The 54,162-nt window shown below is 59.6% G+C and carries 64 protein-coding genes and 3 tRNA genes (2 of these 67 cut by a window edge); 34 read left to right on the top strand and 33 right to left on the bottom strand.

All coding sequences use genetic code 11. The annotated features are described in order from the left end of the window. Positions 1-563, bottom strand: the 5' portion of a protein-coding gene (gene prmB / locus MC269_RS05455) for a 50S ribosomal protein L3 N(5)-glutamine methyltransferase (protein WP_239954344.1). The gene continues 370 nt to the left of window position 1, outside the view; the window shows 563 of its 933 coding nt (coding positions 1-563); it begins with the start codon at positions 561-563; its stop codon lies off the left edge, out of view. A 160-nt stretch (positions 564-723) separates the two neighbouring features. Here prmB and smrB point away from each other — a divergent pair, with 160 nt between their 5' ends. Then, complete coding sequence (gene smrB / locus MC269_RS05450) at positions 724-1,272, top strand: endonuclease SmrB (RefSeq protein WP_239954342.1); 549 nt, start codon at positions 724-726, stop codon at positions 1,270-1,272. A 32-nt stretch (positions 1,273-1,304) separates the two neighbouring features. Here smrB and sixA read toward each other — a convergent pair whose 3' ends face one another. From sixA to MC269_RS05430, 4 genes are all read right to left on the bottom strand, one after another. After that, complete coding sequence (sixA, locus tag MC269_RS05445; protein WP_239954341.1) at positions 1,305-1,787, bottom strand: phosphohistidine phosphatase SixA; 483 nt, start codon at positions 1,785-1,787, stop codon at positions 1,305-1,307. Positions 1,788-1,991: 204 nt separating this feature from the next. Beyond that, complete coding sequence (fadJ, locus tag MC269_RS05440) at positions 1,992-4,106, bottom strand: fatty acid oxidation complex subunit alpha FadJ (RefSeq protein ID WP_239954340.1); 2,115 nt, start codon at positions 4,104-4,106, stop codon at positions 1,992-1,994. Further along, the gene (gene fadI, locus MC269_RS05435; protein ID WP_239954339.1) at positions 4,106-5,416 is read right to left on the bottom strand and encodes an acetyl-CoA C-acyltransferase FadI; all 1,311 of its coding nucleotides are present in this window, start codon (positions 5,414-5,416) and stop codon (positions 4,106-4,108) included. Before fadI ends, fadJ begins: the two co-directional genes overlap by 1 nt. Positions 5,417-5,577: 161 nt before the next feature. Then, entirely contained in the window at positions 5,578-5,874 is a 297-nt protein-coding gene (locus MC269_RS05430) for a YfcZ/YiiS family protein (RefSeq protein ID WP_239954338.1), read from the bottom strand. Between the two features lie 362 nt (positions 5,875-6,236). On the opposite strand from MC269_RS05430, the gene fadL reads away from it, so the two are divergent. After that, complete coding sequence (gene fadL / locus MC269_RS05425; protein WP_081140311.1) at positions 6,237-7,520, top strand: long-chain fatty acid transporter FadL; 1,284 nt, start codon at positions 6,237-6,239, stop codon at positions 7,518-7,520. 236 nt (positions 7,521-7,756) lie between these two features. On the opposite strand, the gene mlaA is transcribed toward fadL, so the two are convergent. From mlaA to ccmA, 10 genes are read right to left on the bottom strand one after another with little or no spacing between them, the layout of a single operon-like run. Next, the gene (gene mlaA / locus MC269_RS05420) at positions 7,757-8,521 is read right to left on the bottom strand and encodes a phospholipid-binding lipoprotein MlaA (protein WP_239954337.1); all 765 of its coding nucleotides are present in this window, start codon (positions 8,519-8,521) and stop codon (positions 7,757-7,759) included. Between the two features lie 35 nt (positions 8,522-8,556). Then, positions 8,557-9,768 (bottom strand): c-type cytochrome biogenesis protein CcmI, encoded by a 1,212-nt coding sequence (ccmI, locus tag MC269_RS05415; RefSeq protein ID WP_239954335.1) that lies wholly within the window; start codon positions 9,766-9,768, stop codon positions 8,557-8,559. Then, positions 9,765-10,223: a cytochrome c-type biogenesis protein gene (locus tag MC269_RS05410; protein WP_081140305.1), complete on the bottom strand. Its 459-nt coding sequence runs from the start codon at positions 10,221-10,223 to the stop codon at positions 9,765-9,767. Before MC269_RS05410 ends, ccmI begins: the two co-directional genes overlap by 4 nt. Then, positions 10,220-10,774: a DsbE family thiol:disulfide interchange protein gene (locus MC269_RS05405; protein WP_081140303.1), complete on the bottom strand. Its 555-nt coding sequence runs from the start codon at positions 10,772-10,774 to the stop codon at positions 10,220-10,222. The genes MC269_RS05410 and MC269_RS05405 overlap by 4 nt, the downstream gene beginning before the upstream one ends. Continuing rightward, on the bottom strand, positions 10,771-12,729 hold the full coding sequence (locus MC269_RS05400; RefSeq protein ID WP_239954333.1) for a heme lyase CcmF/NrfE family subunit: 1,959 nt from the start codon (positions 12,727-12,729) through the stop codon (positions 10,771-10,773). Before MC269_RS05400 ends, MC269_RS05405 begins: the two co-directional genes overlap by 4 nt. Beyond that, positions 12,726-13,211 carry a cytochrome c maturation protein CcmE gene (gene ccmE / locus MC269_RS05395; protein WP_081140300.1) on the bottom strand — a complete coding sequence of 162 codons (486 nt, stop codon included), beginning with the start codon at positions 13,209-13,211 and terminating at the stop codon, positions 12,726-12,728. Before ccmE ends, MC269_RS05400 begins: the two co-directional genes overlap by 4 nt. Further along, positions 13,208-13,441 (bottom strand): heme exporter protein CcmD, encoded by a 234-nt coding sequence (ccmD, locus tag MC269_RS05390; protein WP_239954332.1) that lies wholly within the window; start codon positions 13,439-13,441, stop codon positions 13,208-13,210. The genes ccmE and ccmD overlap by 4 nt, the downstream gene beginning before the upstream one ends. Continuing rightward, positions 13,438-14,178, bottom strand: a complete 741-nt coding sequence (locus tag MC269_RS05385; RefSeq protein WP_239954331.1) for a heme ABC transporter permease — start codon at positions 14,176-14,178, stop codon at positions 13,438-13,440. The genes ccmD and MC269_RS05385 overlap by 4 nt, the downstream gene beginning before the upstream one ends. A 55-nt stretch (positions 14,179-14,233) precedes the next feature. Further along, positions 14,234-14,893: a heme exporter protein CcmB gene (gene ccmB / locus MC269_RS05380; RefSeq protein ID WP_239954330.1), complete on the bottom strand. Its 660-nt coding sequence runs from the start codon at positions 14,891-14,893 to the stop codon at positions 14,234-14,236. Next, on the bottom strand, positions 14,893-15,510 hold the full coding sequence (ccmA, locus tag MC269_RS05375) for a cytochrome c biogenesis heme-transporting ATPase CcmA (protein ID WP_239954329.1): 618 nt from the start codon (positions 15,508-15,510) through the stop codon (positions 14,893-14,895). The genes ccmB and ccmA overlap by 1 nt, the downstream gene beginning before the upstream one ends. A gap of 242 nt (positions 15,511-15,752) precedes the next feature. Here ccmA and MC269_RS05370 point away from each other — a divergent pair, with 242 nt between their 5' ends. The 4 genes from MC269_RS05370 to MC269_RS05355 all read left to right on the top strand — a co-directional run bounded on the left by MC269_RS05370 (position 15,753) and on the right by MC269_RS05355 (position 18,390). Then, positions 15,753-16,670 carry a formate/nitrite transporter family protein gene (locus tag MC269_RS05370; protein ID WP_239954328.1) on the top strand — a complete coding sequence of 306 codons (918 nt, stop codon included), beginning with the start codon at positions 15,753-15,755 and terminating at the stop codon, positions 16,668-16,670. A gap of 75 nt (positions 16,671-16,745) precedes the next feature. Then, positions 16,746-16,820, top strand: a tRNA-Arg gene (locus MC269_RS05365). 162 nt (positions 16,821-16,982) lie between these two features. Further along, the gene (locus MC269_RS05360; RefSeq protein ID WP_239954327.1) at positions 16,983-17,420 is read left to right on the top strand and encodes an Arm DNA-binding domain-containing protein; all 438 of its coding nucleotides are present in this window, start codon (positions 16,983-16,985) and stop codon (positions 17,418-17,420) included. A 1-nt stretch (position 17,421) separates the two neighbouring features. Next, the gene (locus tag MC269_RS05355; RefSeq protein WP_000654812.1) at positions 17,422-18,390 is read left to right on the top strand and encodes an IS5-like element IS903B family transposase; all 969 of its coding nucleotides are present in this window, start codon (positions 17,422-17,424) and stop codon (positions 18,388-18,390) included. 161 nt (positions 18,391-18,551) lie between these two features. Here the strand turns inward: MC269_RS05355 and MC269_RS05350 are convergent, their stop codons facing one another. Beyond that, the gene (locus MC269_RS05350; RefSeq protein WP_239955069.1) at positions 18,552-18,779 is read right to left on the bottom strand and encodes a helix-turn-helix domain-containing protein; all 228 of its coding nucleotides are present in this window, start codon (positions 18,777-18,779) and stop codon (positions 18,552-18,554) included. A 92-nt stretch (positions 18,780-18,871) separates the two neighbouring features. Here MC269_RS05350 and MC269_RS05345 point away from each other — a divergent pair, with 92 nt between their 5' ends. The 11 genes from MC269_RS05345 to MC269_RS05295 all read left to right on the top strand — a co-directional run bounded on the left by MC269_RS05345 (position 18,872) and on the right by MC269_RS05295 (position 23,454). Then, positions 18,872-19,546, top strand: a complete 675-nt coding sequence (locus tag MC269_RS05345; protein WP_239954325.1) for a LexA family transcriptional regulator — start codon at positions 18,872-18,874, stop codon at positions 19,544-19,546. Positions 19,547-20,023: 477 nt separating this feature from the next. Beyond that, a complete protein-coding gene (locus MC269_RS05340; RefSeq protein ID WP_239954324.1) occupies positions 20,024-20,401 on the top strand; it encodes a hypothetical protein in 378 nt (125 codons plus the stop codon). A 309-nt stretch (positions 20,402-20,710) separates the two neighbouring features. Beyond that, entirely contained in the window at positions 20,711-20,929 is a 219-nt protein-coding gene (locus tag MC269_RS05335) for a hypothetical protein (protein ID WP_239954323.1), read from the top strand. A 54-nt stretch (positions 20,930-20,983) separates the two neighbouring features. Next, complete coding sequence (locus tag MC269_RS05330; protein WP_239954322.1) at positions 20,984-21,256, top strand: hypothetical protein; 273 nt, start codon at positions 20,984-20,986, stop codon at positions 21,254-21,256. Positions 21,257-21,326: 70 nt separating this feature from the next. Beyond that, on the top strand, positions 21,327-21,476 hold the full coding sequence (locus MC269_RS05325) for a hypothetical protein (RefSeq protein WP_239954321.1): 150 nt from the start codon (positions 21,327-21,329) through the stop codon (positions 21,474-21,476). Between the two features lie 235 nt (positions 21,477-21,711). Further along, positions 21,712-21,921: a hypothetical protein gene (locus MC269_RS05320; RefSeq protein WP_239954320.1), complete on the top strand. Its 210-nt coding sequence runs from the start codon at positions 21,712-21,714 to the stop codon at positions 21,919-21,921. Further along, positions 21,918-22,184: a hypothetical protein gene (locus MC269_RS05315; RefSeq protein ID WP_239954319.1), complete on the top strand. Its 267-nt coding sequence runs from the start codon at positions 21,918-21,920 to the stop codon at positions 22,182-22,184. Before MC269_RS05320 ends, MC269_RS05315 begins: the two co-directional genes overlap by 4 nt. Before the next feature lie 67 nt (positions 22,185-22,251). After that, the gene (locus MC269_RS05310) at positions 22,252-22,518 is read left to right on the top strand and encodes an ANR family transcriptional regulator (protein WP_239954317.1); all 267 of its coding nucleotides are present in this window, start codon (positions 22,252-22,254) and stop codon (positions 22,516-22,518) included. A 216-nt stretch (positions 22,519-22,734) separates the two neighbouring features. After that, on the top strand, positions 22,735-22,896 hold the full coding sequence (locus MC269_RS05305; protein WP_239954315.1) for a hypothetical protein: 162 nt from the start codon (positions 22,735-22,737) through the stop codon (positions 22,894-22,896). Between the two features lie 19 nt (positions 22,897-22,915). Continuing rightward, entirely contained in the window at positions 22,916-23,164 is a 249-nt protein-coding gene (locus MC269_RS05300; protein WP_239954314.1) for a hypothetical protein, read from the top strand. Positions 23,165-23,259: 95 nt separating this feature from the next. Beyond that, positions 23,260-23,454 carry an AlpA family transcriptional regulator gene (locus tag MC269_RS05295; protein WP_239954313.1) on the top strand — a complete coding sequence of 65 codons (195 nt, stop codon included), beginning with the start codon at positions 23,260-23,262 and terminating at the stop codon, positions 23,452-23,454. Between the two features lie 17 nt (positions 23,455-23,471). Here the strand turns inward: MC269_RS05295 and MC269_RS05290 are convergent, their stop codons facing one another. The 3 genes from MC269_RS05290 to MC269_RS05280 all read right to left on the bottom strand — a co-directional run bounded on the left by MC269_RS05290 (position 23,472) and on the right by MC269_RS05280 (position 25,298). Beyond that, positions 23,472-23,831, bottom strand: a complete 360-nt coding sequence (locus MC269_RS05290; protein ID WP_371824358.1) for a DotU family type IV/VI secretion system protein — start codon at positions 23,829-23,831, stop codon at positions 23,472-23,474. 3 nt (positions 23,832-23,834) lie between these two features. Next, entirely contained in the window at positions 23,835-24,044 is a 210-nt protein-coding gene (locus tag MC269_RS05285; protein WP_239954312.1) for a hypothetical protein, read from the bottom strand. 405 nt (positions 24,045-24,449) lie between these two features. Next, positions 24,450-25,298, bottom strand: coding sequence for a helix-turn-helix domain-containing protein (locus MC269_RS05280; RefSeq protein ID WP_239955068.1), 849 nt, complete (start codon positions 25,296-25,298; stop codon positions 24,450-24,452). Positions 25,299-25,502: 204 nt separating this feature from the next. Here MC269_RS05280 and MC269_RS05275 point away from each other — a divergent pair, with 204 nt between their 5' ends. Continuing rightward, a complete protein-coding gene (locus MC269_RS05275; protein ID WP_239954311.1) occupies positions 25,503-26,402 on the top strand; it encodes a DMT family transporter in 900 nt (299 codons plus the stop codon). 36 nt (positions 26,403-26,438) lie between these two features. Here MC269_RS05275 and MC269_RS05270 read toward each other — a convergent pair whose 3' ends face one another. Next, entirely contained in the window at positions 26,439-26,675 is a 237-nt protein-coding gene (locus MC269_RS05270; RefSeq protein ID WP_081138817.1) for a hypothetical protein, read from the bottom strand. Between the two features lie 276 nt (positions 26,676-26,951). On the opposite strand from MC269_RS05270, the gene MC269_RS05265 reads away from it, so the two are divergent. Beyond that, positions 26,952-28,172: an oxalate/formate antiport family MFS transporter gene (locus tag MC269_RS05265; protein ID WP_081138820.1), complete on the top strand. Its 1,221-nt coding sequence runs from the start codon at positions 26,952-26,954 to the stop codon at positions 28,170-28,172. Positions 28,173-28,228: 56 nt separating this feature from the next. Here the strand turns inward: MC269_RS05265 and MC269_RS05260 are convergent, their stop codons facing one another. Beyond that, the gene (locus MC269_RS05260; RefSeq protein ID WP_239954310.1) at positions 28,229-29,104 is read right to left on the bottom strand and encodes an SMP-30/gluconolactonase/LRE family protein; all 876 of its coding nucleotides are present in this window, start codon (positions 29,102-29,104) and stop codon (positions 28,229-28,231) included. Between the two features lie 264 nt (positions 29,105-29,368). On the opposite strand from MC269_RS05260, the gene MC269_RS18765 reads away from it, so the two are divergent. Beyond that, entirely contained in the window at positions 29,369-29,497 is a 129-nt protein-coding gene (locus MC269_RS18765; protein ID WP_256461757.1) for a hypothetical protein, read from the top strand. 73 nt (positions 29,498-29,570) lie between these two features. Here MC269_RS18765 and MC269_RS05255 read toward each other — a convergent pair whose 3' ends face one another. From MC269_RS05255 to MC269_RS05240, 4 genes are all read right to left on the bottom strand, one after another. Further along, positions 29,571-29,852 carry a hypothetical protein gene (locus tag MC269_RS05255; RefSeq protein WP_081138825.1) on the bottom strand — a complete coding sequence of 94 codons (282 nt, stop codon included), beginning with the start codon at positions 29,850-29,852 and terminating at the stop codon, positions 29,571-29,573. Positions 29,853-30,100: 248 nt separating this feature from the next. Then, entirely contained in the window at positions 30,101-30,904 is an 804-nt protein-coding gene (locus MC269_RS05250; protein WP_239954309.1) for a hypothetical protein, read from the bottom strand. 10 nt (positions 30,905-30,914) lie between these two features. After that, entirely contained in the window at positions 30,915-31,367 is a 453-nt protein-coding gene (locus MC269_RS05245) for a universal stress protein (RefSeq protein ID WP_239954307.1), read from the bottom strand. A 6-nt stretch (positions 31,368-31,373) separates the two neighbouring features. Beyond that, positions 31,374-32,159 carry an IclR family transcriptional regulator gene (locus MC269_RS05240; RefSeq protein ID WP_239954305.1) on the bottom strand — a complete coding sequence of 262 codons (786 nt, stop codon included), beginning with the start codon at positions 32,157-32,159 and terminating at the stop codon, positions 31,374-31,376. 146 nt (positions 32,160-32,305) lie between these two features. Here MC269_RS05240 and MC269_RS05235 point away from each other — a divergent pair, with 146 nt between their 5' ends. From MC269_RS05235 to ypdK, 3 genes are all read left to right on the top strand, one after another. Next, positions 32,306-33,910: an MFS transporter gene (locus MC269_RS05235; RefSeq protein ID WP_239954303.1), complete on the top strand. Its 1,605-nt coding sequence runs from the start codon at positions 32,306-32,308 to the stop codon at positions 33,908-33,910. Positions 33,911-33,914: 4 nt separating this feature from the next. Continuing rightward, positions 33,915-34,943 (top strand): HlyD family secretion protein, encoded by a 1,029-nt coding sequence (locus MC269_RS05230; RefSeq protein WP_239954301.1) that lies wholly within the window; start codon positions 33,915-33,917, stop codon positions 34,941-34,943. A 200-nt stretch (positions 34,944-35,143) separates the two neighbouring features. Further along, the gene (ypdK, locus tag MC269_RS05225; protein WP_006120362.1) at positions 35,144-35,215 is read left to right on the top strand and encodes a membrane protein YpdK; all 72 of its coding nucleotides are present in this window, start codon (positions 35,144-35,146) and stop codon (positions 35,213-35,215) included. 39 nt (positions 35,216-35,254) lie between these two features. Here ypdK and alaC read toward each other — a convergent pair whose 3' ends face one another. Both alaC and MC269_RS05215 read right to left on the bottom strand, forming a co-directional pair. Further along, entirely contained in the window at positions 35,255-36,490 is a 1,236-nt protein-coding gene (gene alaC / locus MC269_RS05220) for an alanine transaminase (protein WP_239954300.1), read from the bottom strand. A 118-nt stretch (positions 36,491-36,608) separates the two neighbouring features. Beyond that, positions 36,609-37,133 (bottom strand): GNAT family N-acetyltransferase, encoded by a 525-nt coding sequence (locus MC269_RS05215; RefSeq protein WP_239954299.1) that lies wholly within the window; start codon positions 37,131-37,133, stop codon positions 36,609-36,611. Between the two features lie 261 nt (positions 37,134-37,394). Here MC269_RS05215 and MC269_RS05210 point away from each other — a divergent pair, with 261 nt between their 5' ends. Continuing rightward, entirely contained in the window at positions 37,395-39,083 is a 1,689-nt protein-coding gene (locus MC269_RS05210) for a sensor histidine kinase (RefSeq protein ID WP_305802686.1), read from the top strand. Continuing rightward, positions 39,080-39,805, top strand: coding sequence for a LytTR family DNA-binding domain-containing protein (locus MC269_RS05205; RefSeq protein ID WP_081138853.1), 726 nt, complete (start codon positions 39,080-39,082; stop codon positions 39,803-39,805). The genes MC269_RS05210 and MC269_RS05205 overlap by 4 nt, the downstream gene beginning before the upstream one ends. Before the next feature lie 42 nt (positions 39,806-39,847). On the opposite strand, the gene glk is transcribed toward MC269_RS05205, so the two are convergent. Both glk and MC269_RS05195 read right to left on the bottom strand, forming a co-directional pair. After that, complete coding sequence (gene glk, locus MC269_RS05200; protein ID WP_081138855.1) at positions 39,848-40,813, bottom strand: glucokinase; 966 nt, start codon at positions 40,811-40,813, stop codon at positions 39,848-39,850. A gap of 157 nt (positions 40,814-40,970) precedes the next feature. Then, complete coding sequence (locus MC269_RS05195; protein ID WP_239954297.1) at positions 40,971-42,623, bottom strand: thiamine pyrophosphate-binding protein; 1,653 nt, start codon at positions 42,621-42,623, stop codon at positions 40,971-40,973. 217 nt (positions 42,624-42,840) lie between these two features. On the opposite strand from MC269_RS05195, the gene mgrA reads away from it, so the two are divergent. Together mgrA and MC269_RS05185 are read left to right on the top strand one after the other, a co-directional pair. Further along, the gene (mgrA, locus tag MC269_RS05190; RefSeq protein WP_239954296.1) at positions 42,841-43,830 is read left to right on the top strand and encodes an L-glyceraldehyde 3-phosphate reductase; all 990 of its coding nucleotides are present in this window, start codon (positions 42,841-42,843) and stop codon (positions 43,828-43,830) included. Positions 43,831-44,001: 171 nt separating this feature from the next. After that, positions 44,002-44,352 (top strand): DUF2502 domain-containing protein, encoded by a 351-nt coding sequence (locus tag MC269_RS05185; RefSeq protein ID WP_239954295.1) that lies wholly within the window; start codon positions 44,002-44,004, stop codon positions 44,350-44,352. Between the two features lie 607 nt (positions 44,353-44,959). On the opposite strand, the gene MC269_RS05180 is transcribed toward MC269_RS05185, so the two are convergent. Then, entirely contained in the window at positions 44,960-46,198 is a 1,239-nt protein-coding gene (locus tag MC269_RS05180; protein ID WP_239954294.1) for an Nramp family divalent metal transporter, read from the bottom strand. Positions 46,199-46,566: 368 nt separating this feature from the next. On the opposite strand from MC269_RS05180, the gene MC269_RS05175 reads away from it, so the two are divergent. From MC269_RS05175 to MC269_RS05155, 5 genes are all read left to right on the top strand, one after another. Beyond that, positions 46,567-47,757 carry a NupC/NupG family nucleoside CNT transporter gene (locus MC269_RS05175; protein ID WP_239954293.1) on the top strand — a complete coding sequence of 397 codons (1,191 nt, stop codon included), beginning with the start codon at positions 46,567-46,569 and terminating at the stop codon, positions 47,755-47,757. 188 nt (positions 47,758-47,945) lie between these two features. Beyond that, positions 47,946-49,031, top strand: coding sequence for an LLM class flavin-dependent oxidoreductase (locus MC269_RS05170; protein ID WP_239954292.1), 1,086 nt, complete (start codon positions 47,946-47,948; stop codon positions 49,029-49,031). Further along, positions 49,031-50,011 (top strand): ABC transporter substrate-binding protein, encoded by a 981-nt coding sequence (locus tag MC269_RS05165; protein ID WP_239954291.1) that lies wholly within the window; start codon positions 49,031-49,033, stop codon positions 50,009-50,011. Before MC269_RS05170 ends, MC269_RS05165 begins: the two co-directional genes overlap by 1 nt. Beyond that, positions 50,008-50,598, top strand: coding sequence for a cysteine dioxygenase (locus MC269_RS05160; protein ID WP_239954290.1), 591 nt, complete (start codon positions 50,008-50,010; stop codon positions 50,596-50,598). Before MC269_RS05165 ends, MC269_RS05160 begins: the two co-directional genes overlap by 4 nt. Beyond that, positions 50,591-52,204, top strand: coding sequence for a rhodanese homology domain-containing protein (locus tag MC269_RS05155; protein ID WP_239954289.1), 1,614 nt, complete (start codon positions 50,591-50,593; stop codon positions 52,202-52,204). Before MC269_RS05160 ends, MC269_RS05155 begins: the two co-directional genes overlap by 8 nt. Positions 52,205-52,295: 91 nt before the next feature. On the opposite strand, the gene MC269_RS05150 is transcribed toward MC269_RS05155, so the two are convergent. Together MC269_RS05150 and MC269_RS05145 are read right to left on the bottom strand one after the other, a co-directional pair. Further along, positions 52,296-52,371 (bottom strand) — tRNA-Ala (locus MC269_RS05150). Between the two features lie 45 nt (positions 52,372-52,416). Beyond that, positions 52,417-52,492: transfer RNA gene (locus MC269_RS05145), tRNA-Ala, on the bottom strand. A 356-nt stretch (positions 52,493-52,848) separates the two neighbouring features. Here MC269_RS05145 and MC269_RS05140 point away from each other — a divergent pair. Together MC269_RS05140 and MC269_RS05135 are read left to right on the top strand one after the other, a co-directional pair. Beyond that, positions 52,849-53,637, top strand: coding sequence for a formate/nitrite transporter family protein (locus MC269_RS05140; protein WP_033753670.1), 789 nt, complete (start codon positions 52,849-52,851; stop codon positions 53,635-53,637). 109 nt (positions 53,638-53,746) lie between these two features. Then, positions 53,747-54,100, top strand: coding sequence for a YfeC-like transcriptional regulator (locus MC269_RS05135; RefSeq protein WP_081138244.1), 354 nt, complete (start codon positions 53,747-53,749; stop codon positions 54,098-54,100). A gap of 37 nt (positions 54,101-54,137) precedes the next feature. On the opposite strand, the gene gltX is transcribed toward MC269_RS05135, so the two are convergent. Then, a protein-coding gene (gltX, locus tag MC269_RS05130) for a glutamate--tRNA ligase (protein WP_239954288.1) crosses the window boundary here: on the bottom strand, positions 54,138-54,162 show its final stretch. The gene runs 1,391 nt beyond the window's last position; the window shows 25 of its 1,416 coding nt (coding positions 1,392-1,416); its start codon lies beyond the right edge, outside the window; the stop codon is at positions 54,138-54,140.

Genomic DNA, 54,162 nt, shown 5'->3' with positions numbered 1-54,162 from the left:
ATCGGCGTGACGTGATGGATCAGGCCGTGCTCTTCAATATTCTGCTCGGCGACGGCCAGCGCGTCGTAAGAGATGTCCACCGCGTCGACTTCCGCTTCCGGGAAGGCGTAGGCGCAGGCAATCGCGATGCAGCCGCTGCCGGTGCACATATCGAGGATATGACGCGGCGTCTCGGCGATCAGGCCGGCGAAGCGGTTTTCAATCAGCTCGCCGATGGGCGAGCGCGGCACCAGCACGCGTTCATCAACGTAGAATTCGTGGCCGCAGAACCAGGCTTTATTGGTCAGGTAGGCCACCGGAATACGCTCGTTGACGCGGCGGATAACGCGCTCGACGATGCGGTGGCGCTCGCTGGCGGTCAGGCGCGCGCTGCGCATATCTTCCGGAATATCGAGCGGCAGCCAGAGCGTGGGCAGGACCAGTTGCACCGCTTCGTCCCACGGATTGTCGGTGCCGTGACCGTACCAGATCCCGGCTGCGGCAAAGCGGCTGACCGCCCAGCGCAACATATCCTGAATGGTGTGCAGTTCGTTGACTGCCTCATCGACGAAAATTTTGTCCACGTAGCCCTCCGCAGGCCCAATTGCTAAATCGGCCGATAGTGTGCCATGAAGCCGGGGAGAATTCAGCGCAGCAAGGTGAAAAAGCTGACAATTAGCGGATCGGACGGTAAGGTAACGCCATTCGCTGTTTTCCAGCCTTATCAGACAAGATTCGCCTGCAATGAGTAAAAAAAACCCGCTAAATGACGACGACAAGGCGCTGTTTCGCCAGCTGATGAGCGGCACGCGTAAAATTAAGCAGGACACCGTGTTGCACAAGCCGGCAGTAAAGAGCCGCGAGCTGCCGCTGAAGCGCCTGATTTCCGAGCAGGTGGATAACAGCCACTACTTCTCTGACGAGTTCCAGCCGCTGCTGGCGACAGAGGGCGCGACGCGCTACGTGCGCGCCGACGTCAGCCATTACGAGCTGAAAAAGCTGCGCCGCGGCGACTATACGCCGGAGATTTTCCTCGACCTGCACGGCCTGACGCAGCAGCAGGCCAAGCAGGAGCTGGGCGCGCTGATCGCCGCCTGTCGCCGCGAGCATCTGTTCTGCGCCAGCGTGATGACCGGCCACGGCAAACATATCCTTAAACAGCAGACGCCGCTCTGGCTGGCGCAGCACCCTTACGTGATGGCGTTCCATCAGGCGCCAAAAATGTTTGGCGGCGACGCGGCGCTGCTGGTGTTGATTGAGGTCGAGGAGTGGCAACCGCCCGAGCTGCCTTAAGAGGGGATGGGCCGCAGCGCGGCCCGCGGGCGTTAAATGGCTTTAGCCAGTTTTGAGGGGCTGACCTGCCACAGCAGCTTGCCTTCGCAGCTGGCGGGATCGAAATCCACGCAGGCGATGGCAGAGGTGGCGAACATCGGCGGCGCTTCCTGCGGGCAGAGTTCTGACACCAGATAGCCGACCAGCGGCAGATGAGAGATCACCAGCGCCGATTTTACCCCTTCATTTCCCAGCGCCTGCAGATAGCAGGCCACCAGCCCGGGATCGCCGCCGGGGGTCAGCTCGGGCAGCGTATCCTGCCCTTCCGGCAGCGTTAACGCTTCGCGTACCGTCGCCAGCGTCTGCTGAGCGCGCAGGTAGGGACTGACCAGCACACGTTCTACGTCCACCGTCTGGCCGTTAAGCCAGCTCGCCATCTGGCGCGATTCATCGCAGCCGCAATGGGTAAGAGGTCGCACCGAATCACTGGCGGCTTCAAGAGCAGCATCGCCGTGACGCATGATAAAAACTTGCATAAAGCACCGCTGTTGTTTGTCGATATCGCCCGGCGCGGAGGCGCCAGACTCTTCATTCTGCGAATGAACGCTGTGTTGTACCCCAATGGCTTGAGTATAGTCAACCGGTTGTTTATTAAATAAGCGCTTCTCAGAATCGTGCCGCGCCGCCTGTTTTGGCGGCGCTTTTCTAACCCGCTGAATCGGAGCGGGTATTCCATTGGGTCAGGAAATGTAAAATTTCCGCTGCTGCTGTTCGGCCTGTAGTAGCGCCTCGCACGGGGCGAAACGCTCACCGTGCTGGCGCATTAACGCGCGTAATGTTTGCGCGATCTCCGCCGCGCCGCGCTGATCCATATAGCGGAACGGGCCGCCAAGAAACGGCGGGAAGCCGATGCCGAACACCGCGCCGATATCGCCGTCGCGCGCGCAGCGTATTACCCCTTCGTCGAGACAGCGCGCCGCTTCGTTCAGCATCATCATGATGCAGCGCTCGGCGATCTGCGCTTCGCTCTGCCTGGCCGCAGGCTGCAGGCCCAGCAGCGAATAGAGTGTGGGATCGGGCTTTTTGCCGCCGCGCCGCCCGCCATAAAGGTAGAAGCCCTTGCCGTTTTTACGCCCTTTGCGATCGTCCTTTAGCACCGCCTCGAAAGCGGCGGGCGCGGCGAAGCGTTCGCCCCAGGCCTGCTGCAACACCGGCGTGATCTTGCTACCGACGTCGATGCCGACCTCATCCAGCAGCTGAAGCGGGCCGACCGGAAAGCCCGCCTTGACCAGCGCGCCATCGATATACTCAATCGGTTCGCCCTCCAGCAAACAGCGCATCGCTTCATTTATATAGGGCGCAAGAATGCGATTGACATAGAACCCGGCGCGGTCCGCCACCACAATCGGCGTTTTGCCCTGCTTTTGCGCCAGCGCCACGGTGGTGGCCAGCGTCTGCGCCGAAGTGGTGGCGTGCGGGATCACCTCCACCAGCGGCATCTTCTCCACCGGGCTAAAATAGTGCAGGCCGATGACGTTTTCCGGCCGCTGCGCCTGCGCGGCGATATGCGCAATCGGCAGCGATGAGGTGTTGGAGGCGAAAATGGTGTGCGGCGCGCAGTGCGTCTCTACCTCACGCACCATCTGCTGCTTCAGCGGCAGATCTTCAAACACCGCCTCAATCACCAGATCGCGCTGCGTAAAGCCCTGATAGTCGACGCCGCCGGTAATGCGCGCCATCTGCTGCTGGCGCTGCGCCGCGCTGATATGGCGCCGCTTCACCTTTTTGCTCAGCCCGTCCCAGCTCGCCTTCAGGGCATGGTTGACGCCCTGCAGGTTAATATCCTTGATGCGCACCGGCAGCCCGGCGTTGATCGCCGTGACGCTGGCGATGCCGCCGCCCATCAGCCCGCCGCCCAGCACGCCGATCTGCCTGAGCGGACGCGGTGCGGCTTCTGCGCCACCCTCTTTTTTCAGCGCGGTGCTGGCGAAAAACAGGCTGCGCAGCGCGGCGGATTGCGGCGTCATCGCCAGCTCGCCGAAGGCGCGCGCCTCCGCCTGATGGCCCGCCTCGCTGCCCCGCTCAACGCCGGTGCGCACCACCTCGATAATGCGCTGCGCGGCCGGATAGTTGCCGTGGGTTTTGCGCGCGGTTTCGCGCTGCGCCAGCGCAAAGAGCGCATGGCGCGCCAGCGGCACCTGGATAATACGATCGCGCAGCGGCAGCACGCGCGCGGCGCGTCGGCCTTTCAGCACCCGCGCCACCGCCGTTTCCAGCAGGATCGCCTGCGGCACGGCCTCATCCACCAGCCCCAGCCTGCGCGCCTGCTTCGCCCGCAGGGTTTTGCCGGTCAGTATCAGCGGCAGCGCCTGCTGCAGACCGATCAGACGCGGCAGGCGCTGGGTGCCGCCCGAGCCCGGCAGCAGCCCGAGCTGCACTTCCGGCAGACCGAGCCGGGTTTTGTCATCCAGCGAGCAGACGCGCGCGTCGCAGGCGAGCGCCAGCTCCAGCCCGCCGCCCAGGCAGGCACCGTGGATCGCCGCCACCACCGGAAACGGCAGCGCTGCCAGAGCCGCCAGCGCCTCCTGGCCCTGACGCGCCAGCGACTCCGCCTGCTGCGCGCTGTGGCAGTCGGCGATCATGGCGATATCGGCGCCGGCGATAAAGTTGTCAGGTTTGCCGGAGATCAGCACCAGGCCGGCCAGCTGCGGATCGCGCCGCGCCTCGTCAACCACCGCCGCCAGCTGCTGGGCAAAGGCGGCGCGCAGGGTGTTCAGGTTCTCGCCCGGCACGTCGATGGTGATCACGCCGACACGATCCGGCCGCATCTGTAAGTGAAATGCGCTCTGTTCCATTATTCCGCCTCCAGAACCATGGCCGCGCCTAAGCCGCCCGCCGCGCAGGCGGTCACCAGCGCCAGCCCGCCGCCGCGCCGCCGCAGCTCATGCAGGGTTTGGGTGATCATGCGCGCGCCGGTGGCGGCGAAGGGATGGCCGTAGGCGATAGAGCCGCCCAGCACGTTAAAGCGCTGTTCATCAATCTCGCCCAGCGCCTGCGGGCGGTTGAGTTTTTCCCGCGCGAAGCGTTCATCGTTGAAGCACTGCAGGTTGCACAGCGTCTGGGCGGCGAAGGCTTCGTGCATATCAATTAGCGTCAGATCGCCCAGGCCGACGCCGGCGCGATCCAGCGCCAGCGGCGAGGCGTAGGCGGGACCGAGCAGCATGTCCTGCTGCACGTCGATGGCGGTAAAGGCGTAGCTGCGCAGGTAGCCGAGCGGCGCGACGCCCAGCTCGCGCGCGCGGCCTTCACCCATCAGCACCACCGCCGCCGCGCCGTCGGTGAGCGGCGTGCTGTTGGCCGCCGTGACGCTGCCGTGCTGGCGGTCAAAGGCCGGGCGCAGCCGCGCGTAGTCTTCGATTTTCGCCGCCATGCGCACGTTGTTGTCCTGTTCGATCGGCGCCTTCCACGGCGGCGCGAAGGCGGGCATCACCTCTTCGCGCAGCACGCCGGACTGCCAGGCGCTGGCGGCCAGCTGGTGCGACCGCAGCGCCAGCGCATCCTGTGCGGCGCGCGTGATGCCGTGGCTTTTCGCCATCTGCTCCGCCGTATCGCCCATGCGCAGCCCGGTGGAGTACTCGGCGACCGCGGGCGGCACCGGCAGCAGATCGCGCGGCCGCAGGCGGCGCAGGATCTGCACTTTCTGCCCGAGGCTGCGCGCCTTGCTGAGATCGAGCAGCGCGCGCGCCAGGCTTTTGCTGACGCCGATCGGCAGCACCGAAGAGGAGTCCGCGCCGCCGGCGATACCGGCGCGGATGGTGCCCGCCATCAGGCTTTCCGCCACGTTGGCGACCGCCTGGAAGCTGGTGGCGCAGGCGCGGCTGACGCTGTAGGCGTCGGTGTGCACGCCTAGCCCGCTGCTGAGCACAATCTCGCGCGCGATATTAGGCGCCTCCGGCATCTGGATCACCTGGCCGAACACCAGCTGTTCTATCACGTCGACGGGAAGTTCGCTGCGCGCCATCAGTTCGCTGATCACCATCCGACCCAGCTCGACGGCGGGAATACCGTGGAAACCTGTCGCCTGGCGCTGAAACGGCGTGCGCAGTCCGTGAGTGATGGCGATGCGATCGCCCGCGCGCGTCAGCAACGGCTGCGCTTTGCTCATCTGTGTCACCTGTGAATGTTCACCGGGCGTCATTGCCCTGAGAGGTCTGACCTGATCCACAGTGTTAACGACAAGCGGGCGCGTCGCCAATCAGCAAAGAAAAAAAGTGCGAGGGGAAACACGAAAATAGAAAACGCCGTTAACGAACGGCGTTCAGAGACTTAGCGCAGACCGAGCTGGAAAATCAGGGTTTCGGCCTGGCAGGCGAAGTTAAAATCGATATCCAGCTGGACGCCGTTGTCGCGCGCCTCAAAGCGGGCGTCGATCTGGCAGGGTTCGGACTCAATCTGCCGCGCTTTTTCCGTCAGGCTCGCCAGCTTCGCTTCCGCCTCGCTGCGCTGGGCGAACCATTGTGACCAGCTGGCGGTGCAGTCGCTGTTATCCATTACGGTGCCGACATCGACGCAACAGCAGGCAGCGGTCTCATTGGCACTGCATTTATTAATGGCATTGGTCATGGCGTTCTCCCGAGAACAAATCTGTTTAGCAATCAGGTTGAATGTGCGAAATTTTACGCTTCTCGCCGCTCTTGCGCTATGTCAGACTCGCTAAGTGACGAATATCACAATAAAATTTGATCCAAAACAAATTAGAATCGTTATGCTGCTCTCTGCTCCGCGCGTTTTGTTAAGCGGATCGAAATTTTGCAGATCAATTCAGAAATATTTTAAAAACAATATTGCAACATGCACACAGGTCAGACCTATACTTGCCGCACTGGTCTGATTTGTCAGCTTCTGGTCAGTCCCTACAATCCGCCGACCCTTGTTACGCGACGTAACAATTACAGTTAAATAATAATTCATATGAGGTTGTGGTCATGAGCCATAAAAACCTGTTCGCAAAGTCAGCCGTGGCGGCTGCAGTGGCGCTTGTCTCTTCACACGTATACGCAGCGGGCTTTCAGCTTAACGAATTCTCTTCTGCCGGTCTGGGCCGCGCCTATTCCGGCGAGGGTGCGATGGGCGACACCGCCGCCTCGGCCAGCCGCAACCCGGCGACCATGGCGCTGATGGATCGGCCGATGTTTTCCGTCGGCGCGGTGTTTATCGATCCCGATGTCGATATTACCGGCAACAGTTCAAGCGGCCGCAGCCTTGACGCCAGCAATATCGCGCCGACGCAGTGGGTGCCTAATATTCACTACGTGCAGCCGATTAACGACCAGTGGTGGATTGGCGCCTCCGCCACCTCAAACTACGGTCTGGCAACGGAGTTCAACGACGGCTATACCGCGGGCGGCTACGGCGGCAAGACCGATCTGATGACCGGCAACCTCAACCTCAGCACCGCCTATCGCCTTAACGAGCATTTCAGTTTCGGCGTTGGCTTCGACGCGGTCTATGCGCGCGCCAAGATCGAGCGCTACGCGGGCGAATCGGGCGCCGCGCTGGGCATTCCTGCCGATACCCAGGTGGCTCATCTGAAGGGCGACGAGTGGGGTTACGGCTGGAACGCAGGCATTCTGTATGAGGTCGATCAGAATAACCGCTTTGGCTTTACCTATCGTTCGGAAGTTAAAATCGATTTTGACGGCGACTATAAGAGCAGCCTGCCGACCGCCATTAACCGTATTAACCAGGCGGCGAATTTAGGGCTGCCCTACGCCACCGGCGGCTCGACGATTCCGGGCGCGCTGACGCTGAATCTGCCAGAGATGTGGGAAGTCTCCGGCTGGCATAAAGTGGCGCCGCAGTGGGCAGTACACTACAGCCTGGCCTATACCAGCTGGAGTCAGTTCCAGGAGCTGAAGGCGACCGGCTCGAACGGCCAGACCCTGTTCTATAAAGATGAGAGCTTCAAGGATGCCTACCGTATCGCGCTGGGCACCACCTACTATTACGATCAGAACTGGACCTTCCGCACCGGTATCGCCTTTGATGACAGCCCGGTTCCGGCGGACAAGCGTTCTATCTCTATTCCCGATCAGGATCGCCTCTGGCTGAGCGCCGGCGCCTCTTACGCCTTTAACGATGACGCCTCGGTCGATGTCGGCGTTTCTTATATGCATGGCCAGCACGTCACGGTAGAAGAAGGCCCCTATACCTTTAACTCGGTGGGCAAAGCCTGGCTCTACGGCGCGAACTTTAACTATAAGTTCTAATGGTTGAGGTCTGTAAAATGGCGACCCAAAGGTCGCCATTTTTGCGTTAAGGTGCCTACGCGAGTGGCATGGGCCGATCGCAAAGACGCAAAAAACGGCATCCCTGCCAGCTCGGCCCGCGCCTTCCCTGGCGCGGGACGCTTTGCTCTTCAGCCCATGCCACTCGCGTTTTGCATTCAGTGCACGCATTAAAAAAATGGCGACCCCAAAGGTCGCCATTGCTATTTTTAGTGCCGTTACTGCGCGTCGATATCTTTCAGGTCATCCTGAATCGCGCTGGCGTTCGGGTTTTCTTCCGGCTTCAGGCGACCGCCGTTCGCCAGGAAATCGTGACGCTGGAAATAGGCGTTGCGAATAAAGGCGTAGGGATCGGACTGCTGCTTCAGCAGCGCGTCGGAGTCGAGCAGCTGGGCGCGCGTCTCTACCCCTTCCAGCGTCCACTTGGCGATGGACATCGGCCAGGTCAGCCAGCCCAGCACCGGATAGAGCGTATCTACGTAGTCGCCACCATCTTCGCGGATGGTGAAGCTGCCGTAGGCTGGCAGCTCGACGTACGGCCCATAGCCGACGCCATAGCGGCCGAGCGTGCTGCCGAAACGGCGCGGCACTTCGCGCGCCAGCTCCGGGTTCGCCTTGCCTGCGACGTCGATAAAGCCGCCCAGCCCGAGAATCGAGTTCAGGAAGAAACGGGTAAAGTGAATGCCCGCCTGGCGCGGCTCGCCCACCAGAATCGAGTTCACCATGCTGGCCGGCTCTTCCAGGTTGCCGAGGAAGTTGCTCAGGCCGGTACGCGCCGGCGCCGGCACGTAGTCGCGCCAGGCGACCGCGACAGGACGCAGCACATACGGATCCACCACGTTGTAGTTAAAGTTAAACATCGTGCGGTTAAAGCTTTCAAGCGGATCGCTGCGCTGCGCAGGCGCCTCGCTCTCCGGCTTTGAACTGGCGCATCCAGCCAGAATGACGCTGGCCAAAACCAGGCTGGTCAGGCGGTAAGCCATTGTTATCTCCCTGTGCGGTTTAATAAAGTATCGCTTCAGGGCTGCTGTTGATTAATCTCCACAGCCATGTGCTGATGACCATCCCAGGGCGTCACCGCGCTCAGACCAAACCAGTCGCCGGATTGCGGACTGGCGCTGCCGTCGCGGGAAATACGCACCCGAACCTGCACCTGATGCTGCGCCGAAAGCAGGCGCTCCGGCATCATGGCGTTGCTGTCATCCAGCGTAAGCGATAACGGGAAGTGGCTCAGCGGCAAGCGCTTAACGGCCACGGGCACCGGTGAAACACCGTCAGAAACAGAAATATACATGACTCCGCCCGGCGGTAACATTTTTTCTGCCTCCGGCGTCAACGTCACCGTCAGCGCCAGCTGCGTATTCTGCTGGCCCGCGTCGGTTTTTGCTTGTTCAATGCTGCGCTCGATCATCGCGCGACGTCGATCGGCTGCCGGGATCTGTTTCAGCATAGTCTGCCAGGCGCCAATAGCCTGGTCATACTGCTGCTGCTCATAGGCGTTGAACGCCAGCAGGCCGAGCGTGCGCAGATTGCCGCCATCCTGTTTCAGCATATCGCTCAGCATCAGACCCGCCTGGCGATTATCCTGCGGATCGCTGGAGCGGGTCAGCACTTCAGCATAGTCCTGTTTCAGCGCCAGGTTATCAGGCGCCAGCTGCAGCGCGCGCTCAAACGCCTGGCTGGCGCTGGCGGCGTTGTTCAGCACCATGCCGAGACGTCCCAGCATGGTCCAGTCGTTGAGGTTGTCAGGCTCTGACTGCAGCGCGGTGCGCAGGCCAAGCTGCAGACGCGCCAGCTCTTCCATGGTCAGCGGTTTCGCCTGCGGATCCATCACCCGCGCGCGCAGCGCCGGATAGTCCTGCTGCACCTGCATCCAGCCGGCGACCTGCGCCAGCCCGCCGCTTTTCAGATACATGCCGAGCGACACCGCAATAAGGACGATCACGCCGGGCAGCAGCACCAGACGGCTGCTGGCGCGCGACGGCGCGGCTGCCTGCGGCGGAATGTCGTTCAGCAGCGTCTGCTGCAGTTCGCTCACCATCGTGGCGCGCTCGCCGATCACCCCCTGCGCCTCATCCTCTTCCAGCTCGCGCAGGCGATGATGATAAAAGTCGGTGTTCAGGCGATCGCGATTAACATTGCTCGCCTGGCGCTGCCGCCAGCCCGCGCCGAGAAACAGGGCGCTGGCCGCCGCCAGCAGAATCAATATGCTTATCCACAAAGCGCTCATTTCAGCTTCTCGTCGCCTTTAAGTATCGCCGCAAGGCGCTGTTGATCGGTCTCGTCCAGCTCGCTGCGCGTTTTACGCTGGCGGCTGCGCAGAATGATAATCAGGCCGCCCAGCAGCGCGAACAGCGCCGGCCCGACCCAGAGGATCAGCGTCGACGGCGTCACCGGCGGCTGATAGGTGACGAAATTGCCGTAGCGCGCCACCATATAGTCGATGATCTGCTGACGGCTCTGCCCCTGCTTCATCAGCTCATACACCTTCAGGCGCATATCCGCCGCGATCATCGCGTTCGAGTCGGCGATGCTGTTGTTCTGGCACTTCGGGCAGCGCAGCGAGGCGGTGAGGTCGCGGTACTGCTCCTCCTGCGCCACCGAGTCGAACTGATACGTGTCGATCGCCGCCCACAGGCTCGCGCTCAGCAGCAGGCCGCAAACAAGCAGAAGCAGGCGTTTCACGCGCCCTCCTTGCTGTATTTGCGCCACAGCGGCAGCACGTCCTGCTGCCAGACGCGGGCGTTCAGATCCCCCGCGTGGCGATAGCGGATAATGCCGTTGCCGTCGATCAGAAAGGTTTCCGGCGCGCCGTAGACGCCGAGATCCAGCCCCAGCATGCCGTCGCCGTCATACAGGCTGAGGGCGTAGGGGTTGCCTAGCGTATTGAGCCAGGTCACCGCTTTGGTGCGGTCGTCTTTATAGTTAAGGCCCACCACGCGGATGCCCTGCTCCGCCAGCGTATTCAGATACTGATGCTCGGCGCGGCAGGTGGGGCACCAGGTGGCCCAGACGTTAAGCAGGATCGGCTTGCCGTCGGTCAGGACGCGCTGGTCGTAGATCTTGCCTGGGCGATCGAGCGCCTCCAGCTTAAACAGCGGCACCGGCTTGCCGATCAGCGCCGATTCGAGGCGCGTCGGATCGTCGCCGCCGGCGTTGCGCGACAGCTGCCACAGCAGCGCCGCCGCCAGCAGCAAAAACAGGATCAGCGGGATAAAAAGGATTTTCTTGTTCATGCCTGTTCCTCACGCGCGGCTTTTTTTCGCGAGCGGTAGCGCGGATCGAGCAAGCAGAAGAGGCCGCCGACCGCCATAAACACGCCGCCGAACCAGATCCAGCGCACAAAGGGTTTGTAGTAGATGCGCACCGCCCAGGAGCCGTTGTCCAGCTCTTCGCCCAGCGCGGCGTAGAGATCGCGCGTGAAGCCGCCGTCGATCGCCGCTTCGGTCATCATGGTGCGCGCCGCGGTGTAAAAGCGTTTCTCCGCGTGCAGCACCGCTTCCGGCTTGCCGTCGCGGCTGACGTCGATAATGCCAACGCCGCCGCTGTAGTTCGGGCCCTGCAGGTTGTGCACGTCGCGGAACACAAAGTGATAGCGGTGAATATCGACGCTGTCGCCCGCTTTCATGCGCACGTCGCGCTCGACGCTGTACTGGGTGCTGAAGGCGATGCCGATCACCGTCACGCCGACGCCGAGATGGCCCAGCACCATGCCCCAGTGGCTGCGCGACAGATGGCGCAGGCCGCGAACGAAGCGATGGCGATGCGTGGCGCGCTCGTGCAGCTCCATCAGCGTCAGCACGATGATCCAGACCGACATCAGCAGCCCAACCACCGTCATCGCCTCAATGCGATCCTGCAGCAGCCAGGGCAGCAGGATCGCGGCGGCCAGCGTCACCACCAGCGCCAGCGCCAGCCGCTTCCACAGCTTCTGCGGCTCGTCGCGCCGCCAGCGCACCAGCGGTCCGATGCCGAGCATCAGCGCGAACGGCGCCATCAGCCAGCTGAACATGGTGTTAAAGAAGGGCTCGCCCACCGAGATGCTGCCGAGGCCGAGCTGCTTGTGCACCAGCGGCAGCAGCGTGCCGAGCAGCACCACCAGCATCGCGGCAATCAGCAGCACGTTATTGCCGAGCAGGAAGGATTCGCGTGACCAGGTTTCGTTCTGCACGCGGCTGCGCACCTGGCCACCTTTAATGGCGTAGAGCAGCAGCGAGCTGCCAATGACGATCACCAGGAAGGCGAGGATAAACATGCCGCGCGCCGGATCCGAGGCGAACGAGTGCACCGACACCAGCACGCCGGAGCGCACCAGGAAGGTGCCGAGCAGGCTGAGGGAAAAGGCGGTGATCGCCAGCAGCACCGTCCAGGCCTTAAAGGTGCCGCGTTTTTCCGTCACCGCCAGCGAGTGCATCAGCGCGGTGCCCGCCAGCCACGGCATAAAGGAGGCGTTCTCAACCGGATCCCAGAACCACCAGCCACCCCAGCCGAGTTCATAGTAGGCCCAGGCGGAGCCCAGCACGATGCCGATGGTCAGGAACACCCAGGCGGCGGTGGTCCAGGGGCGCGACCAGCGTGCCCAGGCGGTGTCGAGCCGTCCCGCCATCAGCGAGGCGATAGCAAAGGCGAACGCCACCGAGAAGCCGACGTAGCCCATGTAAAGCAGCGGCGGATGGAAGATCAGGCCGATATCCTGCAGCATCGGATTCAGATCGCGCCCGTCGATGGGAAAGTCCGGCAGCGTGCGGGTAAAAGGGTTCGAAGTGAGAATGATAAACAGCAGAAAGCCGAGGTTGATCATGCCCATTACCGCCAGCACGCGCGCCAGCGCATCCTGCGGCATGCCGCGGCTGAAAATCGCCACCAGCAGCGTCCAGCTGCTGAGCAGCAGCACCCACAGCAGCAGCGAGCCTTCGTGCGCGCCCCAGGTCGCGGCGATGCGGTAGTAGACCGGCAGCAGCGTATTGGAGTTGGCGGCCACATAGCCGACGGTAAAGTCATTGACCACGAAGGCGTGCACCAGCACCAGGAAGGCGGCGGCGATGCAGAGGAACAGCCCGCTCGCCAGCGGACGCGCCAGCCCCATCAGGCGGGCATCGTCGCGCTGCGCGCCCCACAGCGGATAGACGCTTAACAGCAGCGCAAGGCCCAGCGCCAGGCAGAGCAGAAAACTGCCAATCTCAGGCATCATGACTGGGTTCTCGCCTGTTCAGCCAGCGCCTGCGGGCTTTTGTGATTCTTCTTCATCGCATCCTCAATTTCGGGCGGCGTGTACTTCTCGTCATGCTTGGCCAGCACCTCTTTAGCGTTGACCAGGTTGCCCTCTTCCAGCACGCCCTGCGCGACGACGCCCTGCCCTTCGCGGAACAGGTCCGGCAGAATGCCCTCAAAGGTCACGCTAACCACGCCGTTGGCGTCGTAGAGCTTAAAGGAGACGGCGAGCGTGTTTGGATCGCGCTTCACGCTGCCTGGCATCACCATGCCGCCGACGCGCAGGCGCTGTCCCGCTTCCGGCTTCTGGTGATCCTCCCCTTTACCGTAGAGAATTTCGCTCGGGGTGTAGAACAGGTCGATATTGGAACGCAGCGCGTACATGACCAGCGACGTGGCGAGGCCCAGCCCCACCAAAATCGCCACGACAACGTACAGGCGCTGACGACGACGGGTATTCACATTGGATCTCCTGCCGCTTCACCGGCGGCTTGTTTCATTTTCGCCGAACGAATGCGGCGCTCCCTGGACTGTCGCTGGCGGATGTCAGCCAGCAGGCGGCGGCGCTGTAACAGCGTGTGCAGCAGCAGCCCGCCGAGCGGAATAAGGGTGCAAATCACCGCCAGCCAGACGTAAAAGGCGTAGCCGCCCATGGCGAAAAAGGCGGAGAGAGAAGAGAAAGCGGGCGTCATGCTTTACGGCCTCCGTTGGCGACATCCGCCGCCCAGGGACGGTGACGTTCGGTGTAGAGGATCAGGTTGCGCAGGCGCATCAGCGTCAGGGTCACGAACAGCAGCAGATAGCCGAGGATCGCCCAGCGCAGCGGCGTGCGCATGCTTGGGGCGATCGCCTGCTGCAGAATGCCCGACGAGCCCTGATGCAGGGTGTTCCACCACTGCACCGAGAAGTGAATAATCGGTAGATTGACCACGCCGACCAGGATCAGAATGCCGGCCGCGCGTCCCGCCGTGCGGCGGTCGTCAAACGACTGATAGAGCGCCATTACGCCCATATAGAGGAAGAGCAGCACCAGCTCCGAGGTCAGGCGCGCATCCCAGATCCACCAGGTGCCCCACATCGGCTTGCCCCAGGCGGAACCGGTGATCAGCGCGATAAAGGTAAAGACCGCGCCGACCGGCGCCATCGCGGTCGAAACCAGATCAGCCATCTTTATCTGCCACACCAGGCCGGTAAAGGCGGCGACCGCCATCGCGGCGTAGACGCCCATCGACCACATCGCCGCCGGCACGTGGATATACATAATGCGGAAGCTGTCGCCCTGCTGATAGTCAGCCGGCGCGAAACCGAAGCCCCAGATCCAGCCGAGCAGCAGCGCGGCCGCGCCCGCCACGGCAAACCAGGGAATTAAACGCCCGCAGAGCTGATAGAGCCGCTCTGGCCTTCCCAGCTGATGTATCCATTTCCACATGTTGCATTGCTCACAGTTAAAAAATTATGCCCGACATCTCTGACGCATGTGCGGCTCAATGCAGCGCGATGCGCAGCGCGGCGGCCGTGGCGAACGGTGTCAGCGTCGCGCTGGTCGTCAGCATCGCGCCGAGGATCGCCAGATAACCGCCGATCGGCAATCCCTGGCCCGCCGCCTCGATGGCCGCGCTGGCGAAAATCAGCACCGGCACCGCCAGCGGCAGCACCAGCAAACTCAGCAGCACGCCGCCGCGCCGCAGGCCGACCGTCAGCGCGACGCCGATGGCGCCGAGAAAGCTAAAGGTCGGCGTGCCGAGCAGCAGCGTCAGCGCCATCGCCAGCCAGCTGTTGAAATCGAGCGACAGCAGCAGCGCCGCCAGCGGCGACAGCAGGATCAGCGGCAGCCCCGTCACCAGCCAGTGGGCGATCACCTTGCCCAGCACCGTGACCGGCAGCGGCGTCGGCAGCAGCAACAGCTGCTCCAGCGAGCCGTCGAGGAAATCGTCGCGAAACAGTCGCTCCAGCGCCAGCAGCGACGAGAGCAAGGCGGCAACCCAGACCACGCCCGGCGCGATGCGCGCCAGCTGCTGCGGCTCCGGCCCAATGCCGAGCGGGAACAGAGTAATCACGATCAGAAAGAACCAGAGCGGATTAACCACCTCCGCGCCGCTGCGAAAGGCGATGCGCAGCTCGCGCTGGATCACGCGCAGCGACATCAGAGCAGCTCCGCGCCAGTAAGCCGTATTTTTCGCACCCGCGCAGCGCTTTTTGGCAGATCCTGGTGGGTGGTGAGAATTACCAATCCGCCCTGTTCGGCATGTTGCGTAAAGCGCTGCATCAGTTTCTCCACACCCTCTTTATCTATCGCCGTCAGCGGCTCATCCAGGATCCACAGAGCGGCGTCGCTGAGCCAGAGCCGGGCCAGCGCCACGCGGCGCTGCTGTCCCGCGGAGAGCTGCGCCACCGGCACCTCTTCATAGCCCAGCAGATCGACGTATTCAAGCGCGTCAAAAATTTGCGCGGTGTCGCGATCGGGATGGTAAAAACGCAGGTTTTCCAGCGGTGATAGTACCGCTTTTACTCCCGGCTGATGGCCGAGAAAAAGCAGGCTTTGATGCCACTGTTCGCGCTGTTGACCTGTCGGCTGGCCGTGCCAGCGCACTTCGCCCGCTTCCGGGCGGCTCAGTCCCGCCAGCAGACGCAGCAGCGAGGTTTTCCCGGCGCCGTTCGCGCCTTCAATCTGCACGATATCGCCCGCCGCCACGCCGAACGACAGGGCATGGAACAGAGTACGTTCGTCGCGAACGCAAGAGAGATTAATGACTTCGAGCATGCAGAAGAGGTCGCGCCGGTAAAAAGAGGCCAGGATAATACCACAAGCTTGCTGTGGGCCGAAGCCCATGCCGTGCGACGCAACGCGCCTGGCTTGATGGTTATGCCTCTTCCAGGCGCAATATGCTTAAAAATCGCGCAACGTTAAAACTTTGTAACGCTTCACTGGAAAGATAGTTACATTTCGCCCTTGCCAAAACAGGCTACGCTTATTACGCGCAGCAATTATAACAAGGAGCAAACATGAAACCTTCCCCATCTGATCACCAGGATGAAAACGATGTCGACAGCGAAGAAAAAGAGCAAGGAAAGGAGATCGAAGTCGATGAAGACGCCCTGCCCTCGCGCGCGGCGGCGATACATGAAGAGATCCGTCAGGACGGCGAAAAAGAGCTAGAGCGCGACGGCATGGCGCTGCTCTGGTCGGCGATTGCGGCCGGTCTGTCGATGGGCGCCTCGCTGATGGCGAAAGGGATTTTTCAGGTGCATCTCGACGGCCTGCCCGGCGCCTTTTTGCTGGAGAACCTCGGCTACACCTTTGGCTTTGTCATCGTCATTATGGCGCGCCAGCAGCTGTTTACCGAAAACACGGTGACGGCGGTGCTGCCGGTGATGCATAAACCGACCATGGGCAATATCGGCCTGCTGCTGCGGCTGTGGGGTCTGGTGCTGCTGGGCAACCTGATCGGCACCGCGCTGGCGTCGCTCGCCTTTGCGGAGATGCCGATTTTCGACGACGCGACGCGTCAGGCGTTTAGCGCCATCAGCCAGAAGGTGATGGAAAACAGCCCTGGGGAGATGTTCGCCAATGCGGTGATTTCCGGCTGGATTATCGCTACCATGGTGTGGATGATGCCGCAGGCGGGCGCCACCAAGCTGATTGTTATTGTGATGATGACCTGGCTGGTCGGACTCGGCGATCTGGCGCATATCGTGGTGGGCTCGGTGGAGATCCTCTATCTGGTCTTTACCGGCCAGATTAGCTGGTATGAGTTTATCTGGCCGTTCGCGCTGCCGACGCTGCTGGGCAACATCACCGGCGGCACGCTGATCTTCGCGCTGATCAGCCATGCGCAGATCCGCAACGATATGAGCGAGGCGGCGAAAGCAGAAACCAAAGCGAAGCAGCGCAAAAGCGCGCAGCAGGAAAAGCAGCGCTAAGCTGTTGAGGAAATGAGCAAACGCGCCGCCATTGGGTTATTCTTGCGGCGCGTTTGCGCTATACTGCGCGCCGCGGTCCCCTTAGTTAAATGGATATAACGAGCCCCTCCTAAGGGCTAGTTGCAGGTTCGATTCCTGCAGGGGACGCCATGGTTCAGTTCGCTACTCTCCGTACAAGTTCGTAAAGTCCATACAAAGCAACCTCTTCCCTCTATATCTACTCCGCTATCGGTTGTCCCGGTTCGTTGACATCCACATGTGCCTCTGGGTAAATTTTGGGTAAAAAGATTTCACCCGTACAGATTTTACCCAATGCTTACTATCAAACAGATCAACGCCGCAAAGCCCAAAGACAAGCCTTACCGGATTGCTGATGGTAATGGTCTTTACCTTTACGTACCGGTAACCGGTAAAAAGGTCTGGCAGGTCCGTTATCAGTATTATGGTAAAGAGAAGGTGCATACCATCGGTAAGTACCCGGAGATAGGGCTGGCCGATGCACGTAATCTCGCATTTGAGCTGAGACGCGATCTAGCTTCAGGTTTGAACCCGGCGACGAAGAAGCTGCGAAAAAGCAAAGAGCCAGACTCTTTCTGTACTATTTTTGAGGAGTGGTATAAATACAAAAGACAGTTCTGGTCTGAAAGCTATGCCATTGAACTCAGGCAGATGTTTAAGGATGATATCCTTCCTTACATCGGAAAATTGCAGATGGAAGAGGCTTTGTTGAATAAATCGAACTTTTGCTGAGTTGAAGGATCAGATCACGTATCTTCCCGACAACGCAGACCGTTCCGTGGCAAAGCAAAAGTTCAAAATCACCAACTGGCCCACCTACAATAAAGCCCTCATCAACCGTGGCTCCATAACTTTCTGGCTGGATGATGAAGCTATTCAGGCCTGGTATGAGTCAGCAACACCTTCTTCACGAGGCAGACCTCAGCGCTATTCTGACCTTGCCATCACGACTGTGCTGGTCATTAAACGCGTATTCAGGCTGACCCTGCGCGCTGCGCAGGGCTTTATTGATTCCATTTTTTCTCTGATGAACGTTCCGCTACGCTGCCCGGATTACAGCTGTGTCAGCAGGCGGGCAAAGTCGGTTAATGTCAGTTTCAAAACGCCCACCCGGGGTGAAATCGCACACCTGGTAATTGATTCCACCGGGCTGAAGGTCTTCGGTGAAGGCGAGTGGAAAGTCAAAAAGCATGGCCAGGAACGCCGCCGTATCTGGCGTAAGCTGCATCTCGCCGTTGACAGTAAAACACATGAAATCATCTGCGCTGACCTGTCGCTGAACAACGTTACGGACTCAGAGGCCTTCCCCGGGTTAATCCGGCAAACCCACCGGAAAATCAGGTCAGCCGCCGCCGATGGCGCTTACGATACCCGGCTATGTCACGATGAACTGCGGCGTAAGAAAATCAGCGCGCTTATCCCTCCCCGAAAAGGTGCGGGTTACTGGCCCGGTGAATATGCAGACCGTAACCGTGCAGTGGCTAATCAGCGAATGACCGGGAGTAATGCGCGGTGGAAATGGACAACAGATTACAACCGTCGCTCGATAGCGGAAACGGCGATGTACCGGGTAAAACAGCTGTTCGGGGGTTCACTGACACTGCGTGACTACGATGGTCAGGTTGCAGAGGCTATGGCCCTGGTACGAGCGCTGAACAAAATGACGAAAGCAGGTATGCCTGAAAGCGTGCGTATTGCCTGAAAACACAACCCGCTACGGGGGAGACTTACCCGAAATCTGATTTATTCAACAAAGCCCAGCAGCGCAGCAATTTCATTCACTTTGGGATGCGACTTGAGTGAGGTACGCATCTTGATCCAGCCTTTTGATATGTCCATGCAAGACCCTACCAGCCTACTGAATTAATATTTGTTTTTAGGGCAAGGGAATAGCTCAGGAAGATCAGGACGGAGCTGATATGCTTTAACCTTTCCTTGTGTTGCTTCCACTATTGGGAGCACTCGTTCAGGTGAAACTCTTTTTTTATCGTGCAGCCATGACCATACATTGGGCTGACTTACTCCAACCATCTGCGCTAACTTCTTCTGGCTTCCGGCAATTTTCACTGCTTTCTCAATAGCTTGGTTCATAAAATCCATACTCTTTTTCATCAAACACTATTGAATAGTAGCGATAAAATTAACCTCGAGCAATAACCTAGGTTATTTGACGTGCCATACATGTGGCTTTATGGTTTCAATATCAAAACTTTGGTTATCTTTTAAAGATGAAAATGGATACGCTTTCGGAAAGACTAAAACAAGCCATGAGGTATCGCGGCATGTCCCAAGCTAGTCTTGCTGCGTCTGCTGGTCTGTCACAACCCAGCGTATGGAAAATAACCGCAGGTAAAAGCCATACAACTAAAAAATTACTAGATATTGCTCGCGCACTTGAAGTTAGTCCTGATTGGTTAGCGCATGGGAAAGGAGAAATGATTGAGGATGTTCATAGAAATCCCCGATCAGCTGACCATGACTTATCTATTGAAGGAACAAAATTTTATGATGGGATTAAGATTGTTTCTGTATGGGATGAAAAGGGTCCTACAGACACTGTGACACCGGTGCCAGAGTTTATCGATACATCAAATGCTCGAGCTTATAAACTCAAATATGATTCTGGGTATGCTGACTTGCCAGTGGGCTGCTTGGTAGTTGTAGATACCGCAGAGCAGCCTGGAAGTAATGACTATGTACTTGCAAGCATAAAAGGCAAGATATCCGCATATCGTTATTCTATTGGAGGCGGCGGCGTGCTACTTGACGCTGATCCTAGAGTCGAGCCAATCCCCGTAAGTGAAGATGTCAGCATAATCGGTCTCATTGTATTCATGTCCAGATCACTGAGACGATAGACCTCGCCTACTTCTAACGTGACTTTTCCTCTGGGTTGAACTTCCAAGAATTTTCCTGGGGCAACCCTTAGTAACGCGTTCTTCACACCGCCCTCCTAAAAATCGCTTATAAGCCCTTATATTGCTTATTGCTGCTTAAAACAGCGCTGTCTTCATCACACATGGAGGTTATACCCCTATACCTTGGAGAAATAAATTCCATTCACTATTAATTCTACTAATTCTCTGAATTAAACATAAGATCTTGATTTATAATCAAAATTATTAAAAACATCAAAAACAGCGCCAAGTATCATTGACCTAGAAAATAACCTAAGTTATTTTCTAGGTTATTGCATTGTGCTCTGGGTATTGACCTAAGAAACAGATCTTTAACAATGAGCGAGAAGCTCTACGGCAGGTGCCGAGAACGCACCGAACCTCAGGTTACTGAGTGCATTGTTGCGACTGTGCAGCCAGTAACTTAACGGGGGATGTATGGCAATTATCAGCTATGGTAGATCTGTTAAACCTGTGGTGAAAGACAATGCCAGAACACGCCGGCATATGCGCCGCATGGTTGAGGCGATTGAATGCCGCAAGATTGAAGAGATTCTGGCTGCAGAGCTGGGATGGGAACCACCAGCACGGACTTCTGAACTCAGCCGGGCGGAAAACCATTTCAGACGAGTAGTGAGCGATCGCGTGAGTAAGGTAGTTGAGACGGAAACGGAGTACCACAAGCAAATTCGGGCGGCCGCTGCGAAGTACGTTGAACACCGAATGAAGAGTAAATACCTGAAGGTCTGTAACGAAGCCGGACGTCAGATTCGAGCAGTACAGAGGCCATGCAAAAAAAGCATACCGCTTATCTAATCTCTTCCATTCCAGCTTTTGCGTTGGTAGGCAAGATGAAGCTGGTACAGGTTGCTGGCTTTAACCTGTCTTCCACAGCGGGAGCAGACAGCGCCATGAGATGTCTTTTTGTCTTTATCGTTAGAGGTGAACTGAAACTGGCGAGCTCCACATTCAGGGCACCGAAACTTAACCCGGCCCATGAGGAGATTCCGTTTAAATTTTTTAGTTAGTGATAGCTAACCCTGGCACCCTTCTCAGATTTAGCCAGAAAACAGTTAAGACAGCCGCATAAGCGGCTTTTTTTACGTCCAAAACCGGAGGAACACCATGCCTAAAAACACTCCTTCACAAGTCCTGACTCAAAAAGAAATGCAGCGTCTCGCCCTTGTTCATGTGCAGGCGTATGTAGGTGCCTGCCACTGTCAGAGCCGCAGCGATGTGCTTCTGGCACTGGCGCACTGGCAGAACGTAGGCGATGAGATCGCTGATTTCATCCTGACTACACGCATCGTCGTCGTCAATGAACATGGCGCCCATGAATTTTGAGACGCCGTTGCGCTAACCCCCCCGACAGGGCATTCATCTGACCCGGAGGTCACCATGCAAAACCGCGAAGTTGCCGAAAACGTCATTGAGACCCTTTTCGATGTGACTGAAAAACTGTATTCGTCAGTCGACATGACTCATACCTGCTCTCAGGAAGGAAAAATCAGCAAAGAAGAGGCCGATGCTTACCGCACCACCGTATTGAACTCACTGGATGAACTGCTTCAGGCCGTCATCGGCCCGATTTACGAGACGCATCCAGATTTACGCCCTACCTGCTGCTGTTGCAGCGGATCTGAAGAGGATGAGGCAGACCTGCAACCGTGAAACTTTCAATGACAGTCCTGAACCCAACCGCCCGCTGTGGCGGTTTTTTTATGCCTGAAGGAGGCCCGGTATGGTTATTCAGCTCCATGATGGCCGGTACACCTTTACCGCCAGCGTATTAAACCGAAGCTGGCAGTATGTCAGCTTCAGGGAAGGCATTGAATGGGTGTTAGTGCAGAAGCTCGCCGCTGCCTGCGCCGCTGAGATGAGGCAGCCGTGATGTCCAAGCCTCATGCACCCGACAGGATAACCCGGCGCGCACAACAGCAGATCAGACAGTGGCGCGCAGGGCACATTCACGCCAGACGAACCTACCGTGACGGGTACCTGACACTGCGCGTTACCCCGCACTGGCGCCTGCTTTCACGAGACAACGGTCGGCACTGGGAGTTGCTAAGCCATGCCGACTACAACAACCAGATTTAATCCCCCAGCCTGACAGAGGAACATTTCCCATGATGCAGTCACACATCAGGGGCGATGCCGCTTTTGCTCGCCCGTTTAACGCCATCCGCGATATCGAGTTCGCACCGGAAAACATCGTCACCGGCGCCAGCTTTTCATCCCAGCCGCCGCCGGCTCTTCCACCCCAGCCACCGCTGCCGCTGTTACAGATAGCCTTTGACCATGTTGTTGAGATTTTGCTTCAGGAGGGCAAGCCATGATCTGTTTTCCCCGCACAGAACGACGCCAGGAGCAGCGGGACACTGAGGCTGCAGAGGATGAAATGGAGGCGCTGCGGGAGGAGCTGGCGTCGTTTTTCCCCGAAAAGCTCCATCAGTTTGCCTCCCCTTACCTGCCGTCAGGCATTGTCTGCACGCTTTACAGCAAAGACGCGGAGGATGCCTACGCCCGACTGGTGGACAGCCTGATTAATGCTGAGCTGAACGCCATCCGCCATCTGAAAGCCATGAAGTGGATGCCCTGACATGCTACCTGCTCACGTCGGCCGAAGCGCTCAGGTCCGGCGTGAGTGATACAGAAAGGAGAAGAAAATGAAATCACCTGTTTACGGCCAGCGCGTCAGTCCGTATTCCCTTATTGCTTCTGACGCGGCGCTGGTTGAAAGAGAAGGTAATTACGCGCTTGCCGCAAAAATGTGGAAGAAAGCGGCCGGTTGCGCCTGCCGGGCAGTCAATCAGAACTGGGCAGAAAAACGTGCCGGTTTCTGTCAGACCATGGATGAACGCTTCCCGACAGTTGCGTCAGGACGCGATGAGTCTTCTCGTGCAAAAGAAGACAACGATGAACGGCATCGCTGATGCAGGTAACCCCCAGTCATCCTGGATGACGACGCCACGTTACCGGTTTTGCCGGCCGCGCCGGGCATATTCACCCGGGTGACCGGCAGCCTTAAGTCATTTTCCTCTCCCTGCCCGACGACTGACTGCTGGCCAGAAACAGACGCTCTCTGACGTCAGCCTCGCCATGCGTCCGTCCCTGCGCAGGGATCTGATTTCATCTGCACGGAACTGTTCATGAATAACCATTCTGACTACACCAGAAAGCGCCCGGTATTACGGACGCTTGTCTGGCTTTTTACTCTCTCTGCGATCGCCGGGGCCGGACTGACAGCAGGCTCGCTTGCCCTGTCTGCCCTCGTGATCAGTGTGGCTTATCTTGCCGGCATTCCCGGATAACGGATTTTCAGGAGACACCATGAAAATCATCTTTCAGCAGGGCAATAAACAGGCCTCTCTGATCCTGACGGCCTCTCTGTTTCACCTCCCGCGCCTGGTCCGGGTGGCCAGTGCTGCACTCAATGTTGTGCCCGGTGCAGTGGCGGAAACGACGGGGATGTTCCGTCTGCGCACGACGATTACGGGCCCGGCCTCCTTCATGAACGAGGCGCTGGCGGCAGCCCTTTCTGCGCTGTACCCCTCTTCACGATATACCGCATCCCGCTGAAGAAGACAGTCAACGCCAGGCTCAGTCAGCAGCTGAAAGTGTTTTCGGCTGCTCCTGGAAAAGACCATAAGCGGCTCAACCACAGGAGAAAGAATATGGAACTACGTGATGACACACTGGTGGATCTGAAGTTTATTATGGCGGATACTGGTTTTCGCAAAACCTTTATTTATGACCGCATCAAAGATGGCACCCTTTGCAGGCCTTATAAAATCAGCGGGCGTTCGCGCTGGAAGTACAGCGATTACGTCAATTTCAGGAATCGCTTAACAGGTCACCATTCTGGGTAAAATTCCGGGTAAAAAATTTATATTATTGGGAAAAATATCCCGATATTTAGCCACTTGCGCTGTTCGTTCAAAGTCTGCAGGGGAATACCGTTCCATTGCAGAAAAGCGTCGTCCTGAACGCCGCGCCCTGTCACGACCTCGTCAAGCAGCGCGCACTGGGCGTAAAGAATATGCTGGCGGCTGTCCTCATCCAGCTGCGCCACTTTCAGGGCGGTCTGTACGCGCACGATATCCTTTACGCAGCGGTTCCACAGCGGACGGCCTTCTCCCTCTTTAAACTGCAGTCCGTTACGCAGGCGAATGGCCTTTAGCCATGTTTTTTGCAGTAATGCATCGATATTAACCGGCGCGACGGCTTCGTTTTTGCTTTCACACATAATTCAAACACTGCCACTCACGGTTGAGGATATGTTGTGAATAAACATCCTGATTGATTTAAGCCAGAACGGCGTTAATACGGGCTGGATAATAAGCCGATGCCCTTGCGCTATCCGCGCGAATGCGTTGCGCTTTTTCATCTCTTTTACCGATAAACCGGCGTGAAAAGTCATATCCCGTTGGGCTTTATCCGGGTAGAAATGGTCGCTCATCAGACAATCCTTTTTTAACGCCAGGTTGAATATCGTGACGTTTAGCTACAGGCGATAGTAGACCAGAGTGCCTTATTTGATCAATCAATCAGATTTTAGGAGTGAAAAAATAAAAAACATTGTCTTTTGGTGATATTTGTTAATAAAAACAGATCTGGCCAGCCTGCGCTTAACGCGTCTCTCTGACTGGCTGGCAGATTAATAATGGCAGCTTATTTTGAATGAGGAAAAAAGAGTGGAGGAAACGCATGAGGATAATTAAATATTGACAGGAATCAATGCGATTAATTGCCAGCGGAAAATATAGAAATATATCCACACGCCGCGAATGATACCTTAGCACAATAATTAACAGAGTAAATAAAATAGCGAGTAAATAATACCGCTGCGTCGCGCGTAGCGCCTTTACGTTCCGCGTGCGCGGCGGTAAACCGAAGGCGAAACGCCGTTCATCTGCCTGAAGCGGTTGCTGAAATGGCTGGGGGAATGAAAGCCGCAGCCAAGAGCAATCTCCGTTAGCGAGAGCGAGGCGTTAGCCAGCAGCGCTTTCGCGCGCTGCATGCGGCGGCGCATCACATACTGATGCGGCGCTTCGCCCACGGAATGGCGGAACATACGCGCGAAATGAAACTCGCTTAGCGCTGCCTCCTGACTCAGGTGCGCCAGGGTCAGCGGCTGGTCGAGATGCGCGTCAATAAAGGCCAGCAGATGACGCAGCACAGCAGGTGCCAGACCGCCGCGCGCCTGCGGCGCGCGCCACTGCAGCAGGCTGTAGTGCTGCAGAAGATGGGTCATCAGCAGCGTCGAGGCGCTGCTCAGCATCAGCTGATTGGCGGGCTGCCGCCAGTCGCAGCTGAGCAGAAAATGCCGGTAAAGCTGGGTGATGCGATCGTCGCTGGCGAAGATTTTTTCATGCAGCTCAAGGCGCGCCGGGCTGCGATCCCATATCTCCTCCGCCATCTGGCGCAGATGCGCGTCGGTGCAGTAGAGATGCACGAAAGAGAGATCGTCGCGCAGATCCCAGGTGGACTCAACGCCCGACGGCATCAGACAGAATCGATCCGGACCGCCGCCGTTGCGCCAGCCGTAGGGGCTTTTGTACCAGGTGTCGTAGCCGTCGGCGATATAGAGGCTGAGAGTATGGTGATCGCTGTGATTAGTGACCCGGTCGCCGCTGTTGAACCAGTGCGCCAGCTGGATGCCGTCGTTCAGCCGCGCGTGATGACGCAGCTGGGCTTTATGACGTTGCAGCATGGAAAAGGTCTGATAAATCGGCGGGTTCACGGGCGCTCTCCTGTTAACAGAGGCCTAGTGTATGAAGAGCGGCGTCAAGAGAACAGAGTTATGCGCTGCGGCGGCAAAAAAAGCGCAAGAATTTGCAAGTGCGCCGCAGAGCGGTGCAAGCGGCCCGCTTTACGCTCAGCGATACTGCGCGCTGGATCAGAAAAGAGGCGTGCTATGAATATCCTTTTATATCTCTCGGTGGTGTTGATTTGGGGAACCACCTGGATCGCGATTTACGCCCAGCAGGCGGCAAGCGGCGGTAGCATCGGCGCGGCGGTGTTCTGGCGCTTTATCGTGGCGTCACTGGTGATGCTGGCGGCGCTGAAAGCGCTGAAGCGCCTGCGCCCGCTGACGGCGCGCGATCATCTCTTCTGCCTGCTACAGGGCTGCTGCGTCTTCGGCCTCAATTTTCTTTGCTTTTATCACGCCGCCGCCTGGATCAACAGCGGCCTGGAGTCGGTGATCTTCTCTATGGCGGTGCTCTATAACGCGCTTAACAGCTGGGTATTTTTCCGCCAGCCCCCTTCTGTTCGGCTGCTGCCGGCCGCCGCGCTCGGCATCGGCGGCATCATGGCGCTGTTCTGGCGCGATCTGCACGGCAGCGCGGCCTCGGCGCAGCTGCTGTGGGGCGCCGGGCTGAGCGCGCTCGGCACGCTGGGATTCTCGCTGGGCAATATGATTAGCCTGCGTCATCAGCGCGCAAAGCGGGACGTGCTGACCACCAACAGCTATGCGATGCTTTATGGCGCGCTGGCGATGGCGCTGCTGACGCTGCTGCAGGGCGAATCGCTGCAGCCGGTCTGGAACGCGCAGTGGATGGGCGCGGTGGGTTACCTGGCGATTTTCGGCTCTGTTATCGGCTTTGGCGCCTACTTCACGCTGGTTGGCCGCATCGGCGCCAGTCAGGCGGCCTACAGCACGCTGCTGTTTCCGCTGGTGGCGTTGACGCTGTCAACGGTTTATGAAGGCTATCAGTGGCACGCCGAAGCGTTTTTGGGACTGGCGATGATACTGGCGGGAAATCTGGTGATGTTTGCGCGGATGCCTGCGCTGCGGCGGCGCGCGGCCGCCTGAAGCAGAGAGCGGGCCTCGGCCCGCTCCGGGTGAGCGTCATGCCCGGCGCTGCATTGCGGTAAGTTGTTGAGGTTGATTGATGGCCTTTCGCGCAATCCAGTAGAGCAGCACGCGCTCGTCGTCATTATCCTGGTCGGCCATGGAGAGCAATTTCAATGCCAGGGTGGATTTGGTCACCGGCTGCTGCTCATCGCTGAGTTCAATCACTGCCTGACCGATGATGCAGCGGACTTCGTCCTCGCAGCTGAGGGATTCATATGCTCGGTCTTTCATATTTCCTCCTGTAAAGTGAACCTTAAGCCTGGCAAATATTCTGCCATCCCGCTGATAAAACCCCTTCTGAGACACATCCGTTTACCTCAGGTAACCAAAAGTTATCAGGTTGCTGGATTGGTCATAATTTAGCGAAGCGCGAGCCGCTGCCGTTCATACCCTTTGAGCAGCATTTCATGACGCGTTTCGTCCTGTTCATGCCGTTTTTTACCGCACGCGCGTCGCCTCGCTCTACTCTGACGTCAGTATCCAGATCCCCAAACGGGAGAGAGAATCATGACTCAACTCACCACGTCTTCTTATCAACGCACCCGCTGGCTGACGTTAGTCGGCACCATCATTACCCAGTTCGCGCTGGGATCGGTTTATACCTGGAGTCTGTTTAACGGCCAGCTGGCGACGAAACTCGACGCCTCTGTCAGCCAGGTCGCCTTTTCATTCGGCCTGCTGAGCCTGGGCCTGGCGGTAGCGTCATCGCTGGCGGGCAAACTGCAGGAACGCTTCGGCGTGCGTCGCGTCGCTATCGGCGCAGGCGTGCTGATGGCTGCCGGCTTCTGGCTGACCGCCCACGCCGACAATCTGATGATGCTCTACCTAAGCGCCGGCGTGATGGTCGGCCTGGCGGACGGCGCCGGCTATTTAATGACGCTCTCCAACTGCGTGAAGTGGTTCCCGGAACGCAAAGGGGTGATCTCCGCCTGCGCCATCGGCGCTTACGGCCTCGGCAGCCTCGGCTTTAAATTTATCTGCGGCGCGCTGCTGGGCGCCGTCGGCCTCGAGCAGACCTTTATTATCTGGGGGCTAATGGCGATGAGCATGGTGATCCTCGGCGCGCTGCTGATGCGCGATGCGCCGGTTCAGCGCGCGGCCGGTCAGGCTGCTCGCCAGGCGCGCGACTATACGCTGGCACAGGCGGTGCGTCTGCCGCAATACTGGATGCTGGCGCTGATGTTTTTAACCGCCTGCATGAGCGGCCTCTACGTTATTGGCGTCGCGAAGGATATCGGCGAGGGTCTGGTGCATCTCAGCGCGCAGACGGCGGCGAGCGCGGTAACGGTTATCGCTATCGCCAATCTGAGCGGTCGTCTGGTGCTGGGCGTGCTGTCCGACAAGATGGCGCGTATTCGGGTCATTACCCTGGCGCAGATTGTTTCGCTGAGCGGTATGAGCATCCTGCTCTTCACCCGCATGAATGAAATGACCTTTTTCGCCTCGCTGGCGTGCGTCGCCTTTAGCTTCGGCGGCACCATTACCGTCTTCCCGTCGCTGGTCAGCGACTTCTTCGGCCTGAATAACCTGACGAAAAATTACGGCCTGCTCTATCTGGGCTTTGGTATCGGCAGCGTGCTCGGCTCGCTGATCGCCTCGGTATTCGGCGGCTTTACCGTGACCTTCAGCCTGATTATGACGCTGCTGGTGATCTCGCTGCTGCTGTCGCTGACCATTCGTCTGCCGCAGCGCGAGCCGCTGGCGGAGCAGGTGCTGCAGCGCAGCTAACGTTGCGCGCGGCAGAGCGGAGCAGCACGCGCCTGCTCTGCCGCACGTTTCAGGCGTTATGCCGGAAAAAGAGGTTCCGCCATCCCCGCCACCTCAACTTCTACCGCCAGAATATCCCCTGACTGCGGATAGCGCGCCAGCTCTTCCTCGCTGCGATCCTCGCGCGAGCTGGTGATATAGAGCGTTTTCAGATCGGCCCCGCCAAAGGCGACCATGGTCGGCCAGCGCACCGGCAGCGCAATCTCATCAACAATCTCGGCGCTGACGGGATCGATACGCACGATGCGCCCGCCGTCGAACTGCGCCGACCAGTAAAACCCTTCGCTGTCTACCGCCGCGCCGTCCGGCAATCCGCCTCTGGCGTCGAAGCGACGAAACAGCTCGCGCGCGCCCGGCTCGCCGTTCTCATCCAGCGGGTAGCGGTAGAGCGCCTCGTTAGGCGTATCGCTGTGATACATCCAGCGGCGGTCGGGGGAAAAGGCGACGCCGTTGGAGATCATGATGTCGCGCGCCTTGACCTCCAGCTGCAGCGACGGCGAGACGCGACAGAGCAGCGCGCCGTTTTTATCCTGCGGCTCCCACAGGCTGCCGCACCAGAAATTGCCCCAGGGATCGATGCGCCCGTCGTTAAAGCGGCTTTTCGCCGCCTCGCCGGGGTTATCGGCGATCTTGCGCTGCGGCTTGCCCTGCGCGTCCAGCAGCCAGACGCCGTTACGCAGCGCCGCGATCAGGCCGCCCTGCTCGCGCAGGCCGATACAGCCCACCTCTTCCTGCTGCGGAAAGGTCTCCAGCGCGCCGCTGCGCGGATCGAAGCGGTGAATGGCGGGCGCCAGGATATCGACGCACCACAGCACCTGTTCGCGCGTCGACCAGGTCGGACACTCGCCCAGCTCTGCCTGCAACGCCAGCACATTTTTCACTTCACGCGTCATACCGCCTCCTTTTTTATTTCGCATCAGCATACTGTAGCCTGAATTTGCCCCAGAAGGTGAAAACGCGCCCCTTGCTTTTCAGAATTGTCTTGCCGATAATCATGTTTATTCAGGCAGTTCCGATAGGCTTATTTTCTGTTGCGGCACTAATGGGCGGCCCTGAAATATCTCGCAATATCTCTCTATATAACTCTACATTCACTGCATCTTCACTCCACTATTCCAGCGTAATGTCATACCCATTGGAAAAGAGGAGAACGTCCAGTGAAAAAAATCGCTAAAGTTGCAACCGTTATTGCCGTTATCTCTATGCTGAGCGGATGTATTATTGACCGTGGGCATGGCGGCGGCTGGCACCACGGCGGCGGCCACGGCTGGCATCATCACCGCTAAGGGCAAAGATTTCACACAGCATAAAATAAAAAAAGGGCGGGATATTACCCGCCCATTTTATTGTTTCCGCCGCTTAACTTTTAATCGCATAGTTACACTGGAACCAGCCGGTTTTCAGTCCCGGAATATGGCTGGGCTGCGGCGTCAGCGCTTCAACTTTATCAAATCCCTTTTTGCCGCAATAATCTGCCAGGTCCAGCGCCATCGCGTCCCGGTTTAATTTTTGCGGATCGTAACGGTACTGTACGGTATTTGCGCTGGGATCTTCATCGACCCGTTCGAATCCACCTGGTTTGCTGACGCTGCAGCCGGTCAACAATAAAAGCGCCATTGCGCTGACGATAATTGATTTCATTTTTCTTCCTCACATTGCCGCAGCAGTTTAAGCCGCCGCTCAGGCGTCGGCTATCGGAAAACTGCCCGACTTACTCTCTGCACTTAAGCTTTTACCGATTAAAATGATATGACCAAACGGCTATTGCTATCATCTAAAGCATGGGATGATGCTTTCAGACAAAACAGCGTCTGCACCACACCAGGTGATATCAAGAAAACATTCAGATTGATTTTATGCCCGCGCTGAGCGGGCTTTTTTTTTGCCGCTCAGCCGGAAAGCGCCACCATTCTACGCAACAGGTTGGCGGCCTGTTTGTCAGGCAATGCGAGGATGGCGCTATAGAGATCGACCGACATCGCGCACATCGACGAGCGATCGACGGCGGTGTCGGCCGGCATATTGAGCTGCTGCAGTTTATCGCCCCACTTCTTATAGAGCGCCGCCACGATGCGCTGCAAATTCTGCTGCGCCTGCGGCTGGTCCACCGGCACCTCTCCGCCGCGGCTCGCCAGCAGCAGCTGCTCCATCGCCGCGGCGTCCTGCGCGTTCAGGCTCGGCGACAGCGTAGTCACCAGATTGACGCCGCCGCTCACCTGCGGGTAGAGAAAACGAAAGCAGAGCTGCGGATCGCGCTGGCCAAGCGCCTGCATCGCGCTGACCGAGACGCGAATATAGTTGACCACCGCGCTGTCCGGCGCGCGCATCAGCCGCTGGTTAATCACGTCCGCCAGCCAGCCGCGCAGCTCGCCCGCAGCCTGCTGCGGCGTTTCGCCGCGCCGCACGCGGTGCTGCAGTTCCTGCACCAGCAGCTGCCACAGGGCGGGCTCCTGCGTTTGCAGCACGCGATAGCCTGGCGTCTGCGCCAGATAGTCGATCGCCGCCTGCTGCTGCGCGGCGCGCTGCTGCTGCGGCTTCAGCCAGCTAAACCAGAGCAGATTCGCCAGCAGCAGCGGCAGCAGAAAAAGCAGCACGCCCTGCCAGGCGCGCAGTCGGGTGGTTCTGATCAACACCACAATGATAAGCGCCAGCAGCGCGAAGGCCGCCAGCGTGACGATCCACAGCGAGGTCATGCGAAGTTGCTCAATCCTTACGAACGTCGATTAATACCGGGCAGTGGGCGCGCTCAATCACCGCCGCGCTCACCGACCCCTTCAGCAGGCGATTGAACGAAGAGAGATGGCGCCGGCCCATAATGATCATCTGCGCGTTGAGCTGCTGCGACTGGGCGACGATGGTGTCCGCCGCCTCGCCCGCCACAATCAGGCCGCGCGCGTCGACGCCGGCGCGCAGTAGCGGCGCCAGCGCGTGCCGCACCACCAGCTCGGCGGTGTTCTGCTCATCCTGCGCCACGGCGAAATCTTGCGGATCTTCGCCGGCGGTGATATCGATCGGCTGGTTGCAGGAGGAGTAGGCGGGATCGACGCAACAGAGCACCACAACCTGCGCCTTGTGCGCCAGCGCCTCCTCAATCGCCGTCGCGATCACCTTCTCGGCGACCGGCGAATTATCAATAGCCATCAGCAGTGTTTTCATCAGAGTTTATCCTTCAACAGCGGCGATTTTGCCGATTTCACGTATCAGCGCCTCTTTGCATCTCAGCATCTCGTCTCGGTAGACCGCTTCGTTTTTTTGAAAACGCGACGTCGGCACCAGCAGAGAAACAGAGAAGCGGCCAAACAGCGTATCCAGCGCCACCGCCATGGTGGAGATGCCTTCAAGGGTTTCGCCGCGATCGTAGGAGATGCCGGTTTTGCGCACTTCATTAATCAGCGTCATCAGCTGCGGCAGCGTTTTGACGGTTTTATCGGTCAGCTCGCGGTAGGCTTCGCCCACCATGACCCGCACGTCGTCGTCGCACTCCAGCGCCAGCAGCGCGCGACCGCCCGAGGTGCTGTAGAGCGGCAGATTGAGCCCCATACGCGGCACCACGCGCAGTTCGCGCGACGCCACCACATAGTGAATGATAGTCAGCTGCGTGCCGCTGGCGCGGGAGAGCGACACGGTTTCGTTGGTCGCCGCACAGAGCGCCTCCAGCTTGGGCCGCACCAGATCGACCACGTCGGTGTGCACGCTGGAGATCAGCTTCAGCAGCGCCGGACCCAGCCGCAGGCCGCCCGCGCCGCTGCTGCGCACCAGCTGGGCGCTGTCGAGCGCGGCGACGATGCGCTGCACCGTCGAGCGCGGCAGATCCACCACCTGGGCGATTTCGCCCAGGCTCATGCCGCCGGGATGCTCTCCCAGCGCGTTGAGAATGTTTGCCGCGCGCGCGATAACCTGAATACCGCCCGATTTTTCATCCTCGCGGCTGGATGGATGTTTTGCCATGAGTCGTCCTTTTCAGCTGCCCTACTCTACCGCGAAAAAGGCACGATTTACAGCGTGTACCACATTGCAATACAGCATATCGAAATGTAAAATTGCGCCCTGTATCACATCGCAATACACTGCATCATAATAATGAGAAACCTGCTATGACCGCTCAGCCCGCCGCTGCGCCGACGCCGCATCCCTTTACGCTTCGCCTCGCGCTGGGGCTGGTTGGCGTGCTGATCGCCGCGCTCACCTCCGGCCTTAACGATCGCGTCACCGATATCGCGCTGGCCGATATCCGCGCCGCCATCGGCGTCAGCTACGATCAGGGCAGCTGGATCGTCTCCTCCTATCAGGCTGCCGAAGTGGCGGCGATGATGATTGCGCCCTGGTTTGCCGTCACCTTCTCGCTGCGCCGCTTTTCGCTGGCGGTCTCGACCGGCTTTATGCTGTGCGGCATACTGCTGCCGCTGGCGCCCTCGCCCGGCAGCTTTATCGCGCTGCGTGTGCTGCAGGGCGTGTTCGGCGGCTCGCTGCCGCCGATGCTGATGACCGTCGCGCTGCGCTTTCTGCCGCCGCCGCTCAAGCTCTACGGCCTGGGCGGCTACGCGCTGACCGCCACTTTCGGACCGAATATGGCCGCCTCGCTGGCGGCGTTCTGGACCGACGACGTCAGCTGGATGTGTGTTTTCTGGCAGGTGGTGCCGCTGATGCTGATCGCCATGCTGCTGTTCGGCTGGGGCCTGCCGCAGGATCCGCTGCGTCTGGAGCGCTTTAAGCAGATCGACCTGTTCGGCATGCTGACCGGCTGCAGCGGCATGGCGCTGCTGGTGCTGGGGCTGACCCAGGGCGAGCGCCTCGACTGGTTCGACTCCCCGGCGATCGCCGCCATGCTGCTGGCCGCCGCGCCGCTGCTGCTGGTGTTTCTGATTAACGAATGGTTTCATCCGCTGCCGCTGTTTCGGCTGCAGATGCTGTCGCGCCGCAATCTGGCGCACGGCCTGCTGGCGCTGGCGGCGGTGCTGGTGGTCTCGCTCTCCGGCTCCGCGCTGCCTTCCGCCTATTTCGGTCAGGTCGAGGGCTTCCGCACGCTGCAGTTCGCCCCGCTGGCGCTTACCGTCGGCCTGCCGCAGCTGCTGATCGCGCCACTAGTCGCCGCGCTGCTGAATATCCGCTGGATCGACTGCCGCTGGGTGCTGGCCGCAGGCGTCACCCTGCTGATCGCCGCCTGCCTGCTCGGCATGCAGATCACCAGCGACTGGGCGCGGCAGAACTTCTGGACGCTGCAGATTTTGCAGGCGTTCGGCCAGCCGATGGTGATCCTGCCGATTCTGATGAGCGCCACCAGCGTGGTGGCGCCGCCGGAAGGCCCCTTCGCCTCGGCGATGTTCAACACCGTGCGCGGCTTCTCCAGCGTGGCGGCCTCGGTGCTGGTAGAGGTGTTCCTCAGCCACCGCGAGAAGATCCACTCCAACATTTTGCTCGACCAGGCCGCCAGCCGCCCCTGGCTGATGAGCGCGCCCAGCAGCGCCGAGGCGAGCGCCAGCCGTCCGCTGCTGATGGACGGCAGCGTCAGCAGCAGCGAGAACCTGAGCGGCTTCGCCACGCTGGTGAAGCATCAGGCCACCGTGCTGAGCCTGAGCGACAGCTGGCTGCTGCTGATCGCCTTCGCCGCGCTGTTACTGCTGCTGACGGCCTGGCTGCCGAAACGCGTCTGGCCGCCGCAAACCCTGATCCAACCTGCCTCTTCGACATCGAGAAAATAAGATTATGCGTGCTTTAGTAATGAGAAAAACCGTGCTGCTGAGCCTGCTGCTACTGCTGTTGCTGGCCATCGCGTTTTTTATCTGGTCACTGATGACCGGCAACGATCACCGCACCAACGACGCCTGGGTCAACGCCGACTACACGCTGGTGGCGCCGAAGGTCTCGGGCTATATCGCCGAGGTCAGGGTGCAGGATAACCAGCAGGTCAAGGCGGGCGAGGTGCTGGCGACGCTGGACGATCGCGACTATCGCGTCGCGCTGGAGAGCGCCGAGGCGGATCTGCAGGTGAGCCAGGCGAAGCTGCTGAGCAGCCAGGCGCAGCTGGAGCAGCAGCAGTCGGCCATCGAGCAGTCGAAGGCGACGCTGGCGGCGAACCAGGCGACCGCGCAATATGCCGGCCAGAACGCCGAGCGCTATAACCGCCTGTATAAAAGCGGCACCATCGCCGCCGACGATCAGCAGAAAGCGAGTTCGACCCAGCGCTCCGCCGCGGCGACCGTGCGTCAGAGCCAGGCGGCGGTTAACTCGGCGATAAAAGAGATCAACGTGCTGCAGGCGGCGGTGCGTCAGGCGCAGGCGGACGTGACGGCGGCGCAGGCGAGCGTCGATCAGGCGCGCCTGAATCTCTCCTATACGCGCATCGTCGCGCCGGTGGACGGCATGGTTGGCCAGCGCGCGGCGCGCGTCGGCGCCTACGTTTCCGCCGGCACGCGTCTGCTGGCGGTGGTGCCGCTGCAGCAGACCTATATCACCGCCAACTATCTGGAGACGCAGCTCAGCGACGTGCGCGCGGGGCAGCGGGTGACGATCAGCGTCGATGCGCTGCCGGGCAAACATTTTACCGGCCGCGTCGACAGCATCGCGCCGGCGACCGGCGCCACCTTCTCGGCGATTTCGCCCGATAACGCGACAGGTAACTATACTAAGGTCGTCCAGCGGCTTCCGGTCAAAATCGTGCTGGACAGCAACCAGCCCGATCTGTCGCAGCTGCGGGTGGGCATGTCGGCCATCCCGGAGATTGAAGTCGAGTAAAAATGTGAGGTATCTCTCACGCTGGAGCTATTTATTTTAGGATCGAATACGCGTAAATTAGCGCTCGATCCTGTTCTGAGTTACTCAGAACGACCTGAGAAAATGCCTGAGGCGACGATGACCTGATGCGTTTTTCTCATTCTGTTCGCGTTGCGCTGGTCTGGGATCGCTCTCGTCGTAACCGCTCAGAGGAGTTGTGTGTGAAATACGCCTTGATGGGAATCTCTTTCTTTGTGCTGCTTTGGGTCGGCACATTCGTGCTGATGCTGTAGCCTCAGCCTGGGGCGACAGATTTGTCGCCCCGCTCTGTTTTACTCCGTCGCTTCCGCCGCTTTGACGCTGCCCGGCAAGATACCGTCGGCGCGGAACATCGACTTAATTCCCCGCACCGCCTGACGAATACGATCGCTGTTTTCGATCAGCGCGAAACGCACGTGGGTATCGCCGTAGTCGCCAAAGCCGACGCCCGGCGAGACGCACACTTTCGCCTCCTGCAGCAGATGCTTAGCGAACTCCAGCGAGCCGAGATGGGCATAGCGATCGGGAATTTTTGCCCAGACGTACATCGAGGCTTTGGGGTTTTCCACCATCCAGCCCGCCTCGTGCAGCCCTTTTACCAGCACGTCGCGGCGACGCTTGTACTGCTCGGCGATATCGCGCACGCACTGCTGATCCCCTTCCAGCGCCGCAATTGCCGCCACCTGCAGCGGCGTAAAGGTGCCGTAGTCGTGGTAGCTTTTGATGCGCGCCAGCGCGGCGACCAGCTCTTTATTGCCCACCATAAAGCCGATGCGCCAGCCCGCCATATTATAGCTTTTCGACAGGGTGAAAAATTCCACCGCCACGTCGCGCGCGCCCGGCACCTGCATAATCGACGGCGCCTTCCAGCCGTCGTAGACGATATCGGCGTAGGCGAGATCGTGCACCACCAGCACGTTGTACTGTTTCGCCAGCGCGATAACGCGCTCGAAAAAGTCCAGCTCAACGCACTGCGCGGTCGGGTTCGACGGAAAGCCGAGGATCATCATTTTCGGCTTGGGATAGCTTTCGCGAATGGCGCGCTCCAGCTCGGCAAAGAAGTCGACGCCTGCCACCAGCGGCACCGAGCGCACCTGCGCGCCGGCGATTACCGCACCGTAAATATGAATGGGGTAGCTGGGGTTCGGCACCAGCACGGTATCGCCGTGATCGAGCGTCGCCAGCATCAGGTGCGCCAGCCCCTCTTTCGAGCCGATGGTGACGATAGCCTCCGACTCGGGATCGATCTCAACCTGATAGCGCTCGGCGTACCAGCGCGAAATGGCGCGGCGCAGGCGCGGAATGCCGCGCGAGGTGGAGTAGCCGTGCGTGTCTTCGCGCTGCGCCACCTGACAGAGTTTTTCCACAATATGCGGCGGCGTCGGGCCGTCTGGATTGCCCATTGAAAGGTCGATGATATCTTCGCCGCGCCGGCGCGCAGCCATCTTCAACTCAGCGGTGATGTTAAACACATAGGGGGGAAGGCGATCGATACGCGAGAAACGACGGGGTGTGCTGTTATCAGCCATAATATCCTCTTGAATACGTAAGCGCCCGGACCGTCCGAGCGACGCAGGCCACTGCCGTGGCCGAATCAAGAACATAACGTGGCGATAACAAATTTGTCGAGAGGAGAATAATCTTTTTTTAATTTTCCGGATTCAGGCGGCCGAACACCCAATCGTTCACCCATTCGTCGTTTAGCAGATAATTATCCCGCAACGTTCCCTCCAGCTGATAGCCATTCTTCTCCAGAATACGCCGTGACGCCAGATTTCCCTCTACCACCATCGCCTTCAGCTTGTGGAAACCGGCCGAGAGTAAAAAGTCGCTCAGCGCCGCCAGCGCTTCGCTGCCGTAGCCGCGGCCGCAGAAGCGGTGCAGCAGCATGTAGCCGACCTCGGCCTGGCGATAGGGCTGCCACTCCGGGCTGCAGCCGAACAGGCCGATCGGCTCGCCGCTGTCGCGCAGGCGCGCCACCACGCAGAGCATGTGAAAACTGCTCACCTGCCAGGGCGCGAGGCGCTCGCTAAAGCGCTGGCGCAAATCCGCCTCGTCAGGAATTTCGCTCACCCAGGTCATGGTGGCGGCGTCTTCGTGTACGGCGCGGAACAGCAGCCAGTCTTCGGGCTGGAGCGTTTTCAGGGTAAGACGTGGCGTAATTAACTGCATAGAGGCTCCGGGTGCGGACGGCCATGATGGCTGCTAAAACATAACAAACTCACCTGCTGCTCACCAGTCCGCCACCGGCAAAAAAGTGTTCCCCATTTTGCTACTCAGGTTTCCCCTTTTTTGCTTTCGCGCGGTAAAAATTGATCCATCACAGTAAGGCGGCGCGCAATCTGTTTGCAGGCTGGCGCATCGCGATCACATTTTTTATTATAGGCTTCTCTCCTTTCTCTCTAAAGGCTGGCTGTGATCTCCCACTTCGATATGCTGCTGGCGGTGTTTGACCGCGCCGCCCTGATGCTCATCTGCCTCTTCTTCCTCACCCGCACGCCGCTTTTCCGCCAGCTGCTGCAAAAAGATGACCATTCGGCGCTGGAGAAAGCGGCGGTGATCGCCATCTTCTCGCTGTTCGCGCTGTTCAGCACCTGGTCAGGCATCCACGTTGACGGCTCGCTGCTTAACGTGCGGGTGATCGCCGTGATGGCCGGCGGCATCCTGTTTGGCCCGTGGGTGGGTATCGCCACCGGCGTCATCGCCGGGCTGCACCGCTTTCTGATCGACATTGACGGCGTCACCTCGGTGCCCTGCCTGATCACCAGCATTGCCGCCGGCTGCGTCTCCGGCGCCATCAACCGTCGCGTGCCAAAGGCGCAGCGCTGGCGCGTCGGCATTATTGGCGGCATGCTGTGCGAGAGCCTGACCATGCTGCTGATTGTGCTGTGGGCGAAGCCGATGTCGCTCGGGCTGGCGATTGTCTCGGAGATTGCACTGCCGATGATCCTCGGCGCCTCCAGCATCGGCCTGATTGTGCTGCTGGTGCAGAGCGTCGAGGGAGAGAAAGAGGCGATTGCGGCGCGTCAGGCCAAGCTGGCGCTGGAGATCGCCAATAAAACCCTGCCGCTGTTTCGCGAGGTCAACAGCGACTCGCTGCGGCGCATCTGCGAAATCATCTGCCGCGATATCAACGCTGACGCCGTCGCCATCACTAATAAAACGCATATCCTCGCCTATGTCGGCTATGGCAAACAGAACTACCAGAACGGCGACGACGGCATCAGCCCCACCACCGCGCAGGCGATGAGCAGCGGAAAAATCATTATCAAAAACAATGATGAGGCCCATCGCACCAGGGATATTCACTCGATGATCGTTATCCCGCTGCGCGAGCAGGGCAAGGTCACCGGCACCCTGAAGATTTACTACCGCCGCGCGCACCGTATTACCGGCTCGCTGAAAGAGATGGCGATCGGCCTGTCGCAGATTATCTCGACGCAGCTCGAGGTGTCGCGCGCCGAGCAGCTGCGCGAAATGGCAAATAAAGCGGAACTGCGCGCCCTGCAAAGCAAAATAAATCCTCATTTCCTGTTTAACGCGCTAAACGCCATCAACGCCTCAATACGCCTTAACCCAGACACCGCGCGCCAGCTGGTGATCAACCTCTCCCGCTATCTGCGCTATAACCTTGAACTCAATGACGACGAGACCATCGATATTACGCGTGAGCTGTGGCAGGTAAAAGACTACATCGCCATTGAACAGGCGCGCTTCGGCGACAAACTCTCGATGATCTACGACATTGACGACGATCTTCACTTCTCGCTGCCGAGCCTGCTGATCCAGCCGCTGGTGGAGAACGCCATCGTGCACGGTATTCAGCCCTGCCGCGGCAAAGGCGTGGTGACGCTGAGCGTGAAGGCGCACGGCGACCAGGTGCGTATCGCCGTGCGCGACACCGGGCCGGGCATCAGCGACGAGGTAATGCGACGCGTGGCGAATCATGAGATGCCGGGTAACAAGATCGGCCTGCTGAATGTGCATCACCGCGTCAAACTGCTGACCGGCCACGGGCTGGAAATTACCCGGCTGCAGCCCGGCACTGAAATTGCCTTTACCCTGAGCAAGCGCGGGCAGCTGGCCGAGTCGCCCCTTGCCGTCGCGGAGCGCACGCCATGAAAGCCATTATCGTCGAGGATGAATTCCTCGCGCAGCAGGAGCTAAGCTGGATGATCCAGCAGCATAGCCAGATTGTCATCGAAGCCTGCTTCGACGACGGGCTGGAGGTGCTGAAGTACCTGCAGCAGCATCGCGTCGACGTGATTTTTCTCGATATCAATATTCCATCGCTAGACGGCATGCTGCTGGCGCAGAATATTCACCAGTTCGCCCAGCGGCCGCTGATTGTGTTTATCACCGCGTGGAAAGAGCATGCGGTTGAGGCGTTCGAGCTGGAAGCCTTTGACTATATCCTCAAGCCCTATCATGAGGCGCGCATCGTCACCATGCTCAACAAGCTGGAAGCGGCGGGACAGCAGCAGAGTGTGGCGCAGACACCGCTCGCCAGCAGCCCGCAGACGGTCAATCTGGTGAAGGACGAGCGCATTATCGTGACGGATATTAACGATATCTACTACGTGGAGGCGCACGAGAAGCTGACTTTCGTCTATACGCGGCGCGAGGCCTATGTGATGTCGATGAGCATCAGCGAGTTTTGCGCCCGTCTGCCGGAGCAGCGTTTTTTCCGCTGCCATCGCTCTTACTGCGTTAACCTGAGTAAGATCTCTGAGATTGAGCCCTGGTTTAACAATACCTATCTGCTTAAGCTGCGCGATCTGGCGTGTCAGGTGCCGGTCAGCCGCAGTAAGGTCAAGCGCTTCCGCGAGCTGATGCGCCTGTAAGCCTTTTAAAAAAAACGGCCCGCAGGCCGTTTCAGAAGAGCATTACAGGATACGCCCCAGCGTCTGCCGCAGATGCGCGCCTGCGCCCAGCAGGCCAGGCTGATCGTGGGTGATCATATAAACTGGAATGCGGGAAACGTAGTCACGGAAGCGCCCTTTATCTTCAAAGGCGGCGCGGAAGCCGGAAGCCTTAAAGAATTCCAGGAAGCGCGGCACGATGCCGCCGGCGATATAGACGCCGCCGAAGGTGCCGAGGTTCAACGCCAGGTTGCCGCCGAAACGGCCCATAATTACGCAGAACAGCGACAGGGCGCGACGGCAGTCGGTGCAGCTGTCGGCCAGCGCGCGCTCAGAAACATCCTTCGGCTTAAGGTTTTCCGGCACGCGGTTGTCCGCCTTGACGATGGCGCGGTACAGGTTCACCAGTCCGGCGCCGGAGAGCACGCGCTCTGCCGACACATGGCCCAGTTCGGCGCGCAGCACCTCGAGGATCAAATCTTCTTCGTCGCTGTTGGCGGCGAAATCAACGTGGCCGCCCTCGCCCGGCAGGCTGACCCAGCGACGATCGACATGCACCAGATGGCTGACGCCCAGTCCGGTGCCCGCGCCGTAAATGGCGATGGGTTTATCCTTCACCGGCTCGCCGCCGCCGAACTGGATCACATGCTCGGCCGTCAGCATCGGGATCGCCATCGATACGGCAGTGAAGTCGTTGATGATTTCAAGATGCTCGAAGCCAAGGCTGGCTTTCATTTTGCTGGTGGAAAAAGCCCAGTCATGGTTGGTCATTTCAACCCAGTCTTCCGTGATAGGGCAAGCAATAGCGATGCAGCCGTCTTTAACGCTATGCAGCTGCTCGCCAAGATAGTGGCGGATGACGGCTTCGAGGCTGTCATAATCTGAAGTTGAGAATGTTTTGGCCTGGGAGATGCTGCCGGTTTCCACCTCACACAGGGCGAGTCGCGCGTTCGTGCCGCCGACGTCGCCGACCAGGGCATAAGTAGTCATTCTTTTGTTGCTCCGCTTGGGGTCCTTAAGATGCAGGACACTATAAAAGTCTGCCGGTAAAACAACAACGCTCGCCACGACAAAAGAGGAGCGTTGAAGGTGGTGCGCACAGCCTACCCGTACGGCAAGACGCTTGACAGCGGCAACACTCCGAATCTTACCCTCCATTGCGCTGCGCGAGGCAGGCGGTCACCTTGCGCAACAGCGGCGGCAGATCCTCTTTGAGCATCATGACCTCGACCAGCGTCAGGCAAACGGGCGCCTGCAGCCGCGCCATCACCTCATCCAGCTGCACGCTCTGGGCGACGCGCCAGCTCTGCGCCTCGCCGTGCAGGCAGAACGCCTGCGGCAGCGCGGTCCAGTTCCACTGTGCGATATCATTATAACGCTGCGTCGCGCCGTGGATGGCGCGCTCTACGGTATAGCCCTCATTGTTCAGCAGGAAAATGATCGGCCGCTGACCGTCGCGCAACATCGAACCCAGCTCCTGAATCGTCAGCTGCGCCGAGCCGTCGCCAACGATCAGGATCACCCGCTGCGCGGGCGCGGCGGTCTGCGCGCCGAAGGCTGCGGGAAGAGTATAGCCAATCGAGCCCCACAGCGGCTGCACCAGCAGCTGCGCGCCGGGCGGCAGCTGCAGCGCCGCCGCGCCGAAGGCGGCGGTGCCCTGATCGGCGAGGATAATATCGTCTGGCTGCAAAAAGCGCTGCATCGCGCTCCAGAAGGCGTTCTGGCTGATAGAGTCGCACGCGTCCGCCGCCTCAGCAGGCTGCGACGCCGCCGCCAGCGCCCAGCGTTCGCCATACTGCGCGAAGATGGTCTCCAGCTCCTCCAGCGCCTCCGCCATGCAAAGCGGCGCGAAGCGTTCGCCCGCCACGCTGGCGGCGAAAGGCTGGATATCGATCAGCTGTTCAGGCGCGAAATTCTGCGTGAAACCGGCGGTCAGGGTGTCGGTGAAGCGCACGCCGACGAGCAGGGTGACGTCGGTCTGTTCGATCGCCTCGCTGACGCCGCTCGCGCTGCCCGCCGCGGCATAGGTGCCGACATAGCCCGGCTGCTGCTCGTCCAGCACCCCTTTGCCCATCAGCAGCGTGGCGCTGGGGATCGCCCGCCGCTGACGCAGCCGGGCCAGCACCGCCTGCTGCTGCCAGCGCGCGGCGAGAAAATCAGCCAGCAGCGCCACCCGCTGCGCCTGCGCCAGCTGGCGCGCTGCCGCGGCGGCAAAGGCGCGACGCGCCTCCGCGCTGGAGGGCGGCGCAGCGTCGAGCGGCGTGGTGGGCGGCGCAACCTCCGTTTCCGCCACGTCCACCGCCAGCATCAGGTAGCCTGGCCGCCTTTCACGCATTGCCGTTGCCAGCACGCGATCGATCTCGACGCAGGCGTTGTCCGCGCTGAGCTGCGCCGTCGCCGCGCTGACCTCGTCCGCCATACGTATAAAATGACGAAAATCGCCGTCGCCCAGCGAGTGATGCACGCAGTCGCCCCGTTTCTGCGCCCCGCTCGTTGGTGCGCCGACGATATGGATCACCGGCAGATATTCGGCAAAGCTGCCGGCGATGCCGTTAATGGCGCTCAGCTCGCCGACGCCGAAGGTGGTCAGCAGCGCCGCTGCGCCGCGACAGCGGGCGTAGCCGTCCGCGGCGTAGGCGGCGTTTAGCTCGTTGGCGCAGCCGACCCAGCCGATCGTCGGATGGGCGATAACGCGATCGAGAAAGTGCAGGTTGTAATCGCCCGGCACGCCGAACAGATGACCGACGCCGCTCTCCTCAAGACGCGCCAGCAGATAATCTCCTACGGTAAAGCGTTGCATATGCCACTCCTTTCACCCGATGTCTGGTTTGAGTATCCGCTATGCTGCCGCACAGGCGAGAAGCCAGCGAAATCCTCTGAACAAAAAAGTGGCAACTGCGCGTTACGACGGGGGATTATTCTGTAAATGTGGGATCTGCGATGGGTTGTGACTGTGTGTAACCGTATACACTGCTATTCTGGCGCTTTAAAATCCTCCCCTGAGACAGGAAAGCCGTATGACCTACCATCCCCACGCCGGTCGTTATCAGCAGATGGTATATCGCCGCAGCGGCCGCAGCGGGCTTAAGCTGCCGGCCATTTCTCTTGGCCTGTGGCACAACTTTGGCGACAACACGCGCGTCGACAACAGCCGCGAACTGCTGCGCCACGCCTTCGATCGCGGCATTACCCATTTTGATCTGGCGAATAATTACGGCCCGCCGCCGGGCTCGGCGGAGGAGAATTTCGGCCGCATCCTGCGCGAAGATTTTCGCCCCTATCGTGACGAGCTGGTGATCTCTACCAAAGCGGGCTACACCATGTGGGACGGCCCTTACGGCGACTGGGGTTCGCGCAAATACCTGATTTCCAGCCTCGACCAGAGCCTGAAACGCATGGGGCTGGAGTATGTCGATATCTTCTATCATCACCGCCCGGATCCCGACACGCCGCTGGAAGAGACCATGCGCGCGCTGGATCAGGTGGTGCGTCAGGGTAAAGCGCTCTACGCCGCTATCTCCAACTATCCGGCCGATCGCGCGGCGGAAGCGATCGCCATTCTGCGCGATCTCGGCACGCCCTGCTTGATCCACCAGCCGCGCTATTCAATGTTCGAACGCGGCCCGGAAAATGGCCTGCTGGAGACCCTGGGCGACAACGGTGTCGGCTGCATCGCCTTCTCTCCGCTGGCGGGCGGCGTGCTGACCGATCGCTATTTACGGGGCATTCCCGAGGATTCGCGCGTTGCCAGCGGCAGCAAATTTCTGCGCGAGGATCAGCTCACCGACGAGAAGATGGAAAAAGTGCGCAGGCTGAATGAAATTGCGCAGCAGCGCGGTCAGAAGCTGGCGCAGATGGCGCTGGCGTGGACGCTGCGCGACGCGCGCGTCACCTCCGTGCTGATCGGCGCCAGTAAAACCGCGCAGATCGACGACGCGGTAGAGATGCTGGCCAACCGCCACTTCACCATCGCCGAACTCTCCGCCATCGAGGGCGCGCTGCTGTAACCTCTTCGCCGCCCGGCTGGCGCCGGGCGTTTTTTCGCGCCAGAATTGTCTCAATCCCCTTCTTCTTCAGAATTTCCTCACAATTGTCAGCGACACTCTACGCGTCACACAAGCAATGCGCGGGCGCCATGCCTGCACCGCAGCGGTTTCGCCGCTGATAAGGAGAAGAAGATGAAATTTGCAATTTTTGCCGCTTTGCTGACCTGCCTGTCGCCGTTGGCGATCCACAACGTTCAGGCTGCCGGGGCCACCATTAACCTGGCGCCGGGCGTGACGCTGCATTTGGGAGACCGCGATCGTCGCGGTTATTACTGGGACGGCGGCCGCTGGCGCGAGCCGCGCTGGTGGCACGATCGCTATCAGTATAATAATCATCGCTGGTGGCGTCATGAAGAGTGGCGACGTCAGCAGCAGTGGGAGCGCGAACGCCGCTGGCATGAGCGCGATCGACGCCACCACTGGCGTGAGGCGCAGCGCCATCACGATCGCCACGATCGTCATGACCACCACCACCACCATTAAAAAAGCCCTGTTAAGCATGGGATGATAACGCAGTCTGGGGCCGATCAGAAGCTGGCGGTCCTCGCGCCGCTGACGCGGTCCCTTCACGTCATTCGTCTGCCTGACGGACCGGTGGGGATGGAACATCCCTGTTCCAGCCCCACCTTTCGCCCGCATCCCTGCGGGCTCTCCTGCCAGACTCACTCTGTTCAGCGCTGCGAAATGCCCGCCCCTGAGCGGCCCCAGCCTCCTGGCCAGCTTTTGTGTGCGCTGCTGGAAAAGAACAGCAGCGTTTCTACTGCTACAAAGGGCACCCTGTCTGAGGCCACCGCACCTCCTCTGCTGTAGAGGGCTATTCGCAGCGCTGAGGCGGAAACGTTGTGCCAGGAGCCTGTCGCAGGGAGGCGACAGGCAGTTCGGGTAGGCCTGGATGGCCGTACCCGAACGGTCCGTCCGGCACGACGTTGCAGCCGAAGGCACCGCGCAGCGGCGCGAGGACGGCCCGGCAGCAGAGGAGGTGCAGTGGCCCGCACCAGCATGCTCACACGCCTATAAGAAAAGGCCGCCATTTAGAGAAAATAGCGGCCTTACCTGACAAGCATTACGAACGAACCGGGCGTTTTTCTTTTTACAGACCGAGCACTTCGCCGACCAGCAAATAGCCGTTCAGCGCCACCACCAGCACCACGATGGCGCGTCCGGCGTTCTGCATCAGGCGTGAATTGACCATCTCGCCCATGATGGCGCGGTTGCCGGTAAAAGAGAGCAGCGGCACTAGCGCCAGCGCAATACCGAAGCTGAGCAGCACCTGGCTCATCACCAGAATGCGCGTCGGATCCCAGCCCGCCAAAATCACGATAAACGAAGGCAGCATGGTCACCAGTCGGCGCACCCACAGCGGAATATGAAAGCGAATAAAGCCCTGCATCACCACCTGACCGGCCAGCGTGCCCACCACGGTCGAGGAGAGACCCGCCGCCACCAGGCTGAGACCGAACACCGTCGCCGCCGCATGACCGAGCAGCGGCGTCAGCGTCAGGTAGGCCTGGTCGAGTTCGGCGATGCCGCTGTGGCCGCTAAAGTGAAACGCGGCGGCGGCAGTCGCCATCATCGCCAGGTTAACAAAGCCTGCGATGGTCATGGCGATCGCCACATCCAGCTTCGTTGAGGAGTAGCGCTGGCTTTTATTGCCGCTCTCACCACCCTGAGTCAGCGCCGAATGGAGATAGATAACGTGCGGCATAATGGTCGCGCCCAGCACGCCCGCCGCCAGGAACACCGCATCCGACGTCGGCAATGAAGGCAGCGCCATGCCGGTCACCAGCTCGCTGACTTTCGGCTGGGAAAAGAACAGCTCGACGATATAGGCCGCCGCAACAAACAGCAGCAGGCCGCCAATCACCAGCTCCAGCGGCTTCTGGCCGCGGCTCTGCAGCATCAGGATCAGAAAGGTTGCCACGCCGGTCAGCACCGCGCCCTGCAACAGCGAGATGCCGAGCAGCAGCTTAAAGCCGAGCGCCGCGCCGATAAACTCCGCCAGGTCGGTCGCCATGGCGATAATTTCCGCCTGAACCCAGTAGAACCAGACCGCCGGACGCGGAAAGCGATCGCGGATATGTTCCGCCAGGTTTTTACCGGTGGCGATGCCGAGCTTAGCGGACATCAGCTGAATGATCATCGCCATGATATTGGCCCAGACCACTACCCACAGCAGCTTATAGCCGTAGGCGGCGCCCGCCTGGATATTGGTGGCGAAGTTGCCGGGATCGATATAGCCGATCGCGGCGATAAACGCCGGACCCAGCAGCGCGAGCTTGATTTTTCTGGCTCCGCGAGCGGCGCGCTCGGCGGTACGACTCTCAAACATAATTCTCTACCTGTCTGAACGCGTGTTAACCCTGCCAGATTATGGCCTGATCGCGGCAAGTGAAATGAGGTTATCGTTATCGCTGTAATAGATACTGCTATAAAGTATAGCCATTGCTATACCTTGCGGTAAAGCGAGACTTGCTAAAAAATGTGCAACATCGCTTACCCTACACGGTGGACAGTTTATAGACAATAAATTTGTGGGTATTTGCTGTGAACGTTTTGTGAACAGGCTGTGACTGATAAGAGTTTTCTGAGAAAAGGGGTGATAGCGAATCCTTATAATGTGGATTTGATCTCGTTTTTAAGTAACGCGTTACATAGAATACGCAGCAAATTACAACCCTCCTCAAATCTGGAGCAAGCATGTCCCATATTTTGCACTTCCTTTTAGCACTGGTGGTGGTAGGCGTGCTGGCGTTACTCGTCAGCCACGACCGTAAAAGTATTCGTATTCGCTACATTGTCCAGCTTCTGGTCATTGAAGTGCTGCTGGCGTGGTTCTTCCTGAATTCCGAGGCTGGGCTCGGGTTCGTTAAAGGCTTCGCCGGACTGTTCGACCATCTTCTCAAGTATGCCGGCGAAGGCACCAACTTCGTGTTCGGCAATATGAACGACAAAGGCCTCGCCTCCTTCTTCCTTAACGTGCTCTGCCCGATCGTTTTTATCTCCGCTCTGATCGGCATCCTGCAGCACTTCCGCATTCTGCCATGGGTGATCCGCGGCATCGGCACCGTGCTGTCGAAAGTCAACGGCATGGGCAAGCTGGAATCCTTTAACGCCGTCAGCTCTCTGATTCTGGGACAGTCAGAAAACTTTATCGCCTATAAGGATATCCTCGGCAAAATGTCGCAGCGCCGCATGTACACCATGGCCGCAACCGCGATGTCCACCGTATCCATGTCGATCGTCGGCGCCTATATGACCATGCTGCAGCCGAAATATGTGGTCGCCGCGCTGGTGCTTAATATGTTCAGCACCTTTATTGTGCTGTCGCTGATTAACCCTTACCGCGTCGACAGCGAAGAAGATCTGCAGCTGCAGGATATTCACAAAGGCCAGAGCTTCTTTGAGATGCTGGGCGAATATATCCTTGCTGGTTTCCGCGTGGCGATTATTGTCGCGGCGATGCTGATCGGCTTTATTGCGCTGATTTCCGGCCTGAACGCCCTGTTCGATTTTATCTTCGGCATCAGCTTCCAGGGCGTGCTGGGCTACGTCTTCTATCCGTTCGCCTGGGTGATGGGCGTGCCGGCGCACGAAGCGCTGCAGGTCGGCAGCATTATGGCCACCAAGCTGGTTTCCAACGAGTTCGTGGCGATGATGGATCTGCAGAAGCTGGCGGGCCAGCTGTCGCCACACTCAGAGGGCATCCTGTCGGTGTTCCTGGTCTCCTTCGCTAACTTCTCCTCTATCGGTATTGTGGCGGGCGCCATCAAGGGTCTGAACGAAGAGCAGGGCAACGTGGTGTCGCGCTTCGGCCTGAAGCTGCTCTACGGCTCAACGCTGGTCAGCGTGCTCTCCGCTGCGATTGCCGGGCTGGTACTGGCATTCTGATGAAAAAGGGCGAGACAGGTTCTCGCCCTTCTTCTTAATTATTCCTGCTTGTTATAACGCCTGCCGCGCCCTCTCAGCCGCGCCGCGCCGCCCTTCCCCATATCCCGCAAATCCTTTGCACAATATCGAATTTCATCTCACGCTCGCTGCCCCGTAGTTTTTTCATTACTTAACATCGGGAGAAGCGTATGAGCATTCAATTCCTTGGCATGATCGGTCACCGCCTGGCCTCTGAAATCATTCCGGCCAGCGGGCCGCTGTTCGATAAAAACTACATTGCTGATTTCGCCCGCGCCCATGAAGCGGCGGGGTTTGACCGCATTCTGGTGGGCTACTGGTCCGATCAACCCGACGGCTTTTTAGTCACGGCGCACGCCGCCGCCCATACCTCACGCATTAAATTTCTGCTGGCGCATCGCCCTGGCTTCGTCGCGCCGACGCTGGCCGCGCGCAAGCTGGCGTCGCTCGATCACCTCACCGACGGGCGTCTGGCGGTGCATATCATCAGCGGCGGCAGCGACAGCGAGCAGCGCCGCGACGGCGACTTCCTCAGCAAAGCGGAACGCTATGCCCGCACCGACGAATTTCTCAGCGTGCTGAATAACAGCCTGACCGCCACGGAGGCGTACGACCATCAGGGCGACTTCTATCGCGCTGAACGGGCCTTTTCCGCCATTAAACCGCTGCAAAGCAAGCTGCCGGTCTACTTCGGCGGATCCTCGCCAGAGGCGATCGAGGTCGCCGCGCGCCACGCCGACGTCTTCGCGCTGTGGGGAGAACCGTTGCAGGGCGCGGCGGAAACCGTGCAAACCGTGCGCGCCGCCGCGGCGAAACGGGGCCGCGACATCAAATTCAACATCTCCTTCCGCCCGATTATCGGCAAAACCGAGAAAGAGGCCTGGGAGCGCGCAGAACATATCTATGAAACGGCGCAAAAGCAGCTGGCCGAGTCGGGCTACACCTTCGGCCTGCCCAAGCCGCAGAGCGTGGGCGCCCAGCGCCTGCTGGCGGCGGCCAACGAAAGCGACCGCCACGATAAAGTGCTGTGGACCGGCGTGGCGAAGCTGGTGAGCGGCGGCTACAACTCCACTGCGCTGGTCGGCACCGCGGACCAGGTCTCTGACGCGCTGCTGGACTACTACCACCTTGGCATCGACAGCGTGCTGATCCGCGGCTTCGATCCGCTGAACGACGCCGTAGAGTATGGCCGCGAACTGCTGCCGCTAACGCGTGAGAAAGTCGCGGCGCTGAGCCGCGGCAAAAGGAGCGCCTGATGCGTCTGGCCGCTCTGTTCGCCGGCGTCGCGCTGGCGCTCACGCTTAATTCCGCCTTTGCTGCCGAAAAAGTGACGCTGCGTCTCGGCGATGTCAAAGGGGATCGCTTCGCCTCGCTGAAAGCCTCTGGCGAGCTGGATAACCTGCCCTATGAGCTGAAGCTCACCGCATTCGACTCCGGCGCGCCGGTGCAGGAGGCGCTGAACGCGGGCGCGCTGGACCTCGGCTTTACCGGCGATCTGCCTTTTCTGTTCGTTTATGCCGCCGGCGCGCCGGTAAAAGCGGTCGGTGCGTGGCAGAACAATCCCGACAGCATCGCGCTGCTGACGCGTCCCGATGCCGGTATCCATCGCCTGCAGGATCTGAAAGGCAAGCAGATCGCCGTCAATCGCGGCGGCTGGGGACACTATCTGATCCTCGGCCTGCTGGAGCGCGCCGGGCTGAAGCCCGATGAGGTGACGCTGCGCTTTCTCGGCCCGGTGGACGGCCGCGCGGCGCTGACCTCCGGCGCGGTCTCTGCCTGGGCGCCGTGGGAACCCTATATCGCTACCTCAACCCAGGTTGACGGCACGGTGCGCGTGCCGCAGGGCGGCGGCAGCGGCATTATGTCCGGCTACTCCTATGCGCTGGCGCGCAAAGAGGCGCTGGCCGATACGGAAAAACGCAAGGCGATCGCCGATCTGCTGACGCGACTGGCGAAGGCGCAGGTCTGGGCGGCGCAGCATCCAGAGCCGTTCGCGCAGGCGCTGGGCAAGTCGCTCAATATGCCGACCGCCATTACGCGCAGCTGGATCGCCGACGCGCGCATTCGCCCGCTGGTGTTCGATCCCTCGCTTATCGCGACGCTGCAAAAATCCGCCGACTTCTTCCATCGCTATCAGGTGCTGCCCAAAGCGGTCGACGTCAGCGGCGCCTTTGACTTCAGCCTGGCGGGCGGCGCCAATCAGGTGGCGCAGCACTATAAGGAGAATAAATCGTGAGCGAACCTCAACACTATCGCCTGCGCGATTTTGTCGCGCAGCTCGCCGCGCTGCTGGATCAGCAGCCGGATGAGGCCGTGATCCTGGAGCGCGGCAGCGAACTGCTGCGGCCGCTGCTGCAGCATGACGACTGGCTGGATGACGCGTTTGCCCAGCCGCACCCGCAGCACTATCAGCAGTATCTGCTGTATGCCGACGCGCAGCAGCGCTTCTCGGTGGTGAGCTTTGTCTGGGGACCCGGCCAGCAAACCCCGGTGCACGATCATCGCGTCTGGGGCTTGATCGGCATGCTGCGCGGCGCGGAAGTGTCGCAGGGCTTCAGGCTGGATAACGGCGGGCTGGTGGCGGACGGCGCGCCGGTTCGCCTGGAGCCGGGCCATATCGACGCGGTCTCGCCGCGCGTTGGCGATATTCATCGCGTCAGCAACGCCTTCGACGATCGCGTCTCCCTCAGCATTCACGTCTACGGCGCCAATATCGGCGCGGTGTCGCGCGCGGTCTATGGCGAAGACGGCAGCGAAAAACCCTTTATCTCTGGCTACAGCAGCCGCTACTTACCTAACATCTGGGATCTTTCACATGGCTAAACATTTTCCTCTGCGCGACGCCGCAGAGATCCAGCAGGCGCTGCGCCAGCAGCAGGAAGTGGCGCTGGTCGACGTGCGCGATGAAGCGCGCTATGCGCAAGGGCATCCGCTGTTCGCGGTCAATATTCCACTCTCTAAGCTGGAGCTGGAGTGGCTGGATCGCATTCCGCGCCGCGACACGCCGGTAACGCTGTACGACAACGGCGAGGGCCTGGCGCAGGCGGCGGCGGAACGCGCGGCCGCCTGGGGCTACAGCGATATCGCCTTGCTAAAGAGCGATTTGGCGGGCTGGCGGGCAGCGGGCGGCGAGCTGTTTATCGATGTGAACTCGCCGAGCAAAGCGTTTGGCGAGCTGGTGGAGCATCATAACCAGACGCCGTCGCTGGCGGCCGAGCAGGTCGACGCGCTGCTGCGCGACAAGGCGGACGTGGTGGTGCTCGACGCGCGCCGCTTTGATGAATATCACACCATGTCGATTCCCGGCGGCATCAGCGTGCCGGGCGGTGAGCTGCTGCTGCGCGTGCGCGATATCGCGCCCTCGCCCGATACCACGGTGATCGTCAACTGTGCAGGCCGTACGCGCAGCATTATCGGCACCCAGTCGCTGGTCAACGCCGGCATCCGCAATCCGGTTTATGCGCTGCGCAACGGCACCATCGGCTGGACGCTGGCGGGTCTGTCGCTTGAGCAGCAGCAGAGCCGCCGCTATGGCGCCACCAGCGAGACCGCGCAGCGCCATGCCGTGGCGCAGGCGCGTCAGGTGGCCGATCGCGCCGGCGTGGCGCGCATCGACGCCGCGACGCTGGCGCGCTGGCAGCAGGAGGCGCGCACCACCTATCTGTTCGACGTGCGCGACGCCGAGGAGTACGCCGCTGGCCATCTACCGGGCAGCCGTCACGTGCCGGGCGGCCAGCTGGTGCAGGAGACTGACCACTACGCCAGCGTGCGCGGCGCGCGCATCGTGCTGGTGGATAACGACGGCGTGCGCGCCAGCATGACCGCCTCCTGGCTGGCGCAGATGGGCTGGGACGTTGCGGTGCTTGACGGCCTGCAGCCGCGCGACTTTAGCGCGACAGGCGGCTGGTCGGCGCAGGTGCCCGCCTCGCCGCGCGCCGAGACGGTTTCGCCGCAGCAGCTGAGCGACTGGCTAAAACAGGGCGATACCCAGGTGCTGGACTTCACCACGCGCGCCAACCACGTCGCCAGCCATATTCCTGGCGCCGCCTGGCTGCTGCGCTCGACGCTGCAGCAGCAGGGCCTGGCCGCGCTGCCCGCAGCGGAACGCTATGTGCTGACCTGCGGCAGCAGCCTGTTAGCGGGCTATGCGGTAGAACAGGTTGCGGCGCTGACCGGCAAGCCGGTTTATCTGCTGGCGGGCGGCAACAGCGCCTGGCGCAACGCCGGACTGCCGACGCAAGCCGGTGATGAGCAGCTGCTGTCGCCCGCTATCGATCGCTATCGCCGCCCGTATGAAGGCACCGATATCGATGCGGCGACGATGCAGGCCTATCTTGACTGGGAATTTGGTCTGGTGGCGCAGCTGGATCGCGACGGCACGCACGGCTTTCGCGTGCTGCAGCCGGAGACGCAGCGCGTAACGGCGTAAACGTGCGAAAAAGGGGCGGCAGCGATGTCGCGCTTTTTTTGCGGCAGAACCAGGATTTTGAAAGGTGCCTGAGAAATCAGGACTTAGAGAATGGTGGAGATAAGCGGGATCGAACCGCTGACCTCTTGCATGCCATGCAAGCGCTCTCCCAGCTGAGCTATACCCCCACATCTGGAATCGTTTTTTCAGTGCCAAATCGTTGGGATGCGATTTGGTGGAGCTAAGCGGGATCGAACCGCTGACCTCCTGCATGCCATGCAGGCGCTCTCCCAGCTGAGCTATAGCCCCGAACCGAAAAAACCGTCGGATGTTCTCGACGGACGGCATAATATGAAACCCCTTTCGGAGTGTCAACGTCAAATACTCAAAAGGCGGTTCGATCGCTGAAAAAGGCGGCAACTCGCGGAGTGCGCTGTTTTTAAGCTGCTTTTATTGCCAGCGACGCGCGCCGCCGACGCGTGCCTGGGTTATTCGCCTGCGTCGACTTTTTTAAGGTTAAATTACGGTTACATAGCCTTTAGGATTTTTCTTGTTTTCCGTTAAAAGCCGTGTAAAACTTAGCCGGCTAACTAACGTGGACATCGCTGCCCACGCCTTTTTACAACACCATCCCTGTCACAACTATCAATAATATTCGAGATACTATGTCGCTGCATTCACCTAAAGAGATCGCCCAACTGGCGATTCAGGCTGGCGTCACTAAAAGCCGCGCCTCCATTCCCACTTTATTAATTCTTGGCTTTATGGCGGGCGCCTTTATCGCCACCGGCTTCCTGCTTGACCTGCACGTTATCAACTCGCTGCCGGCGGACTGGGGCTCGTTTGGCGGCCTGCTGGGCGCGGCGGTTTTCCCGGTCGGTTTGATCCTGACCGTGCTGGCGGGCGGCGAACTGCTGACCGGCAACATGATGACCATGCCGGTCGCCTGGTTCGCGCGTCGCATCAGCGGCTTTGCCGTGCTGCGCAACTGGTTCTGGGTCACTATCGCCAACTTTATCGGCAGCCTGGCTATCGCCTGGTTCTTCGGCCATATGCTCGGCATGACGGAAGGCGACTACCTGAAGAAGACCGTCGCTATCGCCAGCGCGAAAGTGCACGCGGACTTCCTGCACGCCTTTATCTCCGGCATCGGCTGCAACTGGCTGGTCTGCCTGGCGGTGTGGCTGGCGTTCGCCAGTAAAGATGTGGTGGGTAAAATCTTCGGTATGTGGTTCCCGGTTATGGCCTTCGTGGCGATCGGCTTCCAGCACGTCGTCGCCAATATGTTTATCGTGCCAGCGGCCATTTTTGCCGGTCAGCTGAGCTGGGCGGAGTATCTGCCGAATTTCGTCGCCGTGTTCCTGGGTAACGGCGTCGGCGGCGCGGTGTTTGTTGGCCTCGCCTACTTCCTCGCCTTCCGCCCTTCTGCCGAAGCCGTCGGCACCGCGCAGTAATTTTTTTGCCTTTTGTCGCGAGGCAAAAGGCAAATTCCCTCTGTGTTACTTTATCGCGTAACGATTTGCTGTAATATGTAGAACTAATGTATTAAACAGGGACAGCATCGTGAAAAAGGAATGGTTAACCCCCGAAGAACTCGCGAATGAAACGGGTTATAGTCGCCAGACGGTGAACAAATGGATCAAACGTGAGAACTGGACCACGACGCCGAAGCCCGGCGTACAAGGCGGTAAAGCGAGATTGATTCATATTGACGAGCGCGTGAAAAGCTTTATTCAGTCCATGCGCAACCTGAACGAACCCAACGCCTCCTATACTTCGCAACAGCATTCTTTACCTGCGTTACTATTAAGTTCTGTACAGCAAATGACGCAGAACGAGCAGGATCTGCTGGCGGCGATGATTTTGCGCGAGGGAATTAAAGGCGTGCTACAGCGGCTGGGGATCAGCGAAGAATAAAGAAAACCGGAAGCATCGCGCTTCCGGTTTTTGTTTGTCAGGCCTGCGCCTCGCGCTCCGCG

The organism is Pantoea sp. Z09 (assembly GCF_022394795.1).
Classification (GTDB): Bacteria; Pseudomonadota; Gammaproteobacteria; order Enterobacterales; family Enterobacteriaceae; genus Pantoea; species Pantoea latae.
The sequence above is the reverse complement of the archived record's forward strand: the minus strand, read 5'-3'. Positions and strand labels throughout refer to the sequence as shown.

Coding starts and splice junctions, on each gene's coding strand:
- fadI (WP_239954339.1), bottom strand. CDS start 5,416: ATGAGCAAAGCGCAGCCGTTGCTGACGCGCGCGGGCGATCGCATCGCC.
- glk (WP_081138855.1), bottom strand. CDS start 40,813: ATGACTACTTATGCCCTGGTCGGCGACGTCGGCGGCACGAACGCGCGA.
- MC269_RS05335 (WP_239954323.1), top strand. CDS start 20,711: ATGCCTAAAAACACTCCTTCACAAGTCCTGACTCAAAAAGAAATGCAG.
- ccmI (WP_239954335.1), bottom strand. CDS start 9,768: ATGAGCGCTTTGTGGATAAGCATATTGATTCTGCTGGCGGCGGCCAGC.
- MC269_RS05350 (WP_239955069.1), bottom strand. CDS start 18,779: ATGAACCAAGCTATTGAGAAAGCAGTGAAAATTGCCGGAAGCCAGAAG.
- MC269_RS05230 (WP_239954301.1), top strand. CDS start 33,915: ATGCGTGCTTTAGTAATGAGAAAAACCGTGCTGCTGAGCCTGCTGCTA.
- MC269_RS05155 (WP_239954289.1), top strand. CDS start 50,591: ATGGCTAAACATTTTCCTCTGCGCGACGCCGCAGAGATCCAGCAGGCG.
- MC269_RS05240 (WP_239954305.1), bottom strand. CDS start 32,159: ATGGCAAAACATCCATCCAGCCGCGAGGATGAAAAATCGGGCGGTATT.
- MC269_RS05185 (WP_239954295.1), top strand. CDS start 44,002: ATGAAATTTGCAATTTTTGCCGCTTTGCTGACCTGCCTGTCGCCGTTG.
- MC269_RS05275 (WP_239954311.1), top strand. CDS start 25,503: ATGAATATCCTTTTATATCTCTCGGTGGTGTTGATTTGGGGAACCACC.
- MC269_RS05180 (WP_239954294.1), bottom strand. CDS start 46,198: ATGTTTGAGAGTCGTACCGCCGAGCGCGCCGCTCGCGGAGCCAGAAAA.
- MC269_RS05305 (WP_239954315.1), top strand. CDS start 22,735: ATGAATAACCATTCTGACTACACCAGAAAGCGCCCGGTATTACGGACG.
- MC269_RS05360 (WP_239954327.1), top strand. CDS start 16,983: ATGCTTACTATCAAACAGATCAACGCCGCAAAGCCCAAAGACAAGCCT.
- MC269_RS05140 (WP_033753670.1), top strand. CDS start 52,849: ATGTCGCTGCATTCACCTAAAGAGATCGCCCAACTGGCGATTCAGGCT.
- MC269_RS05315 (WP_239954319.1), top strand. CDS start 21,918: ATGATCTGTTTTCCCCGCACAGAACGACGCCAGGAGCAGCGGGACACT.
- MC269_RS05215 (WP_239954299.1), bottom strand. CDS start 37,133: ATGCAGTTAATTACGCCACGTCTTACCCTGAAAACGCTCCAGCCCGAA.
- MC269_RS05325 (WP_239954321.1), top strand. CDS start 21,327: ATGGTTATTCAGCTCCATGATGGCCGGTACACCTTTACCGCCAGCGTA.
- MC269_RS05290 (WP_371824358.1), bottom strand. CDS start 23,831: ATGTGTGAAAGCAAAAACGAAGCCGTCGCGCCGGTTAATATCGATGCA.
- mlaA (WP_239954337.1), bottom strand. CDS start 8,521: ATGGCTTACCGCCTGACCAGCCTGGTTTTGGCCAGCGTCATTCTGGCT.
- MC269_RS05405 (WP_081140303.1), bottom strand. CDS start 10,774: ATGAACAAGAAAATCCTTTTTATCCCGCTGATCCTGTTTTTGCTGCTG.
- mgrA (WP_239954296.1), top strand. CDS start 42,841: ATGACCTACCATCCCCACGCCGGTCGTTATCAGCAGATGGTATATCGC.
- MC269_RS05165 (WP_239954291.1), top strand. CDS start 49,031: ATGCGTCTGGCCGCTCTGTTCGCCGGCGTCGCGCTGGCGCTCACGCTT.
- MC269_RS05235 (WP_239954303.1), top strand. CDS start 32,306: ATGACCGCTCAGCCCGCCGCTGCGCCGACGCCGCATCCCTTTACGCTT.
- MC269_RS05270 (WP_081138817.1), bottom strand. CDS start 26,675: ATGAAAGACCGAGCATATGAATCCCTCAGCTGCGAGGACGAAGTCCGC.
- MC269_RS05195 (WP_239954297.1), bottom strand. CDS start 42,623: ATGCAACGCTTTACCGTAGGAGATTATCTGCTGGCGCGTCTTGAGGAG.
- MC269_RS05265 (WP_081138820.1), top strand. CDS start 26,952: ATGACTCAACTCACCACGTCTTCTTATCAACGCACCCGCTGGCTGACG.
- ccmA (WP_239954329.1), bottom strand. CDS start 15,510: ATGCTCGAAGTCATTAATCTCTCTTGCGTTCGCGACGAACGTACTCTG.
- MC269_RS05320 (WP_239954320.1), top strand. CDS start 21,712: ATGATGCAGTCACACATCAGGGGCGATGCCGCTTTTGCTCGCCCGTTT.
- MC269_RS05430 (WP_239954338.1), bottom strand. CDS start 5,874: ATGACCAATGCCATTAATAAATGCAGTGCCAATGAGACCGCTGCCTGC.
- fadJ (WP_239954340.1), bottom strand. CDS start 4,106: ATGGAACAGAGCGCATTTCACTTACAGATGCGGCCGGATCGTGTCGGC.
- MC269_RS05170 (WP_239954292.1), top strand. CDS start 47,946: ATGAGCATTCAATTCCTTGGCATGATCGGTCACCGCCTGGCCTCTGAA.
- MC269_RS05280 (WP_239955068.1), bottom strand. CDS start 25,298: ATGCTGCAACGTCATAAAGCCCAGCTGCGTCATCACGCGCGGCTGAAC.
- MC269_RS05285 (WP_239954312.1), bottom strand. CDS start 24,044: ATGAGCGACCATTTCTACCCGGATAAAGCCCAACGGGATATGACTTTT.
- MC269_RS05255 (WP_081138825.1), bottom strand. CDS start 29,852: ATGAAATCAATTATCGTCAGCGCAATGGCGCTTTTATTGTTGACCGGC.
- MC269_RS05310 (WP_239954317.1), top strand. CDS start 22,252: ATGAAATCACCTGTTTACGGCCAGCGCGTCAGTCCGTATTCCCTTATT.
- MC269_RS05250 (WP_239954309.1), bottom strand. CDS start 30,904: ATGACCTCGCTGTGGATCGTCACGCTGGCGGCCTTCGCGCTGCTGGCG.
- MC269_RS05400 (WP_239954333.1), bottom strand. CDS start 12,729: ATGATGCCTGAGATTGGCAGTTTTCTGCTCTGCCTGGCGCTGGGCCTT.
- MC269_RS05205 (WP_081138853.1), top strand. CDS start 39,080: ATGAAAGCCATTATCGTCGAGGATGAATTCCTCGCGCAGCAGGAGCTA.
- MC269_RS05300 (WP_239954314.1), top strand. CDS start 22,916: ATGAAAATCATCTTTCAGCAGGGCAATAAACAGGCCTCTCTGATCCTG.
- alaC (WP_239954300.1), bottom strand. CDS start 36,490: ATGGCTGATAACAGCACACCCCGTCGTTTCTCGCGTATCGATCGCCTT.
- ccmB (WP_239954330.1), bottom strand. CDS start 14,893: ATGTCGCTGCGCGTGATCCAGCGCGAGCTGCGCATCGCCTTTCGCAGC.
- ccmD (WP_239954332.1), bottom strand. CDS start 13,441: ATGACGCCCGCTTTCTCTTCTCTCTCCGCCTTTTTCGCCATGGGCGGC.
- MC269_RS05210 (WP_305802686.1), top strand. CDS start 37,395: ATGCTGCTGGCGGTGTTTGACCGCGCCGCCCTGATGCTCATCTGCCTC.
- MC269_RS05370 (WP_239954328.1), top strand. CDS start 15,753: ATGAAACCTTCCCCATCTGATCACCAGGATGAAAACGATGTCGACAGC.
- MC269_RS05260 (WP_239954310.1), bottom strand. CDS start 29,104: ATGACGCGTGAAGTGAAAAATGTGCTGGCGTTGCAGGCAGAGCTGGGC.
- MC269_RS05340 (WP_239954324.1), top strand. CDS start 20,024: ATGGCAATTATCAGCTATGGTAGATCTGTTAAACCTGTGGTGAAAGAC.
- MC269_RS05245 (WP_239954307.1), bottom strand. CDS start 31,367: ATGAAAACACTGCTGATGGCTATTGATAATTCGCCGGTCGCCGAGAAG.
- sixA (WP_239954341.1), bottom strand. CDS start 1,787: ATGCAAGTTTTTATCATGCGTCACGGCGATGCTGCTCTTGAAGCCGCC.
- fadL (WP_081140311.1), top strand. CDS start 6,237: ATGAGCCATAAAAACCTGTTCGCAAAGTCAGCCGTGGCGGCTGCAGTG.
- MC269_RS05385 (WP_239954331.1), bottom strand. CDS start 14,178: ATGTGGAAATGGATACATCAGCTGGGAAGGCCAGAGCGGCTCTATCAG.
- smrB (WP_239954342.1), top strand. CDS start 724: ATGAGTAAAAAAAACCCGCTAAATGACGACGACAAGGCGCTGTTTCGC.
- MC269_RS05295 (WP_239954313.1), top strand. CDS start 23,260: ATGGAACTACGTGATGACACACTGGTGGATCTGAAGTTTATTATGGCG.
- MC269_RS05330 (WP_239954322.1), top strand. CDS start 20,984: ATGCAAAACCGCGAAGTTGCCGAAAACGTCATTGAGACCCTTTTCGAT.
- MC269_RS05175 (WP_239954293.1), top strand. CDS start 46,567: ATGTCCCATATTTTGCACTTCCTTTTAGCACTGGTGGTGGTAGGCGTG.